This is a genomic window from Vibrio sp. YIC-376 (genome assembly GCF_052353105.1).
Lineage (GTDB): Bacteria > Pseudomonadota > Gammaproteobacteria > Enterobacterales > Vibrionaceae > Vibrio.
Map to the genome: position 1 here is coordinate 1 of NZ_JBBWFK010000022.1, position 51,050 is coordinate 51,050.

The 51,050-nt window shown below is 45.7% G+C and carries 51 protein-coding genes, 1 tRNA gene, 1 rRNA gene, 1 pseudogene and 1 riboswitch; of the genes and pseudogenes, 36 read left to right on the forward strand and 18 right to left on the reverse strand.

The window, feature by feature from the left end:
• Nucleotides 1-95: 95 nt before the first annotated feature.
• A tRNA-Asp gene (locus WJM94_RS22725) sits at nucleotides 96-172 on the forward strand.
• A 313-nt stretch (nucleotides 173-485) separates the two neighbouring features.
• On the opposite strand, the pseudogene WJM94_RS22730 reads toward WJM94_RS22725, so the two are convergent.
• From WJM94_RS22730 to hemC, 5 genes and pseudogenes are all read right to left on the reverse strand, one after another.
• Nucleotides 486-638 (reverse strand): annotated as a pseudogene (locus tag WJM94_RS22730) (IS630 family transposase); the annotation flags it as partial.
• A gap of 177 nt (nucleotides 639-815) precedes the next feature.
• Nucleotides 816-1,997, reverse strand: a complete 1,182-nt coding sequence (locus WJM94_RS22735) for a heme biosynthesis protein HemY (protein WP_444496445.1) — start codon at nucleotides 1,995-1,997, stop codon at nucleotides 816-818.
• A complete protein-coding gene (locus WJM94_RS22740; protein WP_444496446.1) occupies nucleotides 1,997-3,211 on the reverse strand; it encodes a uroporphyrinogen-III C-methyltransferase in 1,215 nt (404 codons plus the stop codon). Before WJM94_RS22740 ends, WJM94_RS22735 begins: the two co-directional genes overlap by 1 nt.
• A 17-nt stretch (nucleotides 3,212-3,228) precedes the next feature.
• A complete protein-coding gene (locus tag WJM94_RS22745; protein ID WP_444496447.1) occupies nucleotides 3,229-3,957 on the reverse strand; it encodes a uroporphyrinogen-III synthase in 729 nt (242 codons plus the stop codon).
• 2 nt (nucleotides 3,958-3,959) lie between these two features.
• Nucleotides 3,960-4,898 (reverse strand): hydroxymethylbilane synthase, encoded by a 939-nt coding sequence (gene hemC / locus WJM94_RS22750; protein ID WP_444496448.1) that lies wholly within the window; start codon nucleotides 4,896-4,898, stop codon nucleotides 3,960-3,962.
• A 347-nt stretch (nucleotides 4,899-5,245) separates the two neighbouring features.
• Between hemC and WJM94_RS22755 the strand changes: the two genes are divergently transcribed.
• On the forward strand, nucleotides 5,246-7,771 hold the full coding sequence (locus WJM94_RS22755) for a class I adenylate cyclase (RefSeq protein ID WP_444496449.1): 2,526 nt from the start codon (nucleotides 5,246-5,248) through the stop codon (nucleotides 7,769-7,771).
• A gap of 72 nt (nucleotides 7,772-7,843) precedes the next feature.
• Here the strand turns inward: WJM94_RS22755 and cyaY are convergent, their stop codons facing one another.
• A complete protein-coding gene (cyaY, locus tag WJM94_RS22760) occupies nucleotides 7,844-8,158 on the reverse strand; it encodes an iron donor protein CyaY (RefSeq protein WP_444496450.1) in 315 nt (104 codons plus the stop codon).
• Between the two features lie 74 nt (nucleotides 8,159-8,232).
• Between cyaY and lptM the strand changes: the two genes are divergently transcribed.
• From lptM to yigB, 6 genes are all read left to right on the forward strand, one after another.
• Nucleotides 8,233-8,349: an LPS translocon maturation chaperone LptM gene (gene lptM / locus WJM94_RS22765; RefSeq protein ID WP_438273230.1), complete on the forward strand. Its 117-nt coding sequence runs from the start codon at nucleotides 8,233-8,235 to the stop codon at nucleotides 8,347-8,349.
• 61 nt (nucleotides 8,350-8,410) lie between these two features.
• Nucleotides 8,411-9,664 (forward strand): diaminopimelate decarboxylase, encoded by a 1,254-nt coding sequence (gene lysA / locus WJM94_RS22770; RefSeq protein ID WP_444496451.1) that lies wholly within the window; start codon nucleotides 8,411-8,413, stop codon nucleotides 9,662-9,664.
• Nucleotides 9,665-9,674: 10 nt separating this feature from the next.
• On the forward strand, nucleotides 9,675-10,505 hold the full coding sequence (gene dapF, locus WJM94_RS22775; protein ID WP_444496452.1) for a diaminopimelate epimerase: 831 nt from the start codon (nucleotides 9,675-9,677) through the stop codon (nucleotides 10,503-10,505).
• Between the two features lie 20 nt (nucleotides 10,506-10,525).
• Nucleotides 10,526-11,230 (forward strand): DUF484 family protein, encoded by a 705-nt coding sequence (locus WJM94_RS22780; protein ID WP_444496494.1) that lies wholly within the window; start codon nucleotides 10,526-10,528, stop codon nucleotides 11,228-11,230.
• Entirely contained in the window at nucleotides 11,196-12,128 is a 933-nt protein-coding gene (xerC, locus tag WJM94_RS22785) for a tyrosine recombinase XerC (protein WP_444496453.1), read from the forward strand. The genes WJM94_RS22780 and xerC overlap by 35 nt, the downstream gene beginning before the upstream one ends.
• A gap of 9 nt (nucleotides 12,129-12,137) precedes the next feature.
• Nucleotides 12,138-12,854 (forward strand): 5-amino-6-(5-phospho-D-ribitylamino)uracil phosphatase YigB, encoded by a 717-nt coding sequence (gene yigB, locus WJM94_RS22790; RefSeq protein WP_444496454.1) that lies wholly within the window; start codon nucleotides 12,138-12,140, stop codon nucleotides 12,852-12,854.
• A 311-nt stretch (nucleotides 12,855-13,165) separates the two neighbouring features.
• Here the strand turns inward: yigB and WJM94_RS22795 are convergent, their stop codons facing one another.
• Both WJM94_RS22795 and WJM94_RS22800 read right to left on the reverse strand, forming a co-directional pair.
• Complete coding sequence (locus WJM94_RS22795; RefSeq protein WP_444496455.1) at nucleotides 13,166-13,762, reverse strand: tRNA-uridine aminocarboxypropyltransferase; 597 nt, start codon at nucleotides 13,760-13,762, stop codon at nucleotides 13,166-13,168.
• Complete coding sequence (locus WJM94_RS22800) at nucleotides 13,762-15,312, reverse strand: COG3650 family protein (RefSeq protein ID WP_444496456.1); 1,551 nt, start codon at nucleotides 15,310-15,312, stop codon at nucleotides 13,762-13,764. Before WJM94_RS22800 ends, WJM94_RS22795 begins: the two co-directional genes overlap by 1 nt.
• A 47-nt stretch (nucleotides 15,313-15,359) precedes the next feature.
• On the opposite strand from WJM94_RS22800, the gene WJM94_RS22805 reads away from it, so the two are divergent.
• Nucleotides 15,360-15,839, forward strand: a complete 480-nt coding sequence (locus WJM94_RS22805) for an EVE domain-containing protein (RefSeq protein WP_444496457.1) — start codon at nucleotides 15,360-15,362, stop codon at nucleotides 15,837-15,839.
• A 44-nt stretch (nucleotides 15,840-15,883) separates the two neighbouring features.
• On the opposite strand, the gene WJM94_RS22810 is transcribed toward WJM94_RS22805, so the two are convergent.
• Together WJM94_RS22810 and WJM94_RS22815 are read right to left on the reverse strand one after the other, a co-directional pair.
• Nucleotides 15,884-16,720 carry a Cof-type HAD-IIB family hydrolase gene (locus WJM94_RS22810; protein ID WP_444496458.1) on the reverse strand — a complete coding sequence of 279 codons (837 nt, stop codon included), beginning with the start codon at nucleotides 16,718-16,720 and terminating at the stop codon, nucleotides 15,884-15,886.
• Nucleotides 16,721-16,914: 194 nt separating this feature from the next.
• Nucleotides 16,915-17,916: an alpha/beta fold hydrolase gene (locus WJM94_RS22815; protein WP_444496459.1), complete on the reverse strand. Its 1,002-nt coding sequence runs from the start codon at nucleotides 17,914-17,916 to the stop codon at nucleotides 16,915-16,917.
• A 65-nt stretch (nucleotides 17,917-17,981) separates the two neighbouring features.
• Between WJM94_RS22815 and rhtB the strand changes: the two genes are divergently transcribed.
• The 7 genes from rhtB (at nucleotide 17,982) to WJM94_RS22850 (ending at nucleotide 24,591) form a co-directional block, all read left to right on the forward strand.
• A complete protein-coding gene (gene rhtB, locus WJM94_RS22820) occupies nucleotides 17,982-18,599 on the forward strand; it encodes a homoserine/homoserine lactone efflux protein (protein WP_444496460.1) in 618 nt (205 codons plus the stop codon).
• 27 nt (nucleotides 18,600-18,626) lie between these two features.
• Nucleotides 18,627-19,850: an EAL and HDOD domain-containing protein gene (locus tag WJM94_RS22825; RefSeq protein WP_444496461.1), complete on the forward strand. Its 1,224-nt coding sequence runs from the start codon at nucleotides 18,627-18,629 to the stop codon at nucleotides 19,848-19,850.
• Between the two features lie 93 nt (nucleotides 19,851-19,943).
• On the forward strand, nucleotides 19,944-20,279 hold the full coding sequence (locus tag WJM94_RS22830; RefSeq protein ID WP_444496462.1) for a metalloregulator ArsR/SmtB family transcription factor: 336 nt from the start codon (nucleotides 19,944-19,946) through the stop codon (nucleotides 20,277-20,279).
• 51 nt (nucleotides 20,280-20,330) lie between these two features.
• On the forward strand, nucleotides 20,331-21,332 hold the full coding sequence (locus WJM94_RS22835) for an ArsJ-associated glyceraldehyde-3-phosphate dehydrogenase (RefSeq protein WP_444496463.1): 1,002 nt from the start codon (nucleotides 20,331-20,333) through the stop codon (nucleotides 21,330-21,332).
• Nucleotides 21,333-21,344: 12 nt separating this feature from the next.
• On the forward strand, nucleotides 21,345-21,839 hold the full coding sequence (locus WJM94_RS22840) for a cyclin-dependent kinase inhibitor 3 family protein (RefSeq protein ID WP_444496464.1): 495 nt from the start codon (nucleotides 21,345-21,347) through the stop codon (nucleotides 21,837-21,839).
• Between the two features lie 255 nt (nucleotides 21,840-22,094).
• Nucleotides 22,095-23,312 carry an organoarsenical effux MFS transporter ArsJ gene (arsJ, locus tag WJM94_RS22845; RefSeq protein WP_444496465.1) on the forward strand — a complete coding sequence of 406 codons (1,218 nt, stop codon included), beginning with the start codon at nucleotides 22,095-22,097 and terminating at the stop codon, nucleotides 23,310-23,312.
• A 265-nt stretch (nucleotides 23,313-23,577) separates the two neighbouring features.
• Nucleotides 23,578-24,591, forward strand: coding sequence for an acyltransferase (locus WJM94_RS22850; protein ID WP_444496466.1), 1,014 nt, complete (start codon nucleotides 23,578-23,580; stop codon nucleotides 24,589-24,591).
• Nucleotide 24,592: 1 nt separating this feature from the next.
• On the opposite strand, the gene WJM94_RS22855 is transcribed toward WJM94_RS22850, so the two are convergent.
• Nucleotides 24,593-24,922, reverse strand: a complete 330-nt coding sequence (locus WJM94_RS22855; RefSeq protein ID WP_444496467.1) for a DUF2500 domain-containing protein — start codon at nucleotides 24,920-24,922, stop codon at nucleotides 24,593-24,595.
• 241 nt (nucleotides 24,923-25,163) lie between these two features.
• Between WJM94_RS22855 and WJM94_RS22860 the strand changes: the two genes are divergently transcribed.
• From WJM94_RS22860 to WJM94_RS22870, 3 genes are all read left to right on the forward strand, one after another.
• Nucleotides 25,164-25,532: a DUF4145 domain-containing protein gene (locus WJM94_RS22860; protein ID WP_444496468.1), complete on the forward strand. Its 369-nt coding sequence runs from the start codon at nucleotides 25,164-25,166 to the stop codon at nucleotides 25,530-25,532.
• A gap of 962 nt (nucleotides 25,533-26,494) precedes the next feature.
• The gene (locus WJM94_RS22865; protein ID WP_444496469.1) at nucleotides 26,495-27,115 is read left to right on the forward strand and encodes a lysoplasmalogenase; all 621 of its coding nucleotides are present in this window, start codon (nucleotides 26,495-26,497) and stop codon (nucleotides 27,113-27,115) included.
• 69 nt (nucleotides 27,116-27,184) lie between these two features.
• Nucleotides 27,185-27,406 carry a YecH family metal-binding protein gene (locus tag WJM94_RS22870; RefSeq protein ID WP_444496470.1) on the forward strand — a complete coding sequence of 74 codons (222 nt, stop codon included), beginning with the start codon at nucleotides 27,185-27,187 and terminating at the stop codon, nucleotides 27,404-27,406.
• Between the two features lie 166 nt (nucleotides 27,407-27,572).
• On the opposite strand, the gene WJM94_RS22875 is transcribed toward WJM94_RS22870, so the two are convergent.
• Complete coding sequence (locus WJM94_RS22875; RefSeq protein ID WP_444496471.1) at nucleotides 27,573-27,839, reverse strand: DUF1145 domain-containing protein; 267 nt, start codon at nucleotides 27,837-27,839, stop codon at nucleotides 27,573-27,575.
• 25 nt (nucleotides 27,840-27,864) lie between these two features.
• Entirely contained in the window at nucleotides 27,865-28,464 is a 600-nt protein-coding gene (gene rsmD, locus WJM94_RS22880; RefSeq protein WP_444496472.1) for a 16S rRNA (guanine(966)-N(2))-methyltransferase RsmD, read from the reverse strand.
• A gap of 223 nt (nucleotides 28,465-28,687) precedes the next feature.
• Between rsmD and ftsY the strand changes: the two genes are divergently transcribed.
• The 6 genes from ftsY (at nucleotide 28,688) to glpG (ending at nucleotide 34,229) form a co-directional block, all read left to right on the forward strand.
• The gene (gene ftsY, locus WJM94_RS22885) at nucleotides 28,688-29,887 is read left to right on the forward strand and encodes a signal recognition particle-docking protein FtsY (protein ID WP_444496473.1); all 1,200 of its coding nucleotides are present in this window, start codon (nucleotides 28,688-28,690) and stop codon (nucleotides 29,885-29,887) included.
• Between the two features lie 22 nt (nucleotides 29,888-29,909).
• Nucleotides 29,910-30,584: a cell division ATP-binding protein FtsE gene (ftsE, locus tag WJM94_RS22890; RefSeq protein ID WP_444496474.1), complete on the forward strand. Its 675-nt coding sequence runs from the start codon at nucleotides 29,910-29,912 to the stop codon at nucleotides 30,582-30,584.
• A complete protein-coding gene (ftsX, locus tag WJM94_RS22895; protein WP_444496475.1) occupies nucleotides 30,574-31,542 on the forward strand; it encodes a permease-like cell division protein FtsX in 969 nt (322 codons plus the stop codon). The genes ftsE and ftsX overlap by 11 nt, the downstream gene beginning before the upstream one ends.
• Before the next feature lie 175 nt (nucleotides 31,543-31,717).
• Nucleotides 31,718-32,575 carry an RNA polymerase sigma factor RpoH gene (rpoH, locus tag WJM94_RS22900; protein WP_444496476.1) on the forward strand — a complete coding sequence of 286 codons (858 nt, stop codon included), beginning with the start codon at nucleotides 31,718-31,720 and terminating at the stop codon, nucleotides 32,573-32,575.
• A gap of 491 nt (nucleotides 32,576-33,066) precedes the next feature.
• Nucleotides 33,067-33,387: a thiosulfate sulfurtransferase GlpE gene (glpE, locus tag WJM94_RS22905; RefSeq protein WP_444496477.1), complete on the forward strand. Its 321-nt coding sequence runs from the start codon at nucleotides 33,067-33,069 to the stop codon at nucleotides 33,385-33,387.
• Nucleotides 33,387-34,229 carry a rhomboid family intramembrane serine protease GlpG gene (gene glpG, locus WJM94_RS22910; RefSeq protein WP_444496478.1) on the forward strand — a complete coding sequence of 281 codons (843 nt, stop codon included), beginning with the start codon at nucleotides 33,387-33,389 and terminating at the stop codon, nucleotides 34,227-34,229. Before glpE ends, glpG begins: the two co-directional genes overlap by 1 nt.
• Nucleotides 34,230-34,282: 53 nt before the next feature.
• On the opposite strand, the gene WJM94_RS22915 is transcribed toward glpG, so the two are convergent.
• Nucleotides 34,283-34,693: a flagellar basal body-associated protein FliL gene (locus WJM94_RS22915; RefSeq protein WP_444496479.1), complete on the reverse strand. Its 411-nt coding sequence runs from the start codon at nucleotides 34,691-34,693 to the stop codon at nucleotides 34,283-34,285.
• 153 nt (nucleotides 34,694-34,846) lie between these two features.
• On the opposite strand from WJM94_RS22915, the gene WJM94_RS22920 reads away from it, so the two are divergent.
• Both WJM94_RS22920 and ubiA read left to right on the forward strand, forming a co-directional pair.
• Nucleotides 34,847-35,386, forward strand: coding sequence for a chorismate lyase (locus WJM94_RS22920; protein ID WP_444496480.1), 540 nt, complete (start codon nucleotides 34,847-34,849; stop codon nucleotides 35,384-35,386).
• A complete protein-coding gene (gene ubiA, locus WJM94_RS22925; protein ID WP_444496481.1) occupies nucleotides 35,387-36,241 on the forward strand; it encodes a 4-hydroxybenzoate octaprenyltransferase in 855 nt (284 codons plus the stop codon). It abuts the gene before it with no gap.
• Nucleotides 36,242-36,298: 57 nt separating this feature from the next.
• Here the strand turns inward: ubiA and plsB are convergent, their stop codons facing one another.
• Entirely contained in the window at nucleotides 36,299-38,725 is a 2,427-nt protein-coding gene (gene plsB, locus WJM94_RS22930) for a glycerol-3-phosphate 1-O-acyltransferase PlsB (protein ID WP_444496482.1), read from the reverse strand.
• A gap of 364 nt (nucleotides 38,726-39,089) precedes the next feature.
• On the opposite strand from plsB, the gene lexA reads away from it, so the two are divergent.
• The 3 genes from lexA (at nucleotide 39,090) to dinF (ending at nucleotide 42,080) form a co-directional block, all read left to right on the forward strand.
• The gene (gene lexA / locus WJM94_RS22935) at nucleotides 39,090-39,710 is read left to right on the forward strand and encodes a transcriptional repressor LexA (RefSeq protein ID WP_444496483.1); all 621 of its coding nucleotides are present in this window, start codon (nucleotides 39,090-39,092) and stop codon (nucleotides 39,708-39,710) included.
• Nucleotides 39,711-39,886: 176 nt separating this feature from the next.
• On the forward strand, nucleotides 39,887-40,681 hold the full coding sequence (locus tag WJM94_RS22940) for a class I SAM-dependent methyltransferase (RefSeq protein WP_444496484.1): 795 nt from the start codon (nucleotides 39,887-39,889) through the stop codon (nucleotides 40,679-40,681).
• 55 nt (nucleotides 40,682-40,736) lie between these two features.
• Nucleotides 40,737-42,080, forward strand: coding sequence for an MATE family efflux transporter DinF (gene dinF / locus WJM94_RS22945; RefSeq protein ID WP_444496485.1), 1,344 nt, complete (start codon nucleotides 40,737-40,739; stop codon nucleotides 42,078-42,080).
• Nucleotides 42,081-42,147: 67 nt separating this feature from the next.
• Here dinF and sthA read toward each other — a convergent pair whose 3' ends face one another.
• On the reverse strand, nucleotides 42,148-43,548 hold the full coding sequence (gene sthA / locus WJM94_RS22950) for a Si-specific NAD(P)(+) transhydrogenase (RefSeq protein ID WP_444496486.1): 1,401 nt from the start codon (nucleotides 43,546-43,548) through the stop codon (nucleotides 42,148-42,150).
• Between the two features lie 294 nt (nucleotides 43,549-43,842).
• Here sthA and fabR point away from each other — a divergent pair, with 294 nt between their 5' ends.
• Entirely contained in the window at nucleotides 43,843-44,484 is a 642-nt protein-coding gene (fabR, locus tag WJM94_RS22955; RefSeq protein WP_444496487.1) for an HTH-type transcriptional repressor FabR, read from the forward strand.
• Nucleotides 44,484-44,855 (forward strand): YijD family membrane protein, encoded by a 372-nt coding sequence (locus tag WJM94_RS22960; RefSeq protein WP_444496488.1) that lies wholly within the window; start codon nucleotides 44,484-44,486, stop codon nucleotides 44,853-44,855. Before fabR ends, WJM94_RS22960 begins: the two co-directional genes overlap by 1 nt.
• A 68-nt stretch (nucleotides 44,856-44,923) precedes the next feature.
• Here the strand turns inward: WJM94_RS22960 and trmA are convergent, their stop codons facing one another.
• Nucleotides 44,924-46,030 carry a tRNA (uridine(54)-C5)-methyltransferase TrmA gene (trmA, locus tag WJM94_RS22965; protein WP_444496489.1) on the reverse strand — a complete coding sequence of 369 codons (1,107 nt, stop codon included), beginning with the start codon at nucleotides 46,028-46,030 and terminating at the stop codon, nucleotides 44,924-44,926.
• 183 nt (nucleotides 46,031-46,213) lie between these two features.
• Nucleotides 46,214-46,415: riboswitch (cobalamin riboswitch) on the forward strand.
• A gap of 57 nt (nucleotides 46,416-46,472) precedes the next feature.
• On the opposite strand from trmA, the gene btuB reads away from it, so the two are divergent.
• The 3 genes from btuB (at nucleotide 46,473) to murI (ending at nucleotide 49,904) form a co-directional block, all read left to right on the forward strand.
• Nucleotides 46,473-48,308, forward strand: coding sequence for a TonB-dependent vitamin B12 receptor (gene btuB / locus WJM94_RS22970; protein ID WP_444496490.1), 1,836 nt, complete (start codon nucleotides 46,473-46,475; stop codon nucleotides 48,306-48,308).
• 65 nt (nucleotides 48,309-48,373) lie between these two features.
• On the forward strand, nucleotides 48,374-49,066 hold the full coding sequence (locus WJM94_RS22975; protein WP_444496491.1) for an ATPase: 693 nt from the start codon (nucleotides 48,374-48,376) through the stop codon (nucleotides 49,064-49,066).
• Nucleotides 49,067-49,097: 31 nt separating this feature from the next.
• Nucleotides 49,098-49,904 carry a glutamate racemase gene (murI, locus tag WJM94_RS22980; protein WP_444496492.1) on the forward strand — a complete coding sequence of 269 codons (807 nt, stop codon included), beginning with the start codon at nucleotides 49,098-49,100 and terminating at the stop codon, nucleotides 49,902-49,904.
• On the opposite strand, the gene WJM94_RS22985 is transcribed toward murI, so the two are convergent.
• Nucleotides 49,867-50,322, reverse strand: coding sequence for an RNA recognition motif domain-containing protein (locus WJM94_RS22985; RefSeq protein WP_444496493.1), 456 nt, complete (start codon nucleotides 50,320-50,322; stop codon nucleotides 49,867-49,869). The genes murI and WJM94_RS22985 overlap by 38 nt on opposite strands.
• 603 nt (nucleotides 50,323-50,925) lie before the next feature.
• On the opposite strand from WJM94_RS22985, the gene WJM94_RS22990 reads away from it, so the two are divergent.
• Nucleotides 50,926-51,050: ribosomal RNA gene (locus WJM94_RS22990) — 16S ribosomal RNA — on the forward strand; the annotation flags it as partial.

The following is a 51,050-nucleotide window of genomic DNA, read 5'->3' on the forward strand; positions in this document are numbered from 1 at the left end:
TAGCGCCGATGGTAGTGTGGGGTTTCCCCATGTGAGAGTAGGACATCGCCAGGCTTTAAATTTTGGACACTTGCTAAAGCGAGTGATACCACTGCGGAGTGGTAGTTCAGTTGGTTAGAATACCGGCCTGTCACGCCGGGGGTCGCGGGTTCGAGTCCCGTCCACTCCGCCATTTATTAGAAAGCCTAGTCGAAAGACTAGGCTTTTGTCGTTTATGACGTATAGTTTCCCTTTCAGGGAAATCGAGTCCCGCTCCTGTGCGAGTCCAATTGAACGCAAGCCCGGCCCATTTGGCCACTTATACCAATCTGGAAAATTAACTGGTCAGGTCTATCCATCTTCTCGAACACATCTTGCTGACTCTGTCGGAGCATTCCCTAAAGCTATTCCAAGCCCTACACACTTTGTCTTCGTGATCCGCAAGAGGCTGATTGTGATGCCTTTATTGACCTACGGGACAACGATGGCCTCACCAATGCCTTTTGGGGGCAGACAGAACCGAACAGATAGGCATACTCAAATTGCTGTTGCTTCACAGCTCTTAGGCGCGTTCCTTTTCCAGCCCATTAACGGGTTGTTGTGTTTTGTTGCCCAAATCTGGCTTCATCCTGAAACCAGGCATCGACACACTCTAAAGCCATGTAGTCGAGCAGATAATAGATTGAGTCAGAGCCAATAATCTCATTTTCATCTGGATGGTTTTCTGCGGGGTCGCGAGATTTTTAAAGCCTATATTATTAAGGCTAACTGTGTTTAATGGTAAAAAAAGGCCGACATGGGGATGTCGGCCTGTTAGGTATCAAATGTAGGTCTACTTAATCATTTTGAACAATTGTTAGAGCTTTACGAGACACTTCGTGCGCTGCTTTCGTTAGATTTTGCTTCTCTAGTGTGTCGGCTAAGAAAGCGTAGTCAGAGACATCAGAGCGAAGTTTTAGAGCCGCCTCAAACTGCTCTTGAGACTCGTGCCATTTCTCCTGGCGGAAGTAGAAATGAGCCAACGCACTGTGTGCTGCTGCATTATCAGACTCTTTCTTTACTACGTCTTCGAGGAGTACGACCACTGGATGGATATCTGGCACATTTAGCTCTGGCAGAAGTTGGTATAGCTCAGGTGCCGGAGTCTTGTTCAATGCCTCTTTGAGCACGGTAAACGCCTCATTATCGGCTTTGCGGGCAATTAACTCACGAGCAAAACACGCGATCAAATGTGGGTCTTGCTTCACTTTACGAGCTAAACTGTTCCAGTGAGAAATTAGCCCTTCACTACCTTGCTGTTGAGCGACTTCATGTAGTAATCCGCCTTGAGCTGTTTTAATTAGCTCAATTTGTTCGTTTTCACTGACAAGTTTTTCTTTGCTGAGCTGAGGCACTAAGTCGATCAATGGTTGCCATAGCTTCAGCTGCATATAAGTGGTCTTGAGAAGATTGAGAACAATAGGATTATTGGCATACTGACCTTTCAGCGTTGACAAGGTGTCAAATGCCGCTTCAAACTCGTTATCACGAATAAACTGTTTTGCGCGTGTCAGTTCAACGGCTAATTGAGAGTTCTCCTGCTGACTCGCCAGCTCCAGGTATTTGTCACGTTTTTCTTTATCACCAAGGCCTTGAGCGGCTTCTGAAGCTACTAGGTAGCATAGAAGTGGCATGTCGTGATGATTGGCCCAGCGAGTCACCTTCTTCTCTGCACCTTTCCAGTCACCCTCTAGCAACTTGATAATGCCTTCGTTGGTGTAGCGACGAGAACGACGCATTTTACGCACACTGAAGTAGTTCCAAGTGCTTGAACTTGCGTAGACCAGTTTCTTGATTAGGTATTCTAAAATGAATAGTCCAGCAAGGGCTGCGATTACAAAGATGACCAGCGTTGTTACACTCATCTCGATGGTTTTGTCTGCGATCGAGATCAGCACATAACCCTGTTGGCCCGAGTATTGTGTACCAACAAACAGGCCTGCTCCTAAAATGGCAAATAGGAAAATAAGACGAAACATTACTTATCCCCCGCACCTGTCATAGTAGTAACTTCACGACGTAGACGCTCACGAATAACATCTGATAGTTGAGATTGGCTTTCCAGCTTGGCTGGGTACTCAACTTGGATGTTTTGCTCGCTTAACTGGCTCACGGTTTTATTGAATTCTTTTACCGAGTTATTGTCCTGGTTAAAGAACGCCAAAGCCCATTTATCTGCCGTTTTAAGAGAGGTTGTGTACACCTCGCCTTGCTCTTGATAAACCGCTTTGATTGCTGTTTCTAGCTTGGCTTTGATGTTCTCTTTAAGATAGAAATGCTGCTGAGGAGAAAGCAGTGGGATTACGTTGCCATCACGAGTACGGAAAGTGATAAAGTTTTCTGAGAAGTCCTTTAGCGACGTCATCAAGTTATCTTGCCAGTTAGAAATATCCTCAGATACTTCTTGTTCAGCAACAGCTGCTGCTTCTGGAAGAAGAGCGTTAGCTAATGGAAGTTTATCGACTTGTTGTTGTAGGGCAGTCAGACGCAACACTAAACCGTCACGATCAATTAAAGGTACGGTACGCAGCTTGGTGATGTCGTTGGCCATCGCTTTGCGTAGTTTGACCAAGCTAGGGTCATTCAGTGCGGCAATACGTTGGTCTGCGCTTTCCATCAGTTGAGTGGCACTTTCTACGTCGTGTTCAAGGAACAGCTTACGGCCAGCCAGTTTGACTAAGTAATCTGCTTCTGCCAGTAGCCAGTCGTTTGGACGACGGCCTTTCACGTCAGCCACCGCGAGTTGCAGGCTTTCGATACTTTTCTGTTGCTGGCCAAGTACGACTTCCGCTTTATGCGTCACAGTTGTCGCTTTTTCGATGGTTTCTTCTTTTACTTGGGTCAACTCTTGCTTCATTGAGGCTTGAGTTTGTTCTAGCTGGCTTTTCAACAGGGCGATTTGTGCTTGGTAATCGGTTTGTTGCTCATGAAGTTTATAAGCTAAACCGCCGCCAAAGATGATCGAGAGAATTATTGCTGTGGTGCCGAGTTTAACCCCACGCTTGCCTTGCTTCTCTTCGAATTCGGCTTTCTTTGGCTCTTTTGGCTTGTCTGTGTCAGCAGGTTTGGATGATTCCTTTTTAGGCTCAGCGTCCTGTTGAGGGGCATCTTTTTCAGCTAGCGGTGCCGGAGAAGAGGTTTCTTCGGCAAGGTTTTTATCGTTATTTTTTTGGTCGTTATTTTTACTTGTCATGCCTTTATCCTGTGTAGCTAGGGCTGGAGAGCAGCCAGTAATTCTTGGTTGGATGCGCTTCCTGTGCATCTCACCTGAGTAAACCCCTTTTGAATTGCGATGTCGGCGATACGCTGACTGGGGATGTACAACTCTAGTTGATTAAGCCAAGCCAATTGCGCTGGTGTCAATTGGCTGCACAAATAATCAAGTTGTTCACCACTGGTGACGATGATCTGATTGATTTGTTGGGCTTTCCATAGTGAGACACAGCTTACTGGATCGAATGGGATGAATTCTCTCTTGTAAGTCTCACTATAGTGAACTTTTGCGCCACGTCTCACCAATGCATCTTTAATGAGCTCCCTTCCACCGTTTCCACGCAGAATAACAACGTTCTGTTGTTCTACATTTTTTAACACTGGAAGTTGCAATAAGTGTTCACTATCACTGACTTGAGGATAGTGTACTTTTTGTTGAGTGCATTTGCTTAAATAGTGTGCGGTTTTTTGACCAACGGCAAGGTAAATGGCGCGTTTAGACCATGGTATACCGTTGTTTGATAAAATTTGCTGTGCACACTCCACCGCATGCTTACTGACTGCAATAATGAAGTGAGCGTGATTAATATGATCGGAGAGGTGTGTATCCGAGAGATCGGCAACAATGTCGATCAATGGATGGTGGTATGCGGAAATGCCGTGCCTTTCGAGCAGAGAGCAAAGTTCGATGCCTTGCTCTCCCGGCCGAGTGACCAACACTGCCATTGCTATTCGTGAACTGCGTACAGCTTAGTGAGAATGTCGCGAGCGCCATTGTCCAGCAGCTCGTTTGCCAGTTTGATTCCGAGCGCTTCAACATCGTTGCGATGACCGCGTATTTCACCACGGATAATTTGGCTACCGTCTGGCTCTCCGACCAAGGCGCGCAGCCAAACTTCGTCACCATTAAGCAGAGCATAACTGCCGATAGGTACCTGACAACCGCCTTCCAGAGTCAGGTTCATTGCTCGCTCACAAAGTACGCGGTCTGCGGTATCTTTGTGGTTTAACGGCTCGAGCAATTTATGCAGTCTTTCGTCGTCTAATCGACATTCGATGCCAACAGCACCTTGACCAACTGCAGGCAGTGATTGCTCAGGTTCAATAAAACAGCGGATACGCTCTTCAAGTTCCAGGCGTTTCAGACCCGCAGCAGCAAGAATAATCGCGTCGTATTCGCCGGCATCCAGCTTACCAAGGCGGGTACCAACGTTCCCACGTAGCTCTTTGATGATAAGGTCTGGGCGGTATTCCTTCAGTTGGCATTGACGGCGAAGGCTGCATGTTCCGACAACGGCACCTTGAGGTAACTCATCAATGTTGCTATAGGTATTAGAAACAAACGCGTCGCGTGGGTCTTCACGCTCACAGATGGTGACCAGACCAAGGCCTTCAGGGAAATCGACAGGTACGTCTTTCATTGAATGCACAGCCAGATCCGCACGGCCTTCCAGCATAGCGACTTCCAGCTCTTTTACGAACAAGCCTTTACCGCCAACTTTGGCTAATGGTGTATCCAAAATCACGTCTCCTTTGGTCACCATGGTTACTAACTCGACTTCTAAACCTGGGTGAGCGGCTTGAAGGGCATCTTTGACAAAGTAAGCCTGCCATAAAGCAAGTGGGCTTTTTCGAGTTGCAATGCGAATTGGTGTGGATTGGGTCATGATCTTCTCAATGCTGTTTGGATTTGGCTTTATCCTACCATCCTCATTAAGAAATTCTTACTGTTAGTTGGCTATCTGGCGGCGCTATGAATGGAATTACATGATGTTATGAAAATAGTGTGACTAGATTCTCAATTAGACTAAGGACTATTATTAATTAGGGGCGATTACAAGCGACACTACCTCGTCTTCAATTTTGTGACTAGAGTAAGGTTTTTTCCATGAAACGATTTAGCGTCCTGAAACTTTACCATGCTCAATAAAAGTGTTAAATTGATCACGTTTTTGAGTCTTTTTGGCTTAAAATATCATCAGGTATCTGTGACTGTTCAACCAAGGAACTACCCTTGCAGGCTTACACCAAAAAAATAATTCAGCGATTAGACACTTTGAATCAGCAGCGCGTTGAGCGTGCGCTGGCGCTTATGGATTCGCAAAGCCAGCAAGTTTTCCACTTGATTCCTGTCTTGTTGAACTACAACCATCCTGTCATTCCGGGTTATTACGATGCCGACGTACCGTTCGGTGTTTATGGTCTGGAGCTTAATGATGTTCAACAGCAATTTATAGACGATACACAACTCACCATCAGCGAGCTGCTCGAAAATGCGGAAAAACCTGCGATTCTGGGTTTGTATACCATGGGCAGTACTTCATCGATTGGTCAAAGCACATCAAGTGATCTAGACATTTGGGTGTGTATTTCTCCAGAGATGGACAATGATGCGCGTGAAGTGCTTACGAATAAATGTTTGCTGATTACTGACTGGGCGCAGAGTAAAGGTGTTGAAGCGAACTTCTTCCTCATGGATGAAGAGCGCTTCAGAAGTAACCATTCTGAAGAGATGACCGGCGATAACTGTGGCTCATCTCAGCATTTATTATTACTCGATGAATTCTATCGCAGCGCAGTGCGTATCGCTGGGCAACGATTGTTGTGGCAAATTGTGCCACCAGAGATGGAAGAGTCTTACGACGAGTACGTTTCGCAACTTTGTCGCGATGGCTACATAGATTGTAAAGAGTGGATCGACTTTGGTAAATTGAACCGAATTCCAGCGGAAGAATACTTTGGCTCGAATTTGTGGCAGCTTTACAAAAGTATCGACTCACCTTACAAATCGGTATTAAAAGCCATTCTGCTCGAAGCTTACTCGTGGGAATACCCTCACACTCAATTACTAAGTATTGATACCAAGCGTCGTTTCTTTGCTCATGAGCCTGATCTCTACGGCATGGACGCGTATTACTTAATGCTGGAAAAAGTCACCCGTTATCTTGAACGTATTCAGGACGATACGCGTTTAGACTTAGTTCGCCGTTGTTTCTACCTTAAAACTCATGAAAAACTGTCTCGTCAGCCAGATATCGGTTCTGTTGCCTGGCGTCGTGAATCTTTAAGCGACATGATTGCGAAATGGAACTGGGATGAAAGTGTAGTCGTAGAGCTCGACAATCGACGTAACTGGAAGGTTGAGCAGGTGAAAGTGGTGCATCATGCACTGCTAGATGCACTAATGCAGAGTTACCGTAACCTTATCCAATTTGCGCGCCGTAATGACATCACTTCGGCCATCAGTCCGCAAGACATCAGTATTCTAGCCCGTAAGCTTTATGCTGCTTTTGAGGTACTTCCGGGTAAAGTAACGCTACTGAATCCTCAAATCTCACCAGATTTGCATGAGCCGGATCTGAGCTTTATCGAAGTGAAAAATGGTGGTGTGAACAAGTCTGGCTGGTATTTATACAAACAGCCGTTGGTCGCGCATCGTATTCTTGGTCAGCCATACCTTGAGCACCATGAATATCTGAGCAAACTGGTTTCGTGGGCATTCTTTAATGGCCTTATCACAGAATCGACCCGTTTGCATGCCGTGGTGCGTGAAGCGCAACTGGATATTGATAAGTTCTACCAAATGGTGAGCGACTTACGTAATACCTTTGCCTTACGCAAGCGTCGTCCGACGATGCAGGCACTGGCGAGTCCATGTGAAATCAGTCAACTTGCCATGTTCATCAACTTTGAATGTGATCCGACTGAGGAGTTATCTGGTCGTTCGCTGAAAGTTGATTTGAAGAATACGGATATATTCAGCTTCGGACCTGAGCATAAAAACTTGGTCGGCAGTGTTGATTTGGTTTACCGCAATTCCTGGCATGAAGTTCGTACGTTGCACTTTAAAGGCGATACGGCGATGCTCGATGCACTGAAAACTATTTTGGGTAAGATGCACCAAGATGCGCTTCCGCCGGAATCGGTTGATGTGTTCTGTTACGCGAAAAACATGCGCGGTGTGATGCGCAATAAAGTATATCAACTGCTAGCAGAGTGTATCGATTTACGCCTGAAACCTGTTGAGCAGGAAAAACGTCGTCGCTTTAAAGCGATGCGTCTTGGCGATCAGACTTACGGTTTGTTCTTCGAGCGTCGCGGCGTATCTGTACAGAAGCTAGAAAACTCGGTCGATTTTTATCGCAGTATCTCAACCAACAAGCTGAAAGGTTCGCCGTTATTAATGCTCGATCGTGAGCAAGAATATCAAATGCCTGAGGCGGTGGATGGCTTTGCCAGTGAAGGTCTGGTGCAGTTCTTCTTCGAAGACAGCGAGAAAGGTTTTAACATCTACGTGTTAGATGAATCGAATCAGGTGGAAGTGTATCACCAGTTCAGTGGCTCTAAAGATGAGATGATTGCTTCGGTCAACAGTTTCTACACGTCGGTGAAAGATGATACCCGTGTGGCCTCGAAGTTCATTAACTTTAACCTACCACAGTACTATCAAATCATTCATCCTGAAGAGGGTAATGCGTACATTATCCCTTATCGTAACGACTGTCCTCCACACCGCCCACATAAAGCGGTGAATGCTTAGAAGCAAAAAGAATAAAAAAACAAAAAGAGCACCAAGGTGCTCTTTTTCTCTATCGGTAAGAACAAAATGAACTTATGCCCAGTCGATCTCTTCGCCTGCGTGTTTTTCACACTCTTGTTTTACCATCTCAAACAGTTCCATGCCGGTTTTTGAGCAGGTCCATTTGTCTTCGATGAGCTTGAAGTGGAAACCACCAGATTTCGATGCCAACCAAATCTCATGCATTGGCTCTTGGCGGTTAATGATGATCTGGCTGCGGTCTTCAAATTCTAACGTCATTACGTTTCCAGACACTTCGTAATCAATGTCTGCGCCTGAATCATCGATGGATTCTTCGATGATTTGTATCTGCTCATCCACCAGTTGATGAAATTCAGTATCGTTCATCCGTCTGTCCTATTGCTTTTCCTGAATGTGGTGCGATTATAGGGGGCATTGATTCAATAATCACGATATGCCAAATGAAAAAATTAGTTACTGTGTTGTTTGTGATGGCTGCCGCGACATTGGCAGGGTGTGGTCAGTCTGGCCCACTGTACATTCCAGATGACACGCAACAAAACGAGCAATCACAATAAATGTCCGCACCTTAGGGTGAAATTAGGGTTCAGCAGTCGAATAAAATAAGGGAAGCGAATTTTGGATTACTTTAACTATCAGGAAGATGGCCAGCTTTGGGCCGAAGACGTCTCACTTCAAGCTCTGGCAGAGCAACATGGCACTCCTCTTTATGTATACTCTCGCGCCACGCTAGAGCGCCACTGGAAGGCGTTTGATAGTGCTGTGGGTCAGCATCCACATCTGGTTTGTTATGCAGTAAAAGCAAACTCAAACTTAGGCGTACTAAACACACTGGCTCGTTTGGGTTCAGGCTTTGATATCGTTTCTGGTGGTGAACTGGAACGCGTTATTGCTGCAGGTGGTGACGCGAAGAAAGTGGTATTTTCCGGTGTAGGTAAAACCGCTGCAGAAATGAAACGTGCACTAGAGCTAGGCATCAAGTGCTTTAACGTTGAATCTGAGCCAGAACTTGAGCGTCTGAACAAAGTGGCGGGTGAACTGGGCGTGATTGCTCCGATTTCGCTACGAATTAACCCTGATGTAGATGCGAAAACGCACCCTTATATTTCGACTGGTCTACGTGACAACAAATTCGGTATTGCTTTCGATCGTGCTCCTCAGGTGTATAAATTCGCACAAAGCTTGCCGAATTTGAATGTGCAAGGCATCGACTGTCATATCGGTTCGCAACTGACAGATATTGATCCGTTTATCGACGCTACTGATCGTTTGCTGACACTGATTGATGATTTAAAAGCGCAAGGCATCGATATTCGCCACCTGGATGTAGGTGGTGGTCTGGGCGTTGTGTATCGCGATGAGCTTCCTCCTCAGCCGTCTGATTATGCAAAAGCGCTGTTAGGCCGTCTTGAAAATCATAAAGAGCTGGAACTTATTTTTGAACCTGGTCGTGCGATTGCTGCGAATGCGGGTATCTTGCTGACTCGTGTTGAGTTCTTAAAACACACCGAGCACAAAAACTTCGCCATCATTGATGCTGCGATGAATGACCTGATGCGTCCTGCACTTTATCAGGCATGGCAGGAGATCGTGCCAGTTTCACCACGCGAAGGCGAAGCGCAAACTTACGATTTGGTCGGCCCAATTTGTGAAACAGGCGACTTCCTGGGTAAAGATCGCGCATTGGTTTTAGAAGAAGGTGATCTACTCGCGGTTCGTTCAGCTGGTGCCTATGGTTTTGTTATGTCTTCGAACTACAATACCCGTACCAGAGCGGCGGAAGTGATGGTTGACGGTAAACAAAGTCATCTTGTACGCCAGCGCGAGGAGCTGACCAGTTTGTGGCAGCTGGAACAGATTCTACCGGAGTAAGATACAACAAATGCATTTCCATTTTTCCAAAATGCACGGGTTGGGCAACGACTTTATGGTCGTCGACTGCATCACCCAAAACGTGTTTTTCTCGCAAGAGTTGATCCGCCGTTTGGCGGATCGTCATACTGGAGTCGGTTTTGACCAGCTATTGGTGGTAGAAGCGCCTTACGACCCGGAAACTGACTTCCACTACCGCATTTTTAATGCCGATGGTAGTGAAGTTGAGCAGTGCGGCAATGGCGCGCGCTGTTTTGCGCGTTTTGTTCGTCTCAAAGGTTTGACCAACAAATACAGCATCAGTGTTAGCACTAAGAAAGGAAAAATGATTCTCAACGTCGAAGACGATGATGAGGTGACGGTCAATATGGGTGTGCCTGAATTTGAACCGAATAAGATTCCTTTCAAAGCGAAACAAAAAGAGAAAACCTACATCATGCGTGCAGGGGACAGTACTCTGTTTTGTGGTGCGGTTAGCATGGGCAACCCACATGTCGTCACTGTAGTGGATGATGTTGATACTGCTGATGTTGAGACGTTGGGGCCGCTGCTTGAATCGCACGAACGTTTTCCTGAGCGTGTAAACGCAGGCTTTATGCAGGTGGTTGATCGTAACCACATCCGTCTGCGGGTTTATGAGCGCGGCGCGGGTGAAACACGAGCTTGTGGCAGTGGCGCTTGTGGCGCGGTTGCAGTTGGTATTCTGCAAGGTTTGCTAGACGAGAATGTCAAAGTATCGCTGCCTGGTGGTGAGCTGAATATCGCTTGGCAGGGACCGGGTAAGCCGCTGTATATGACCGGCCCAACCACACATGTATTTGATGGACAACTGTCGTGTTAGTGGAAAAGAACGAAAAGTGTTTGTCTGTAGTTGAGTCCGATGAGTTAACGGCAGAAGTGGTCGCTGAATATCTTAAAGATCACCCGGATTTTTTTGTTCAGCGTCCAGAGCTCGTTGATCGTATGTCATTTCCGCATGCGGATTTAGGGGCGGTATCACTGGTCCACATTCAGATGAACCGACAACGTCAGCGAATTGAAGAGCTCGAAGAAGAGATCACAACGCTGATGTCACTGGCGGCGAATAATGACCGGACCTTCTACGAGTTCATGGAGTTGCAGGAGCAGATTCTCGAATGTGCCGACTTCAAACAGGTGATCAACGCTATTGAGCAAAAAGGTCAAGATTTGGGGCTGCGAGCGTACGTGCGGTTGTTTAGTCAGTGTGATGCCTCGGTTCAACTGAGCAAAGAAAATTACCAACGTTTTGCTGCCAGGCACCTCAATGGCAAAGATGCCTATCTAGGTCGATTACGTAAAGTTGATCGTGAAGCTTTGTTTGGCAATCTGGATATGCCAGAAATGGGCTCTTATGTGGTGTTGCCGTTGGTAAAGAAGCAGACGCTTGGCGTAATGGCATTTTCCAGCCAAGAAGGTGGCCATTTTCAACCAGATATGGATACCTTGTTTTTGCGTCATCTATCCTTAGTAGTGGCACATCTTGCTCAAACATTGGTATGGCAACGTTACGATGACGACAACTCCAAACACTCCTCTGCCAAATAGTCTGCAAAAGCCTCTTCTACGCTTCTATGAATTTCTGCGAAGTGAAAAGGGGCTGAGTTTGCATACTCAGCGTAATTACAAACAGCAACTGGAAACCATGGCGCACCACTTAGACGAAATGGGACTGAAAGACTGGTCTCAGGTCGATGCTGGTTGGGTTCGTCAGTTAGCGGGTAAGGGTATGCGTGAAGGCATGAAAGCCAGCAGCTTGGCGACCCGTTTATCTTCACTGCGCAGTTTCTTCGATTTTCTTATCCTGCGTGGCGAAATGTCGGCGAATCCGGCTAAAGGCGTTTCTGCACCACGTAAGAAGCGTCCGTTGCCAAAAAACCTCGACGTTGATGAAGTTAACCAGTTACTGGAAGTGAATGAAGATGATCCATTAGCGGTGCGTGATCGCGCGATGATGGAGTTGATGTACGGTGCAGGTTTACGATTGGCTGAGTTGGTCAGTGTGGATGTGCGTGACGTGCATCTGCGCAGCGGTGAGCTTCGTGTCATTGGTAAAGGTGACAAAGAGCGTAAAGTTCCGTTTTCCGGCATGGCGACCGAGTGGGTCGGAAAATGGCTCAAAGTGCGGGGCAGTCTTGCGACTCCGGGTGAGCCTGCATTGTTTGTCTCCAAGCTGGGTACTCGTATCTCTCATCGCAGCGTGCAAAAGCGTATGGCTGAATGGGGGCAGAAGCAGTCAGTGGCGAGTCACATCAGCCCACATAAATTGCGTCACTCGTTTGCAACCCATATGCTGGAATCGAGTAATAACTTACGAGCGGTACAAGAGCTGTTAGGTCACGAAAATATTTCGACAACTCAGATCTATACCCATTTGGACTTCCAACACTTAGCACAAGCCTATGATCAGGCGCATCCACGCGCACGTAAAAAGAGCGGAGACTGAGAAAAAGACATGAAATTTTACCGCCGTATCGCACCAATCAAAGCAATGACGTTTGACCTTGATGACACTCTCTACGACAACTATCCGATAATAGCTCGTATGGAGCGCGAACTGTTGTCTTGGTTACAGCAAACGCATCCGGCGGTCGCGCACATGGAAAAGCTGGATTGGCTTAACGTGAAAAGGCGTGTCTTGGAGCAGGATCCGGATCTGAAAAGTGATGTAACTCTTTGTCGTTTGGTTCAGCTTAAACGAGGTTTTCTCGAAGTCGGCTATGATGACAAGCAGGCACAAGCAGCAGCAGAAGAGGGTTTGCTGGTGGCTTTGGATTGGCGTAGCCGCTTTGAAGTACCACAACAAAGCCTTGATGTGTTGACTCAATTAGGCGAGAAAATTCCGTTGGTGGCGATAACCAATGGTAACGTTGATTTAGATAAAGTTGGTCTGACACCCTACTTCCAAAGTGTACTGAAAGCGGGACCAGATGGTTTGGCAAAGCCAGCCGGAGATATGTTTGTGAAAGCGCAACAAATCTTGGATTTACCAGCAGAGAATATTTTGCATGTTGGTGACCACATCGTGACAGACATTCATGGTGCAAAACTGGCTGGGTTTGCGGCATGCTGGTTTAACGATGTGAACCACAATGTCGTTCAGTATCCAAGAGCGCGCACTTTGCCTGATATGGAAATTCACAATTTGCAGCCGCTGCTGACACTGGTTTAGTTCGACCAAGAGCAACAACGTTTAGTGTTGTTTCACGTGAAACACGTGTAAAAAGCGTAGCTCAGGCTGTAATGCCGTTCACTTAATAGTTATCGGAATATTCTAGTCTACCGTCATCCTGAACAGCGACGAAGGAGCGTGATTCAGGATCTTCTATCCGAGCACTTTGTTGTCAAAGATATTTCTCTATATTCTCAGCACGCTGATATTAGATTCCTAGTCTCGCTAAGGCTCGCTGGAATGACCCTATAAGAATCGTTAAGTATCTGGCATTAAGCTAAGTTCGCGCTTTCTAATCTCACTGCTCAATATTATTGCTTCAGTGCATGTCCACTTTTTTCTGCCTGAAAGGTAGCAATATAGTGAGTAAAGAAATCCTGCATCTGCTGCTGATTATCTTCTTCACCTAACTGTCCCAGTAACTGCGCAGCGATTTCAAAAGTGCATAAGTTGCCTTGCTGCTGATTGCGGCGCAGCTGATAATGCGAGTCTCCCTGTGTGGATAGCCCCATCATTGGAACGCCCTCCAGCCAACGGCTTTTATTGATCATCTTACGCGCCTCTTGCCAGGTGGCATCCAAAATAATAAACAACGGTTTTTTACTTTGTTGCTGACTTTGCTCCATGACTTGGTCTAATGTCAGGCTCTCTTCACTCGGAAACAGCAACACTGGATAGAGACTTGCGTCTTCAAGGCGAATCATCAACGCTTGTGGTGGCAGTTTTCGATCCCAAACGGCTTGTTCCACATTCAGTTGGCATTGCTGCAGTAGTTTACCTGTGTTGGTATCTCGCGAGAGTTCATTCGGGTGCATCAATAATAACAACGCATGCTCACTGGCGAGTTTAGGTAACAGTGAGCAAATGCAGTTGAAGCGAAAACTGCAGTCTGGGCATGGCTGCGACATTACAAACGGACTCCTTCGCGAACAGGGCTGATGCCATCTGAAAACAGACGGACACCACTAACTTGTTTGGGCGTTGCCTGTGGAGCCATGCTTGGGTTGATTGGGTAGCTGACACCAGTGTATTGCATGACGTTTTGAGCGGGTGTTGCTCCACCGCCACTGACATTAAAAATCAGGTCGCGCCAGCCATGTGAAGTTTGTTGGCCCAACATAATCGGACTCTGCACTAAGGTAATGCGGCTGTTGAAGCGCCACTCTTTTTGATGATTCTCAAACACCAGTAAAGTACAACCACCAGAACCACACCAATCGAATTGTACCAACAACTCTTCGTCGCCATCCCCATTCAGGTCGTAGGTCAGCCAGCGGTACTGATTGTTACTTGGGTTGGTTTGGTTAATAAAGAAGTAATTGCGCACGGCGGCATCGACCTTGGAATCGAAGTCAGCACTGGACGGGATGTCAGCACTGCCGATGGGATTGTTGGTGCGTTCTGGAGTGGCTTGCTGAGTGCCAGTTTGACGCACTGCCGCCGGGTACAACACCAAGCCGCCGTCGGCGATTGGGTAAACCATATCGCCGACTTTTTCTTGTGTGGCTTTGAGCTGATTTCCTTCACGGCTGAAAAGTCGCTCTGATTTTAAATGTTGTTGCTGGTGGTGAGTCATCACGACCTGTACCTGCGATGGGCTTAATTGTTGCCAGTAACCACGTTCAATCAGTGGTGCTTGCCCATCTGAATAGCTGTATTGAGTTGTGGCGCTATGATCAGGTTTTAAGGTCATCTGCACCTCGAATCCTTGCGATTTGGTTGAGGTAGCTACATAAGTGTTTGCCCATTCCAGCGTCGCGTCGACATTCGCCGCCATACCGCAACCCTGATACGTTATACCATCGTTTTTCAGCGTCGCTTTCCAGCCATAAATGGAGTCACTCATGGTGTCTGAGCAGAGATTTTCCGTCATTCGCAATTCACCATCAGCGAGTTGGTAAGTGCGTTGACGAGACTGTAGCTGACGGCCTTCAATCGCTAACATTTTGGTTGGCTTACCCGGTTGCTGAAATTGTAGCGCATCTGATTCAAAGCTTGCTGACCAGAATGGTTCATTACCAAAAACTCGGGTAGGTTTGCTGCTCTGACTGCAGCGGTCAGGGTTCTCGCTAGTGAGGAAGTTAACCTGTTCAACGACAAAGTTCGCGTCGAAGTCGGCAGAAAAACCGTCGATGCCAGGAGGATTCAGGTAGCCAATCATTTCACCATACATGTTTTGATACGGTTCGTTATTTAACGATAGTGCGCGCTGAATTTGTTGGGGTGACAGTTGCAGCCAATACTGTTTATCGCTGCCACATGGCATGATGTACTGACTTTCATGGCCGATGACGACGCTACCACGTAGCATAAAGGTTTGAGGTTGAATGGTTTCAGGCTTATCTAAAGATGCTGGTGGTGAGGTTGGAGCCTCTTCGCCGGATTGCGGCGGTTGCGAGCTACATGCTTGCAGAACCAGCAGAGTGGCGAGGGCCACTGGGTTTTTCAAAGCCTTCATGGTATATCTTCCTCATTATTGTTACTCAATTGGCATCGGATGGCATTATGGCATATTGGTTATTTAAAACTGAACCAGATACCTTTTCTATTGACACGCTTAGAACACAAAAGGTTTCATGTTGGGAGGGAGTTCGTAATTATCAAGCGCGCAACATGATGCGTGATCAGGTGAAGTTGGGTGATTCAGTCATGATTTACCATTCGTCGTGTAAAAACGTCGGGGTAGCAGGAATTGCTAAAGTGGTACGTGAAGCGTATCCGGACCATTTCCAATTTGATCCCGAAAGCGATTGTTACGACCCGAAATCAGACCCGGCGAATCCTCGCTGGGTCATGGTCGATATTGAATTCGTACGTAAAACAGAGCGTGTGATTCCGTTATCAGTATTGAAGGCGATGCCGGAGCTGGAGAACATGCCTTTGGTAAAACGCGGAAATCGCTTATCGATTATGCCGGTGACAGAGGAAGAGTGGGAAGCGATCCTTGGTCGGGAGAAATTACCCAGTCAGCGCTCAACCAGATAAGATAAAAAAGGGCTGCATCATGCAGCCCTTCGCGTTTTCTTCGATTATTGCACGTCTAATAACAGATGTTTTTGCAGGTAACGAGCAACCGCATCTTCGGCGTTACTGCCAATGACTTCATTGTTTGGTAGTGCTTTCATCACTTTTTCGTGTGCGGTGCCCATCACCAAACCTTTACCTGCCATCGATAACATTTCTACGTCGTTCATGCCGTCACCAAATGCAAGGCAGTTTTTTAATGTCAGTCCCAGTGATTCTGCGATGGCTAGCAAGGCATGACCTTTAGACACTTCTCCGTTCATCACTTCTAAGCACCAAGGTGTGGAGAAGGCGATGTTCAGCTTGTCTCCAAACTGCTCACGCAACTTAGTTTCAAACGCCACCAGACGCTCATGATCTTTTCCAGCATGAGTAAAGAAAATTTTAGCGATCCCCTCAGTTGGGGCACGGTCTTGGTCGAATAATTTATAGGTAAACTCTTCGTGGAATTCACGCAGCGTTTCGTCATCTTTATTCATTAACCAGCTGTCATTCTGATACATGTGGATAAGTAGTTCATGATCGTCTTTGATCGTGTCGATCACGCTTTGAACTAACTCTTCCGGTATGTTCTCGCTGTACATCAGATTGTCGTTTTGATCATGTACGCGTGCGCCATTCGAGGTAATCATGTAAGCCGGAATCCCCACCTGAGAACGAATACCTGCGACATCTACGTGGTGACGTCCTGTTGCAAAGACAAAGGTGTAGCCCATTTCATGCAGTGTTCGTAGCGTCATCTTTGAGTAAGCGCTGAGCAGATGGTCTGGTGCGAGTAAGGTGCCATCCAGATCTGAGGCAACGATTTTAGTGATCTCTTTGCAAGGTAGCGATGTGCCCATGAAGTCCTCGTATACGGTTTGGATAGGGTGAAATAAGTTTTGAGTGCAAACGGAGTACAGCAGATTGACTAGATCATGCTGCTCCGAATGCGGGGAACTGTGAAGCAGTGTACGTCAAAATAAGGATGAAAAAGAGGGTAAATCGCTTAACAGACATTTCCTCTTTAAATCCTTTATGGTCAAGGATCGCTTTGCTATTGATTTGAAGCCGATTCAGGGTCGTTCATAAAGCGGAAGATCGCATCCAGAGCCTGGTTACGGTACTTATCGGTTTCGAACAAGATTTCATGATGAGCACCTTCGACCGATAACAGTTGGGCATGCGGGTTGGTTTTGCTCAGTTTATCGATAAAACGTGTCTGGGCGAGATTGCTGACGATACGGTCTTTTTCTGCCTGGATAAGTAACACCGGAATTTTGACCTGACGTGTCAATAAGAAGCACTGCTTAGCCGCCATAAGCCCTTGCCATACCCAACGCGTACTTGGTCCGCCGACTTGCAGTTGCGGCATGTCTGAGTAGAGGCTGCGGAACCAATGATAGCGATCATAGCTCTGGCTGAGCAGATTATCTTCAAACGGTTTTGGAAAATAAGGCTGATGACCCGGAGCGTAGCGTGGTAACGGCGAGACTGCTGATAAAATTTGTGTTACAGGGAGCGCAATAGGTGATAAGTACCACGGCAGGTTAATCCCGAACATTGGTGCACTTAAAATCAAACCCGTGAAGTGATGTTTTGCGTGAGTTTGCAGATAACGTGTAGCAATGGCACCGCCCATGGAATGTGCGACGATAAAACATTGCTGGTAGTGGCTGAGATCATGCTTTTTGATCACCACATCCATATCATCAATATAATCTGCGAAATCGTAGACGTGACCCATATCTGAGTCTGACAGCAGGCGATCTGATAAACCTTGCCCACGGTGGTCAAACGAATAGACATCATACCCTTGGCGGTAGAAATCATAGAACAACTCTTGGTATTTCCAGGAAGATTCGATACGTCCGTTGACCACCAGAACGGCTTTTTTGTGTTCAGGGTGGGTGAGCTTGCACCAGTAGATTTTCTTTTTCTCTGTCCCTTTCACAAAGCCTTCTTGGCGACTTTGCCAGAGTTCAGCGATCGGACCACCTATTGCTTGCTCAAATAAATTCTCTTGAGTATAAGTCATAGGTGAATGGTGAGTAGCCATTAGTCGATTACCTGAAGATACATTGTAGACGCAATGTATCATCGAAGAATTAGTGAGGAAATGCAATGGATACCCATGTTTGGTTCGCCTATTTGGTAACTGCAATCGTTTTTAGTCTGGCTCCAGGTTCTGGCACGGTAAACTCGATCAGTAATGGCTTGAGTTACGGCACGCGTAAGTCTCTTGGTGCGATTATGGGGTTGCAAATTGGCTTAGCCATTCACATCGCTATGGTTGGCGCGGGTATTGGTGCGCTGGTGGCACAATCGGCGACGGCATTTACCATCATCAAATGGGTTGGTGCGGCTTATCTTGTCTGGCTTGGTTTTCAGAAATGGCGCGATACCTCTGGTTTGGTGGCAACAGAGAGCCAGAAAGAGATGACTGCTACTGCACTTATGTACAAAGCCATCCTTATCAATTTGACGAACCCAAAATCGATTGTTTTTCTGGTGGCGCTGTTCCCACAGTTTATTGATCCGGCCAAAGACCAGTTGACTCAGCTGTTGGTGCTAGGTGTGACTACGGTTGTGGTTGATTCATGTGTGATGCTTGGCTACACATCACTGGCATCAAAGATGGGCCGTTTTATTCGTTCAGATAAAATTATGGCGAACATAAACAAAGTCTTTGGTTCCATGTTTATGGGATGTGGTGCACTATTGGCGACAGCAAAATCATAAGTCGCTAATAATAGGTCGTTTTTTAGTATGAATACCACGTATGTCGCTCGCCAGCCGATCTTTAATCGTAAAAGACAAACGCTGGGCTATGAACTGCTGTTTCGAGACGGGGAGCACAATGTGTTCCCCGCCCATATTGATGCAGACCGAGCTACATACCGCTTGGTCGTCGAAAACTTTTTATCTGTTGGCATCAATCCGGTGATTGCATCGTCGCGATGCTTCATTAACTTTCCTCATCAGAGTTTGCTGCGCCGTTTGCCGCGAAGTTTGCCGAAACATAAAATCGTCGTCGAAGTGTTAGAAACTTGCCAGCCTACTGATGAGTTGCTTGAGGCCATTCGAGAGTTACATCGAGATGGTTATCTGATCGCGCTGGACGACTTTACTTTAACGCCAGAGTGGTGCCGTTTTTTGCCCTACGTACATATCGTGAAACTCGATATTATGGCCATGGGATTAGAGGCTGCCTGCGAGTTGGTCAAAGCGCAGCTGGAAAAACCGGTCAAATACCATTTTCTTGCAGAGCGTGTGGAGACTGAAGAGGAATTTAACCAGACAAAAGCGGCGGGGTTTAAGTTCTTTCAAGGCTACTTCTTTAGTAAGCCTATGATTTCTAAAACCAGTTATGTGAGCCCAGAGCAAGTTCTGGCACTGCAGCTATTTCGTGAAGTGTGTTCGCCGGAGCCAGATTTCCAGCGTATTGAAGGCATCATTACTCAGGATGTGGCGCTGTCGTATAAGCTGTTGCGTTTTGTGAACACGCAAGCAAGCAAACTAGAAGTGGAGATCCGTTCGTTTCGTCAGGCATTGATTTACCTTGGTCAAGACAACCTCAAGCAGTTCGTCTCGCTAATCGTTGCGTCTTATGTTTCGACCAACAAGCCGAGAGAGCTTTTTCATCTCTCGCTTCAACGTGCACAATTTTGTCAATTGATGTCTCGTTACCAACCGTTTTCTCATCTCAATGAGCAAGGCTTTATGGTGGGCTTATTGTCTATCTTGGATGCTATGCTCGATCTATCTATTGAATCACTGGTTAAGCAATTGCCACTCAGTGAACCTGTCCAGCAAGCACTGCTGCATCGCAAAGGTGAGTATGGTGCACTTATTTCTCTTGAAGAGTGCTATGAGCGTGCAGACTGGTCCGGAGTGGAAAAGTTTTCTAATCTGCTGGGCCTTCCTTTCGAACACGTAAAATCCTCTTTAGGTGAAGCCGTCCGCTGGAGTCAAAGCATTACCAACGCCTAGTATTAAACTTTTATGAAGGCGAGAGCTGAGCTCTTGACGCTTTGACGGATTTAAATAAACATATACGCATATCCATATATAGGTATGTTTACTATGCTTCCACATCAGTTTTTCAAGCTTTTATCCGATGAGACTCGAGTGCGTTGTTTAATGCTGGTGGCTCGTGAGGGAGAGATCTGCGTGGGTGACTTAGTGCTTGCGCTGCAGGAAAGTCAGCCGAAAATTTCTCGCCATCTGGCGCAGTTACGTGCCAATGGCATTCTGGTTGATAAGCGTCAGGGACAGTGGGTGTATTACGAGTTGTCGCAGGATCTTCCGGGATGGATGAGAAAGGTGATCGACGATTTAGTGGCATCAAACTGTTTGAAGCAAGAGTACCAGCAAGATATTTCGCGTCTGCACGATAAAAATCGTGAGGCCTGCTGCTAACAGCAAACAACGGATAGAAACTCAACGTAGAAGATTTTAAGGTAGACAATTATGACGATTAAAGTAGGGATTAACGGTTTTGGCCGTATCGGTCGTTTAGCACTACGCGCCGCATTTGATTGGCCAGAGCTAGAGTTTGTACAGATTAATGATGTTGCGGGTGATGCGGCAACACTGGGTCATTTACTGGAGTTCGATTCGGTTCAGGGTCGTTGGCATCATGAAGTTCAGGTTGAAGGCAACGAACTGATCATTGATGGCAAGCGTATTGTGACTACGCAGCATCGCGATATCGATGCAGTACATTGGTCTGGCTGTGATGTCGTGATTGAAGCAACAGGCGTGCATCGTAAAACATCGTACTTAGATCAGTATCTAGACCAAGGTGTTAAGCGAGTAGTGGTGAGTGCGCCAGTAAAAGAAGAAGGCATTGCAAACATCGTTGTGGGTGTGAACGACCACATTTTCGACCCTGAAAAACACCGCATTGTTACGGCAGCATCTTGTACCACCAACTGTATCGCGCCTGTGGTGAAAGTGATTCATGAGAAGCTTGGTATCGAGCAGTCTTCTTTCACAACCATTCACGATTTGACCAACACGCAAACTATTCTGGATGCACCACATAAAGACCTTCGTCGTGCTCGCGCTTGTGGCATGAGTTTGATTCCAACCACGACAGGTAGCGCAACGGCGATTGTTGAAATTTTCCCTGATCTGAAAGGCAAAATTAACGGCCATGCAGTACGTGTTCCTTTAGCGAATGCTTCACTGACCGACATCATCTTCGATGTGAAACGCGATACCACAGTAGAAGAGGTAAATGCACTGCTGAAAGAAGCGTCTGAAGGTGAACTGAAAGGAATCCTTGGTTTTGAAGAGCGTCCGTTGGTATCGATTGATTACAAAGGTGACCAGCGCTCAACGATCGTCGACGCACAATCAACCATGGTAGTGGGCTCGCGTATGGTGAAGATTTACGCGTGGTATGACAATGAAATGGGTTACGCAACACGTACAGCAGAGTTAGTACGTAATGTTGGTCTGGCATAAAGAGGTTTGAACATGTCTCATCCTACATGGCAATTAGAGTTAGAGTCTGGCGCGTTGGTGTTGACGCCTTGCCCGGGTACCAAAGATGTTGCACTACAAGCATCACTAGAGCAATTGAAAGAGCAGGGCGTTCAGGCCGTGGTGACTGCATTGGATAACACAGAACTGGCGGCAAAAAACGTCTCCGAACTGGGTGCAATCACTCAACAGCTGGGAATGAAATGGTTCCAGATCGAGATTGAAGATGATTGTGCGCCAGATGACGCATTTGCGGCGAAATGGCAGCAAGCAAGCCCTGAACTACACGCAATTTTGGCTCAAGGCGGTAAGGTTGCAATGCACTGCATGGGCGGTTCTGGTCGCACAGGTCTTTTTGCTGCGCACTTACTGCTTGAGAAAGAGTGGGCACTAGAAGATATCGTGCGTGAAGTGCAGGCATTGCGTCCTGGCGCATTTACTAAACCAGTGCAAGTTGAGTACATCGAGCGCGTTGCTCAAGGTAATTGATCAGCTGATATGGCTTTTGGAACATCATGATCCAAAAGCCCTTATTCAGTCAGCTTAGCACATGTTTTTATATATAAATAAAACTTAGATTGTATTTATATGTTTGATTTTAAATAAGCTTTCTCTGTTTTAATTAAAGCTGGCTGAAATTGCACGCTTGCACCAATATCAATAGAAAAGTATTGGTGTTCAGGTTATACAGTATTTGGAACATCATGATCCAAATGCTCTTATTGCTGTACATCTGAGGTCAAAATGATTTCACAACTGAGCAAAAGTATCCGTCAGTACATGCTGGTGACGTTTAATTATTGGAACTTTACGGTTACCGATGGCGCATTACGGATGCTGGTGGTGCTTTATTTTCATGATTTGGGTTACTCAACTCTGGCTATCGCGTCTCTTTTCCTTTTCTATGAATTTTTTGGCGTTGTAACGAACCTGATTGGTGGTTGGTTAGGGGCGAGACTAGGCCTGAATAAAACCATGAATATCGGTCTTGCCATGCAAGTCTTTGCGTTGTTGATGCTTGCCGTGCCAAGTGCTTGGTTGACTATCCCTTGGGTTATGGCAGCACAGGCGTTTTCAGGTATTGCTAAAGATCTGAATAAAATGAGTGCGAAGAGTGCGATCAAAACCTTAGTGCCAGATGAGCAGCAAGGTGCGCTGTATAAATGGGTAGCTATTTTGACCGGTTCGAAGAATGCCCTGAAAGGTGCAGGCTTCTTTGTGGGTGGTTTATTACTGTCTTGGGTGGGCTTCCAGAATTCCATGTTCATTATGGCGGCGGTTCTGGCAGTGGTGTTCGTTTGCAGCATGATCTGGTTAGAAGCTGATATGGGCAAAGCGAAAAGTAAACCTAAGTTTCGCCATATTTTTTCCAAATCAGAGTCAGTGAATATCTTATCGGCCGCTCGTATGTTCCTGTTCGGAGCCCGTGATGTTTGGTTTGTGGTCGCTCTGCCTGTATATCTGGGTAGTGTATTTGGTTGGGATCACTTGTGGGTGGGTGGTTTCTTAGCTGCATGGGTGATCGCGTATGGCTTTGTGCAAGGTTTTGCGCCACGCATTACGGGTAAAGCCCAAGGTCGCGTACCTGATGGTAGTGCAGCGCTGATTTGGGCAGGAATACTGGCTCTAATCACTGGTGGCATCGCTTATGGCGTTCAGGTTGGCTGGCAACCAGAAGTTGTGATTGTTGTTGGCTTGATGATTTTTGGTGCGGTATTTGCGATTAACTCTTCGCTTCATTCATACCTGATAGTCAGTTACGCCAAAGGGGACGGTGTGTCGCTGGATGTTGGCTTCTATTACATGGCGAATGCAATGGGACGTTTAATCGGTACTGTGCTGTCAGGCTGGATTTATCAGGAAGCCGGATTAGCGGCTTGTTTGTGGGTCTCTTTCGCGTTCCTGGCTTTGACCACCGTGATTTCAATTAAGTTGCCGAAAGCCAAAGTCGCCACGGCTTAAGCTATACCTCTCGATTGTTCAAAGGGCTCCTTATGTGGAGCCCTTTTTGTCTCTCTAATTCTTCGTCTTGCTGGTTTAGCACTGACTTTCTCTACGACTTTTAGTCTCCGCTATCGTAATAGACGAAAACCTGATATTTGGCAGGGAAGTTGGATTAACGTGTTGTTATTGAGTTAAAAATAAGCAAAAACAGTCTGTTAAATATTCCACTCATCGGAAATTACCCTATGCTTTAAACGATAAGCGACTCAAGGTGGGAAGATGTATGAGAGAAAGGGTTCTGTTTTTTGATCTATTGCGCTGCGTGGCGGCAGTCGCAGTGATCGCTATTCATGTCTTAGCGCCTTATCGTAATGAATTGGGTGTGATTCCCTTCGATCAATGGTTAACGGCAGTTGGTGTCAATAGTTCTACCCGATGGGCGGTACCTGTTTTTATCCTGATCACCGGAGCTTTAATGCTCAGTGATACCCGGCCGTTTGATGGCAAGTACTATATAAAAAGACGCTTGGGTAAGGTTTTGATTCCTTTCCTCATTTGGTCGGTGTTTTATGCTTATCTATCCGGTTGGACGGTTCAGGGCTTTGACTTTGAAACGGTCAAAGAGGTACTGAGCAATAGTGTTCATCATGAAACTTATTATCACCTGGGCTTTTTCTATTATTTTATTCCGCTTTATTTGGTGATTCCGTTGTTTCAGTGGATGGTACGAAATGTTGACGATAATGTAGTCTATACGTACCTGGCATTCTGGCTTTTCACTAGCACGTTATTCCTATTCAAAATAGATGGCCCTTGGAGCAATCAAATCTGGCTCTATATGGGGTATCTGCCTCTTGGTTTTGTTCTGTACCAAAAACTTCCTTTGCAACGTTCGGTTGTGACTTTGTTTACTGGATTAGGTCTTGTGGCATTGGTAGTGACTTTTACTATGGTGGTGACGAACAGTTTAGAAGCAGAGAAATACACGGTAGGGCGTTGGCTTTCATACAAAACACTTAACGTGATTTTAGCAGCATCAATGATTTTTATGCTGGTCCGTTATTTTGGAGAAGGATTATCGCCGAAGGTTCAAAAAGTGGTGAGCTTTATTAGCCAGCACAGCTTAGGAATTTATTTGCTTCACCCCATTTTCTTATGGCCCATGAAAGAGTTCGGTTGGTATGAAGGGCATCCGATATGGGTTATCCCTTTGTGGATACTCTTGAGTGGAGCTGGAGCCTTGGCGATGAGTTATTTGTTCTCTCGTTCGGACAAGACTCGTTGGTTATTGCCTTAAATTAGCGCTTAAGGGCGAAATGGAGAAACTTATCGCCGCGGTAAGTCAATGTACCTTTATCGCCCGGATTCAGTGCGTGGTAGTAGTGGACACCAATTTGGAACTCACGTTTAGGACCAATAGAACCACGCTGAACGTAAATCCAATACTCTTGATCATCTTGTCCCGGCTTGGCATCCGGAACCTCGATCGCTTGTTTATCTAAAATGGTTACTTGTACACATTGCTCGGGGGCCTCTTCGCCAACGTAGTGTTTGCTGTAGAAGCGGAAGAAAACCCAGGCCCCAAGAGTAATCAGGGCGATAAGAGCCAAAATAAGAGGGGTTGGCATGATGACCTCCAATATATCAATCACGACTATTTTACAGAACTCCCCGATTAAACTCTGAGTTGAGACAAACTATTCGCGATCTATCAAAAGACGGTAGGATTTTATTCGGCGCAGTTCACGGTTTATATGCGTGCAAGGGCACAATTTGAATTGAAAGTAGTACTTAACCGCTCGAAAAAGCTCTAAATTTATAGAAGAATAAAATGAATAATAAAGAAAGAGTCAAGTGAGGAGGGTTACGATGTCAGATATTGAAAAAGTAGTCATGCGTACCCGAACGATCGAAAAACTTTTGCGCACTCAATATCATGCAGAAGGGAAAGGGTTACACCAGCTTATCAATAGCTGTGAAGAACGGTTACCACATGACGTAATCGCAAAGCTGCGTTATATCGCTACCATACGTAATAAGATTGTTCACGAAGAAGATTTTAAACTGGATGATCGAAAGAATTTTATGGCGGTATGCGATGATTGTGAAAAAGAGCTGACACCGAGAAGCTCACGCTTTATTTGGCGGGCTGCAATTTTGTTAATGGCGTTGATCACGCTTGCTGCTCTTGGTTTTTACTACATGCACTGGGACATACTGTCTAAACACATTCAGTAGCACTGATAAAGTTAAAATAAAAAAGGACGCTATTGCGTCCTTTTTTATTTTTAATCAGTAGCTTAGTACATCAGTGGTAGTGTCATTAAACCCACAACCACTGCAATCATTACCAGCCCTTGTTTTTGAGAAGATGAAATCATAACACTACCCCTTAATCTTGATGAACTCTATGAAGCTAATATAGCACTCTTTTTTTGGTTTGATCAACGTATCTTGTGAAAACTTTTTAAAACTTACAGTTAACTAACCTGTTTTGCGTGAAATTTACTAATTAAACAGTGTTTTTTGGTTTGTTCTTAAAGTGTCCTGTTTGTTCTTTTATTACCCTTATTTCAGATAACTGTTTGATTTTTATGTGTAAGAATTGGATTACATATTGTTTAATTATTGTTTTTTGTATCTTGTCTGGGGTTCGGATAGCATTTGGTTTGTGTTTCTCAAAAACTGAGAAATATCACATCATTTTCGATAACTCCCAATCGGGAAGTGAGTTAAAAAAAATGAATTTCTTATATGATGAGAAAAACTCGGTGAGAAAAGGGCTTGGAAAGTATTGGTGGTGTTAACTCTGGTTTTAGTGGTTTGGTTTGATTTATATTCTTATATATCATCATGTTATTTGTGGTGATTGATAATTTTATTATCTATTATTTTGCGTTTATATAAGATTTTTCTTTAATATAGTTCACGATTTTCCGCTATCTTATGTCGTACTTAGGTACTTTTATTGTTTATGCTTGTTCTTTGCTCGTATTGATGGATGAGTAAGCAAGTTGATTTTTTAAATAGCACTTTAGATGTGTTGAGCTGAGTTTTATTTGTTTGTGTATTTTGTTGATTTTAAGAGAAGGTTAATTGCCTCGAATCGCTAGCGAGATCCAACTTTCGTAGATTGTGTCTTTACATCAAAATTGGTCTACCTAGACTAGCGGCGAGTTTTAGTAAAAGGTATGTACAGCATGTGGAGTTGGCTGGCTATTGGGCTATCAGGTGTGTATTCCGTGTTGGGGGCAAAACAAGCCAACCCGACACAATCTCTCGTATTTAAAATCTTTACTCTGTTACTCCTTCTCGTCCTGGTATTAACCCAAGGGGCGCATGCAGCTTATTCCTATTGGATTGCTGCTGGATTGGGCGTTTCCATACTTGCAGATACGTTGCATTCGTTGCGCACTAGTAAGCTGATTTACTTCTGTTCTTACTTGGTCGCGCAAGTTTGTTATAGCAAGTCGTTCTGGATGCAGTTTGAAGGGGAAATTATTTGGTGGCTTTTGGCCTTACTGTTAGCGGCTAGTATCGTGGCGTTTTTTTTGTTGTTACCGCAACTCGACTCTTTGGTTTTTCCGGTTGTAATTATGGGCATGATGCTGGTGCAAATGGCTTGGGCGGCCGGAGAGGTTTGGCTGCAGTCTCCAAGCTATTCGAATGCGATTGGCTTCGGTGGCACTATGGTAATGACTTACTCGGCCCTGGCCTATGCGATCCACGGTTATCGTAAACCCATGAAGCGTGCCTACGTATGGGTAAGTGGGAGCTATTTTATGGCGCATGCGCTCATCGTTGCTTCCATTATTTACTAACCTAGGTCAAAGCAGTGTAAGGCGTTTTCTGTAAACTGATCGTATTCAATATGATGACTGGAGTCGATGATGAGTAACATTCATGGCCATGACCTGCTAAACCTGCTTCATGAAACCCCGATGAATCGTGAAGAGCTTGCAGTGCATTTCGGCTTAGAAACACGCTTTCACACCTGCAAACTGAATGATCTAGATTTAGATTCTTTACTTGAGTTTTTGCTAAAAAGCAAAAAAGTACGTGAAGTTGAAGGTAAGTTTGTCGCTAATATGGAGCGTGTTTGCAATCACTAAGCGGCGAAATCAATGAGCTGAAAGTGGTAGAGCGTCAGATGGGGTGATTGTTGGTGATGATATCAACGCAAATGTCCCCCGACGATTTGAAATGCTATCTCGAATAATAGCCGATAACCAATACAAAACAGCCGCTCTTGTGAGCGGCTGTTTTTTTGTCTGGTACTTACATCATGTGCTTGCGACGAATGTCTAGCAGGGCAAAGATGCCAAAAATAAGGATGGAGTACTTATCCCAACTACTCATTTTTATCTTATCGCCAAATGCGCCGATGAAAATGGCCATTTGCAGACCGTGCATGATGAACAGGAACGCTGTCATGATGTAAAGTGCGATAGCTGCATTACCCGGGAACGGCGTAATAATGTTGATGATCAATACCAACCAAACAAAGGCGATCGCCGCTTTAGCTAAGATGAGTAGTGCTTTCATTTTGGTATCCTTTTATGTAGAAGCATTACGCTGATGTGCGTTCATACAGACGATAACTGACTTGACCGGCCGTTTTTTCTCGGTATAGCTGCCAGCTCTCTGGTAGATCGAGGATATTCAGCTCTTTTTCTGTTTCAATATAAATCATGGCATCTTCGGCAAGCCAGCCATTTTGTTCTAGTAATATTACAGTTTCATCCAGTAAGCCCTTACGGAATGGTGGATCAATAAACACCACATGATGTGGGGTGCCGGTTTGCTTTAAAAAGCTCAGCGCATCGGTATTCACCACCTGGATGTTTGTTGCGTTTAACGACGCCACGTTTTTTTGTAACTGCTGAAAGGCTTGTGGGTTTAATTCAACCATCGTCACTTGTTCTGCCTGGCGCGAGGCGGATTCAAAACCTAAACCACCAGAACCAGCGAACAAGTCAAGACACTTCGCTTGCGGCACATCTTGCGCCAACCAGTTAAACAGCGTTTCTTTCACGCGATCGGTGGTTGGACGTAATCCTTCTGCGTCATGAACCGGGAGTTTTCGGCCTCTCCATAAGCCACTAATAATACGAACGAAGCCCGTTGTTGGCTTTTTTTGTGATGAGTTTTGCTGGCGACGTCTTACCATAGATTTTTTGACCGCTAATAAAGTGATACTATACCCAATCGCCCAGGCGTTGAGCTTGGATACAGCCCAGAATATTCAAGATGACAGAGTGTAACACTAATAAGATTAGATTCACCTAATTGGAAAGTTTTCACATCTTTGTCATTAGCCTTTTTTAGACGGATAATAATCTTGTCAAAAAAGAGTCATTAATAGATAAAAAGATAATCTAGGATAGCCCCAGATGACGGAAAAAAAGAAGCGCGGATTACTTTCGTGGCTAGGTTTTGGTGATGAAGAGCAAAGCCCACAACCAAAAACTGAAGAAACAGTAAAAGAAGAAGCAGTGGATGCACCTTCTGAAGATCAGCAAGCCGAATCGGTGGCTGAACAAGAAGAGCAATTGGTCGTTGAAGAAGAGCCTGAGAAGGCGGAATCTGCCCCAGCAGAAGCAGAAGCAGAAGCAGAAGCAGAAGCAGAAGCCCCGGTTGCGCCTCGTATTCAAGAGCAGGAAAAACCGACCGAAAGCTTCTTCGCTCGTCTAAAACGCAGCTTAAGCCGCACTAAAGCAAATATCGGCGCAGGCTTCTTTGGTCTATTCAGCGGTAAAAAAATCGATGATGACCTGTTTGAGGAGCTGGAAGAGCAACTGCTTATCGCAGATGTGGGCATGAACACCACAACGAAAATCATCAACAACCTGACTGAGAAAGCGTCACGAGGCGATCTTAAAGACGGCGAGGCCCTTTACGGCTTGTTGAAAGAAGAGATGGCAGAGATTCTGTCTAAAGTTGAGCAGCCACTAGAAATCGATAGCAGCAAAACCCCTTACGTTATCCTTATGGTTGGTGTAAACGGTGTGGGTAAAACCACAACTATCGGTAAATTGGCGAAGCAGTTCCAGAATCAGGGTAAGAAAGTGATGCTGGCGGCAGGTGATACTTTCCGTGCAGCAGCGGTAGAACAGCTTCAAGTATGGGGTGAACGTAACAACGTCCCTGTGATTGCTCAACATACTGGCGCTGACAGTGCTTCAGTTATCTATGATGCGATTGAAGCGGCAAAAGCACGTGGTGTGGATGTGGTGATCGCCGATACCGCTGGCCGTCTGCAAAACAAAGCTAACCTGATGGAAGAGTTACGCAAGATTATACGTGTAATGAAGAAGATTGATGACTCTGCACCACACGAGATAATGCTGACGCTTGATGCCGGAACTGGTCAAAATGCGATCAGCCAGGCGAAACTTTTCAGTGACGTTTCACCTATTACTGGTATTACATTAACTAAGCTGGATGGTACAGCGAAAGGTGGTGTAATCTTCGCTATTGCTGATCAGTTTGGTATTCCAATTCGTTACATTGGTGTAGGCGAAGGCATCGAAGATTTGCGTCCGTTTGAAACTCAAGAGTTCATTGACGCACTGTTCAGCCGTGAAGAGTAATTTAAGTTAGAGGAAATCAACGGTGATCAAATTTCAGCAAGTGAGTAAAGCTTACCGAGGTGGTCGACAAGCACTGCAAAAAGTCGATTTTCACCTTCGACGCGGAGAGATGGCGTTTTTGGGCGGGCATTCCGGCGCTGGTAAAAGTACCTTGCTGAAACTGATATGCGCGATTGAGCGTCCGACCGACGGAAAAATCCATTTTAACGGTCATGACATCACTCGCATTGCTAACAAAGACATTCCATTCCTGCGTCGCAATATCGGAATTGTGTTTCAGGATCACCGTTTACTAATGGATCGCAGTGTTTACGATAATGTCGCACTGCCGATGCGCATCGAATCGATTTCTGAAAATGAAATTAAACGTCGTGTTTCTGCGGCGTTAGATAAAACGGGCTTGCTCGATAAAGCTCGCTGTCTGCCGAGTCAGTTATCGGGCGGTGAGCAGCAACGCGTTGGGATTGCCCGTGCTGTGGTGAACCGGCCAACCTTGCTGGTGGCGGATGAACCAACGGGTAACCTCGACCCTGAATTGTCCAACCGTGTGCTGCGCCTGTTTGAAGAATTTAATCGAGCTGGTGTGACGATACTTCTTGCAACGCACGATATCGGGTTAGTGAACACTCGCCCACAGTATCGTCATTTTGAATTGAATCAAGGCTTCCTAAGTGAGGTAGAAGACTATGGCAGGTAAAAAGCACTCGCAAAAGAAAGACAAAGGCAGCAGTGCCAAGCGAGCGAATACCGATGGTTTTTTCTCCGTGCATGTTAAGCAGGCAAAAGCATCTTTTTCTGCTCTGTGGCAACGCCCTTTAGGGAACATTCTTACTCTTGCTGTGGTTTCAATCGCTCTTGCGATGCCAGCCTGCTTGTACTTATTAGGTAAGAACGTCGCGGGTGCTGCGGAAGAGGTAGCGTCACCTTCTCAAGTAAGTGCTTACTTAGTCGAAGACATGCCTGATGCGCGTGTTATGGTACTTAAGGATGAAATTGAAACCTGGCCGCTGGTGAAAGAAGTAGAATATATTTCTCCGCAACAAGGTTTGGCCGATCTAAGTCAATACGCTGGTTTCGATAAAGCGCTGAGTTTATTGAGTGGCTACGCGCTGCCTGGCGTGCTGGTGATTACTCCGGACTCTGAATTAAAAAGCGATATTCAATCAATTGCCAAAGAAGTTCGCGAGCAGCAAGATGTTACCGATGTCAGACTTGATGAAGACTGGCTGGCTCGGCTTGATGCTATTAAAACTCTAGCTGGTATTGTCGTTATCACGCTGTCTGTACTCATGTTGGGTGCGGTATTTCTCATTGTTGGCAATACATTACGATTCAATGTATTGGCGAATAAAGAAGAGATTCAAACCATGAAGCTGATCGGTGCGACTGATAGCTTCATTCTGCGTCCGTACCTATATACTGGAATGTGGTTTGGTGTGTTGGGTGCCATGATTGCCTGGTTAGTTACAACGGTTGTGACCTATGTAATGAACAGTGCAGTTGAAGATTTGGCGGCATTGTACGACAGCCAGTTCCGTCTGAATGGTCTAAACTGGGATGAATCTCTGCTGCTCATCATCACTGGCAGCTTGATAGGTTGTATCGCTGCGCGTATTTCTGCACAGCGTCATTTAAAAGAAATTGAACCAGTTTAAGTGATGGCGGTCTTATCCTTGGAATTTATTAGTACAAGCTATTTTTTAGCCCTTGTATAGACCAATTGTTTATGGATAATTGCTCCCCCTTCTTGAAACTTGTTCATTTTGAGTTCAAGATATCGAAGCTAAATTGCAATGTAATGCTCCAGATCAGAGATTGATGAGGAATTGAATGACAAAAGAAGCGTATCCGATGGCTCTAGTCACGCAAGATAGCCTTGATAGCTATATTCGCTCCGTTAACAGCTATCCAATGCTGACGGTAGACGAAGAGCGTGAACTAGCAGAACGATTACACTACAAAGGTGAGATTGAAGCCGCGAAAGGGCTGATCCTGTCGCACCTGAGATTCGTTGTTCACGTTGCTAGAGGTTACTCCGGCTACGGTTTGCCAATGGCAGATCTAGTGCAAGAGGGTAACATCGGTCTAATGAAAGCCGTTAAACGTTTTAACCCGGAAGTGGGTGTGCGTCTTGTGTCTTTTGCGGTTCACTGGATCAAAGCTGAGATCCATGAATACGTACTGCGTAACTGGCGTATTGTTAAGATCGCAACAACCAAAGCACAACGTAAATTGTTCTTTAACCTACGTAAGTCGAAAAAACGCTTAGGTTGGTTCAACAACGGTGAAGTCGAAACGGTTGCTCGCGAGTTAGGAGTAGAGCCTTCAGAAGTCCGTGAGATGGAATCCCGTCTGGCGGCAGTAGATTCTACCTTCGATATGCCTAGTGACGAAGACGATAGTTCAAATGCCTACACAGCTCCGATGCTGTACCTGGAAGATAAATCGTCAGATGTTGCAGATAACATTGAAGCAGCCAACTGGGAAATGCATACCAATAATCGTCTTGGTCATGCACTTGCGAGCCTAGATGAGCGTAGCCAACGTATTGTGCGTTCTCGCTGGTTAGATGATGATAAAGCAACATTGCAGGATCTGGCTGATGAATTTGGTGTTTCCGCCGAGCGTATTCGCCAGCTAGAAAAGAACGCAATGAAGAAACTGAAACTTGCTGTTGGTGAGTTCTAACTCCCACTTCTAGGCGAAAGTAAAATTTTCATAGAAAGCCGAGATCATGTGATCTCGGCTTTTTTATTTTCGATCGAAAATCGATAGCGTTTGCGATCTTAAAATTATGTGCTACCTGTGTATAACTCTGTGAAGTAATTATTTATCAGCTGTTCGAAAGCGGGGCAAAATAAGGCGTCTGAGCGTTTTTGGCTTTGGGGATAGTTAGAAATATACACACAGTTAGATCAAGATCATCACTACATATTGTGGATCAAAAGATCAAAAAATACTTTATCAACGCAATCCACAGATTTATCCACATGTGGTTGTATTGTGTACACTTTTAAATTCCCTGATTATTCTTGTGTCTAAATTTGGCGTTGGATAGGTTACAATGGCAGCATATACCCAAGTGACTTATGAAGCCGTTTTTGAGTCAGTGTTCGGCTGTGCCCCAATCGAGTATCTCTAGGTTATTTGGGTATATTAATAAGACAATGAGAAAGTAAATGGACCAGTTTCAGCATATCGATGTACAAGGTGCCCAAGCACTGCTTGAGCAGGGCGAAGCAAAGCTTGTAGATATCCGTGACCCTCAATCGTTTGCCGTTGCGCATGCAGAGTCAGCATTTCACTTAACTAACGATTCGATCGTCTCTTTTATGGATGATGCAGAGTTCGCACAACCAGTTCTTGTTATGTGCTACCACGGGATTAGTAGTCAGGGGGCGGCGCAATACTTGGTAAACCAAGGCTTTGAGCAGGTGTACAGTGTGGACGGTGGCTTTGAAGCCTGGCAGCGAGCACAATTACCGATAGTGAGAAGTTAATGAAAAGATTGGTAACGTTAAATAACCCACGCATGGCACAGGCCTTCATCGACTATATGGCTTCTCGTCAGATTGACATTCAGATGATGCCAGAAGGTCAGGGGCAGTTTGCGCTTTGGCTGACAGACAGCCAGCATGAAGTCGAAGCAGAGGCAGAGCTGAAACATTTTTTAGCTAATCCATCGGATTCTAAATATAGTGCCGCATCGTGGAACGTTGCCGATACTCGAAAGAGTCAATTTCATTACTCAAGCCCGAGTATCATGAGCATGATCAAGTCTAAAGCGGGTCCTGTAACCCTATTGATCATGACCGTGTGTGCCGTTATCTATGGTTTACAGATGATAGGCTTCGGCCGAGGTGTGTTTTCGTTACTGCATTTCCCTGCGTTTGAAGGTCAACAATGGCAATTGTGGCGTTGGGTGAGCCATGCTCTGCTGCATTTTTCGGTGACACATATCATCTTTAACTTACTGTGGTGGTGGCAACTTGGTGGCGACATCGAGCGTCGTCTTGGATCCAGAAAGTTACTCCAACTCTTTGTTGTTTCAGCAGCTTTGTCTGGCGCAGGTCAGTTCTATGTTGAAGGAGCAAACTTCGGCGGGTTGTCTGGGGTTGTTTATGCGCTACTTGGTTACTTGTGGGTATTAGGATATCGCTTACCACATTTAGGTCTGACGTTACCAAAGTCAATCATCGTGTTTATGTTGGTGTGGTTAGTGCTTGGTTTTGTCCAACCGTTTATGGCGATTGCTAATACTGCGCACTTAGTGGGTTTGCTAGCGGGAATGGCGATAGCGCTATTTGACTCCGGAAAGATGAAGTACCAGCAAAAAGCCTAAGATTTAAGACGAAAAAAGACCGCTTACTAAGCGGTCTTTTTGTTTCTATCGTTTTACTGATAGAGATACTTGGTAAACAACAAATCCGAAATTACGGTTTTACCGGTTTCTGGCAGGAGTGTTTCGTTTAATGTCTTCACTAACGTCTTGCGCAACTCTTCCCGACCAGAGAGGGACTTGATGGTGTCTTCTGTCTGTCGGCCGAGTAATTCGATGACTGCATCGCGAATCAAAGGTTGATGATGTTCAACAATAGCCAGGTCTTGCTGACTCATGACCATAATATCGATACGAACCTGAACGTAACCTAACTTTTTCCCTGTGGTGTAAAAGTTCGTTGTCAGATCTGGCTCTAGTGTGAAGTACGCTAACTGAGGCTCAGCTTGTTCCGTTTCAGCCCAAGTCGGTGCGGAGATAAGCATGGTTAACGCAAAAATAGTTTGGGCTATATAACGTTTGTACATATTTCTAACTTTTCTTTCTCTGGATCGCGATATTCGAATCGCTTCAGTCTTGGTACAATAGACCGTCTATAACAAATAACAGAACTTACGGTTTCAATAAGACGGTAAGTTGTGGCTTTATTGTATGCATAAAGCCTCCAATTGAATACTAGTATGAATCAGCCAACATCACTCTATCTTGCTTCTTTATTGGAAGTAGAGTGGCAAAAGCCCGAACAATTTGAATTTCCTGATGAAATTGCCAAGCATTGGCTTGAAGAGCAAGGGTCTTTGTCACGTCGTTTAAAGCAGCACTGCCAAGAACTGACAGTGGAATTACTGCAAAATCAAATCGTCACTGCCAAGACATTAAAACTCGATGAAAGTGAGTTATTGTCTGAGCAAGACTGCCTGTTACGGGAAGTAGTCTTGTACGGTGATGACTGTCCTTGGGTTGTCGGTCGTACCTTGATTCCGCGTACCACGCTGGTGGACCAGCAATACGATCTGGCAGAGCAAGGGGATATCCCTTTGGGGCTGACGGTATTTAGCGCGGATAACGTGGAGCGTGACTCACTGCAAATGGGGTGGGTGGATCTGCCACAAGGCCGTTTTTTAGCGCGACGTTCAAGGTTGTGGATGAATCACAAACCGATGTTAGTAGCCGAGTTATTCTTATCTCAATCACCAATTTACGCTAAGGAGAGGGTGTAAATGTCTGCAGAGAAAGCCAGAGCATATTGGCAACTGACGCGAATGGACCGACCTATTGGATCACTACTATTATTGTGGCCAACGGTTTGGGCCCTTGTCATTGCAGCTCAGGGAATGCCAAATTGGAATGTGTTGCTTGTGTTTGTATTGGGCGTGTTCCTAATGCGAAGTGCAGGGTGTGTTATCAATGACTTTGCCGATCGTAAGGTCGATGGTCACGTAAAGCGCACCAAACAGCGCCCACTGCCATCGGGTAAAGTCACGGCGAAAGAAGCGATAGTTCTGTTTCTGGTGTTAGCTGTAAGCTCGTTTTTACTCGTGCTAACAATGAATCCACTGACGATTCAGCTTTCGTTCGCGGGTGTTGTGCTCGCCTTTATCTATCCGTTTATGAAGCGCTATACCCATCTGCCACAACTGTTTCTTGGGCTGGCCTTTAGCTGGGCAATTCCGATGGCCTGGGCTGCGCAAACTGGTGAGTTGCCACTGATCGTGTGGTTTGTTTTTGTCATTAATGCTTTGTGGACGATTGCATACGATACCCAGTACGCCATGGTTGACCGTGATGATGACTTAAAAATTGGTATTAAATCGACGGCGATTTTGTTTGGCCGTCATGACAAGTTAATCATCGGCATTTTGCAGCTGATAACCTTAGCGATGCTGGTTGGGTTAGGGCAGTTTTATCAGCTGGGCCAAAGCTATTACTGGACGATTCTGGTTGCCGCTTCGCTGTTTGTTTATCAGCAGCACCTGATTCGTCATCGTGAGCGCGACTTGTGTTTTAGAGCGTTTCTTAACAACAACTATGTCGGCATGGTGATCGCCATTGGTTTATTAGTCGCGTTCTGGTAGAAATTTGAAAATGAAAAAGGCATCCGATTGGATGCCTTTTTTGCTTTTCGCACTTTGTTACGCGTGAAGTTGGTGAATACTTTCTTCGATGGTCAGCTTCACTTCCGGGTAAAGCAACGCAAACAACAGTTTGGCGAATTTCTCTGTCTTTTCGGTATCGCAGTTACCATCTCTGTCCAGATACGCTTGCTGCTTCAAGGTATTGAACATTGCGGTAAACACGCCTTTATCAAAGAATTCTGGCGCGTTAATGCCGTGCAAACGCCCCAAACGCTGCGCGATATCTTGGCTCTTCTGTTCCAGATCGGATTTGCCCAGTTCAGGATAGGCAACCAGCAAATTCATCGCGATCGAGTATCGCTGCAGCGTCTCAGTAATCGTACGACCCAACAGAACCAACGGCTGGTTATTGGACTGGTTGATCTCCAGCTTGTTGCCATCCAGACAGATCATTTTCTGCTCGGCAAATTCATTAAGAATTTTCTCGACCAGTTTATTCAAATCATCTTCCTGATAGCTTAAGAACAGCTCTTTTTTCAGGAATGGATAGATGTGTGCGACGTTCTGCTGAACCTTTTCAACCGTTAAGTTGCGCTGACGAATGATCATCTGAGCAATCAGTGAAGGAAGAGCAAACAAGTGAATGATGTTGTTACGGTAGTAAGTCATCAGAATCGACTGGTTGCGATCCAGTGAAATGATGTCACCCATGCTGTCTGTTTCAATTACAAACTTATCGAGTGAGATTGCGTGATCAACCAACTCTTCAGCACTTTCACTTGGAATGGTAGAAGTGCTTGAATATGGATTGTTCTTCAGCAGCTTCAAGTAACATTCAATCTGACTGATCAGAGAATCACGAGACAAAGCGCGCTGACGAGAAGCCAGCAGGGCTGTTGCACAGAGTGTCAGTGCGTTTGCTGCTGCCGCATCGTTAATGTGCGTCATCATCTTGTTGGCCAGCCCATTCACCACCGGATTCATCCATTGTGGCTTGCTGCCGCCCATCGGGTCGATGTCTTTAGTCCACTCAGGTGCATGCTCGTTGAGGTATTGGTTGAGCTGAACTGGCTCACCAAAGTTCACGTAGCCCAAACCAAAGTTGCGAAGTTTACGAAGAGTACGCAACACCAGACCGGCGTTTTCTTTCTCCTTGCGCTTGCCACGGAGTTCTTTAGCGTAAGTGCTTACTTCCATTACATGCTCATAGCCGATATAAACCGGCACAAGAGTTACCGGACGGTTTAGACCACGCAGCATTGCCTGAATAGTCATCGCCAACATACCTGTTTTTGCTTGCAGCAAACGACCAGTACGAGAGCGACCGCCTTCACTGAAGTACTCAACGGAGTAACCCTTGGCAAATAGCTCGGCCAGATACTCACGGAAAATTGTTGAGTACAGCTTGTTACCTTTAAAGCTACGGCGGATAAAGAACGCACCACCACGGCGGAAAATAGGGCCTGCCGGGAAGAAGTTAAGGTTAATACCTGCAGCAATGTGCGGTGGCACCATACCTTCATGGAAAAGAACGTAAGAAAGCAGCAGATAATCCATGTGGCTGCGGTGGCATGGTACGTAGACGATCTCGTGGCCATCTTGTGCCAGACGGCGCACCGTCGAAGCGTTGTTGATGTGCAGACCTTGGTAAAGTTTATTCCACAGCCAGCCGAGAATACGGTCACCGTTTTTCACCAACCCATAAGAGAAGTTCGCCGCAATTTCGTCCATGATGTCATGGGCCTCTTTGCGCGCTTTTTCGATCGAGATGTTTTTGCTCTTTGCTTCATCTTCAATCGCCTGTTCGATAGCAGGTGACTTCATTAAGCGCGCAAACAAAACCTGACGTTGCGGAAGGTTCGGTCCCGATGCTGCCAGTTTCTGGCGAGAGAAGTGTATACGCGCCACACGTGCCAGTTTGTGGGCAATGGCACTATCGGTGCCATGAGAATCTGCCATGTAGCGCAAAGAGACCACTGGGCTAAAGCGCACTAAACAGTCACGACCTGACGCCATCACCGCTTTGGCTTTTTGCGGGGCATTCATTGGCTGAAGGTACGGTTTGCTATTTCCTTCTTTACCTGGTTTACGCCCCCACAGAACAGTCGCTGGGATCATCTGTACGTCGAGACCGTTGTCCGTTTTGTGCAGCTCTAATAACTGAGTGAATAGAGAATCAGATTCCGTCGGTACATCATTGTCGTTCCCCATCACCGTTGGGCGGGCAGCAATAAAGACGTAACGGTTTAACGTTTTGCCATTGATTTCCAGTGGACTGAGCGGGTCAGGCAGACCAAGGCTCATGGCTTGTTTTTGCAGTGTCAGCAAATCCACGTTCGAGCGGAACGGTAAGGCATACACAATCGGCTTTGCCAGATCGATATTGAGATCTTCAATTGGATTCGATGGGATTGTGGTGCCCTTTACCAGTACCGATAAAGGTAGTTTTAGTAATGAACGTGAAAATGATTGTCCAGAAGACATAAAGTTCACAGCCTCGATAGGTATTCAAACAGGCCCCGGCTTATTTCTTTGTCCGCGTTACCCCATCTTTTTTAGAAGATGAGTACAGCAATAGAAATAAGCCCAGACAATAAATTTTAAGCGCAGCAAGGATAACAGAAACTGGTCGAACCTTTTAATTTTATTGAATGGATTTTGGTCAAAAGGCCAAGCCGTGCTTTAGTTTAGTTAACTTTAAGCGTGCTGTTTTAAACACTTATGACATGAAGGATTGTGGAGAACGTCAGGAAGTTAGGCAAATAAATTAAAAAACAACCAATTGGGTTTCCATTTAACCATTTACTGGATATACTCACAGTTAACTGTATAAAAAGACAGGTGAGACATGAAGCCGTTAACGCCACGCCAACAACAAGTCTTCGATTTGATCAAAAGTAAAATCGATGACACCGGAATGCCACCAACTCGTGCAGAGATTGCGCGTGAGCTTGGCTTCCGCTCTGCAAATGCTGCAGAGGAACACCTAAAAGCACTTGCTCGTAAGCAAGCGATTGAAATTATTCCAGGTGCATCTCGCGGGATTCGCATTCTGCTTGAAGACGCTGCAAATGATGATCAGGGCTTGCCTCTGATTGGTCAGGTTGCGGCAGGTGAGCCGATTTTGGCTCAAGAGCATGTGGAAGCTCATTACCAAGTCGATCCAGCGATGTTTAAGCCACAAGCGGATTTCTTGCTGCGCGTAAATGGCGAAAGTATGAAAAACATCGGTATTATGGATGGTGACTTACTGGCTGTACATAAAACCCAAGATGTACGTGATGGTCAGGTTGTCGTTGCCCGAGTCGATGACGATGTGACGGTGAAACGCTTGGAACGTAAAGGTTCTACTGTATTACTGCACGCTGAGAATGAAGAGTTTGCACCTATTCAGGTGGATCTGACATCTCAACACCTGACGATTGAAGGTTTAGCGGTCGGCATCATTCGTAATACCGACTGGATGTAAACTTTTTAACAACAGCCCAGACATACTGGGCTGTTGTGTCTGCTCGTCTTTCTATTTTATATCTTGCCCCATTTCACACTTCCTTGTTGCTCAATAGCATTCCTGCTTGATACTGTAATTGATATTCATTATCATCTGATTCCATAACCATTATTTCCATTGGCGCAGGAAATGCCATGTCTAAGTTTAAACATCAAGTTCCCAATCATTTGTTGAAACCTTTGTTGTTACGTAGCCGTGAAAGTATGGTCGACAATGGATTGGTCTATGATCCCATTGCCGCGAAAGCCTGCCTGAGTTGTAAAATGGCGCCAGATTGCCTGAGTGGTGATGTGGCACAAAAGCAGTTGTTGCACGTGACGTTAACGCAGTTATGTGACCAGCAGGTCAATCAGTTTTTGCAGCAACATCCTGATGCATGGGTCATCAACGTTGGCGCAGGTCTCGACACCCGTTTCTACCGTTTGGATAATGGCCGTTGCCATTGGATAGAGTTGGATGTCACGGAGAATCTGGTTTGGCGTCAAAGACTGTTCCATAAAAATGAACGTTACGAGCACCATATAGGCAGTGTGGAAGATATGTGTTGGCTTGACTCTCTTGCTATTCCAGACAAAGCGCCTGTTTTGGTTGTCTGTGAAATGGCGTTGCTGGATTGTTCGGCATCGCTTATTGCCCGTTTTATTCAAGCTCTGGGACGCTACTTTGTGTCTGCGGAGGTGTGTATGGTTTTGGCTGGGGATCTGACGGAAAGTAAGTGGGGACAGAAGCTCGGCTCTGACTGTTATGCTCATGGATTTGAAGCTCCTGCAGAACAGATCCTGCAATGGCTGCCTTGGGCACAATGGGTAAAAGTGTTTTCGCCTTTTGACCGCTTTTGCTCACGCTGGAAAGCCTGGCAACGCTGGCTGAATAAAATTCCTTTATTGAAGCATCGACTTACGCCCGTCCTCGTTCATATCAAGTGGTGATTGGCTAGTCATTAAGCACTCAGGTACACTCGTTAGCCTAGCTAACGAGGTGCTTGTGACAAACTCTATTTTCTCTCCTTTATCTAATCCTCAAGTGCACTGTCAGGTCTTAGCGCTTGCTATTCCTATGGTGTTGTCGAATATCACCGTTCCGCTGCTTGGTCTGGTCGACGCGGCTGTGATTGGTCATCTTGAACACGCTTGGTATCTGGGCGGTGTCGCTTTGGGTAGCACTATGATCAGCGTGACCTTCTGGCTGCTCGGTTTTTTACGCATGTCGACAACCGGATTAGCCGCGCAATCTTATGGTGGTGATGACCGTAAGCAGTTGGCATTAGTCTTCATGCAAGGGACATTGATGGCACTGCTGTTTGCGGTGCTGTTTTTATTTGCTCATAGCTCAATTGGCGATCTTATTTTTGGCTGGAGTGACGCCAGTACACAAGTCAAACATTACGGCATGCAGTATTTCTCTATTCGAGTCTGGAGTGCACCGGCGGCATTGATGAACTTCGTGCTGCTGGGATGGTTGTTGGGTACACAAAACGCCAAAGCGCCGATGTGGATGGTGATCATTACTAACCTCACTAACATTGCACTGGATGTTTTGTTCGTCATTGGTTTTGACTGGAAAGTAGAAGGGGCAGCATTAGCGTCTGTGATTGCCGACTACTCAGGCATGGCGTTTGGCTTAGTCTGTGTGTGGAAAACGTGGCAAGAGCGGCAGCTTCCAATACCGAAGAGTTTACTTGGAGAGACTCAGCATGGGCTGGGGCGCTTTGTAAAACTCAATCGCGATATCTTCTTACGCTCGTTATGTCTGCAAGCGGCATTTAGCTTTATGACGTTTCAGGGGGCGAGCTTTGGTGATGATGTCGTGGCAGCGAATGCTGTCCTGATGAGCTTTCTGATGATTATATCTTACGGTATGGATGGTTTTGCGTACGCTATGGAAGCCATGGTGGGTAAAGCCATCGGGGCGAAAGACAGACAGCAACTGAGTGCCTCATTGATTGGCACCTTCTTTTGGAGTCTTCTTATCTGCTTAGGTTTAACCGCAGTCTTTGCTTTTGCAGGATCGTGTTTGATCGCCACGATCACCTCGATAGATGCAGTGCAGCAGCAAGCCGCTATGTATCTGCCATGGTTGGTAGTGATGCCGCTGGCTTCAATGTGGTGCTTTTTGTTAGACGGGATATTTGTCGGGGCGACCAAGGGCAAAGACATGCGCAATAGCATGTTTGTGGCAACTTGCAGCTTCTTTGTTGTCTTTTATCTTTTCTCGGGGTTGGAAAATCATGCACTTTGGCTGGCGATGACCAGTTTCATGATATTGCGCGGCATCGGACTTGGGGTGATTTTTATCAATCAGTGGCGCAAGGGAACATTTCTCGCCTAACGCTTACTGCAAACAAAAACAGCAAACATAACGTCTGCTGTTTTGTTAGTTACTGTTGTTCATCGAATCAGAACAGTCGGTTCAATCCATTCAACGCTGCCACGCGGTAGGCTTCCGCCATGGTCGGGTAGTTGAACGTTGTATTAACGAAGTATTCGATGGTATTCGCTTCGCCTTTTTGTTCCATGATTGCTTGACCGATGTGAATGATTTCCGCTGCACGTTGGCCAAAACAGTGGATGCCAAGGATCTCTTTGGTTTCGCGATGGAACAAAATCTTCAGACTGCCAATGTCTTTTCCTGCGATCTGTGCACGTGCCAGATGTTTGAAGGAAGAGCGACCAACCTCGTAAGGCACTTTCGCAGCCGTCAGTTCTTGCTCTGTCTTACCAACTGAACTGATTTCCGGAATGGTGTAGATGCCCGTCGGGATATCTTCGATCAGGTAATTATCTGCCTGACCTTTAGTAATGGCTTGGGCCACAAAGCGTCCCTGGTCATAGGCTGCGCTTGCCAGACTTGGGTAACCAATTACATCACCAACTGCGTAAATGTTTTCAACTACCGTTTGGTAGTTGCGGTTTACTTTTAATTGTCCACGAGAGTCTGCTTCCAGACCAACTGCACCTAGGTTGAGTTTGTCCGTGTTACCTGTTCGGCCGTTTGCGTACAGCAGACAATCGGCGAGCATCTTCTTGCCGGATTTCAGGTGGATAATTACACCGTCTTCAGTGCCTTCAATTTTCTCGTAAGTTTCATCATTGCGAATCACGACACCGCTATTCCAGAAATGGTATGACAGTGCATCAGAAACTTCGTTATCTAAGAATGACAACAGGCGGTCACGGGTATTGATAAGGTCGGTTTTCACACCAAGCCCGCGGAAGATTGATGCGTATTCACAACCAATGACGCCAGCACCATAAATAATGATATGACGAGGGTCGTGCTTCAGGCTTAGGATTGAGTCGCTGTCATAAATGCGCTCATGTAGGAAATCGACATCATCTGGCTGGTACGGGCGTGAGCCAGTCGCAATGACAAATTTATCTGCTGAGTAGATTTCTTCTGTGCCATCTTTCTGCATCACCGCGACAGAGTGGCCATCGATAAAACGCGCAGTACCAAATAGTAGGGTACATTGGTTACGATCATAGAATCCCTGACGCAGCCGCGTTTGTTTGTCGATAACTGACTTTGCATGACCCAAAATGTCAGAAAATGTTGCATGCAGGCTGGTGTTATTGCGGCAGAAAAGCGGGTTGCTGTTGAATTCAATGATACGGCTAACCGCATGACGCAGTGCTTTTGATGGTATGGTCCCCCAGTGTGTACAGCCGCCACCTACGCTGCTCTCTTTTTCGATGATGGCTACATTCAGTCCCGCTTTGGTTAACCCCATCGCAGCCCCTTCTCCACCTGGGCCACTACCAATTACGATCACGTCAAAGTGATTAACATGCGCCATGATGTATTTCCTTGTTATATTTGCTTAACATTGCCTTAGCGCAATTTTAACCCATTTGCGCTATAGGTACAGGTCATGGCTGCTAGAGAGTGGAAGTGATCACGCAGAAATAGCCAAAAGAACGAATTGGCTTGTTGGATGTCTATAAATTGTAGTAAGAAGATTGCAATTCGATGGTTGCCAATAGTAACGTTTGCGCGGCTAACTCCAGTAGAGGCAACATCTCTTTCTCCGTAGGGGGGAATTGCGTTATATTGAAGCTCTTGTACCCTACAAAAAAAGAGCAAGTTAAGAATGAAATCGATGGGAATCCGCGCACAACAGAAAGAGAAGACACGTCGATCACTGATCGACGCGGCATTTAGTCAATTAAGTGCGGATCGCAGCTTTTCCAGTCTCAGCTTGCGAGAGGTTGCCCGAGAGGCCGGAATTGCACCCACTTCTTTTTATCGCCACTTCAAAGACATGGACGAGTTAGGCTTAACTATGGTCGATGAAGGGGGATTGCTGTTGCGCCAATTGATGCGTCAAGCGCGTCAGCGAATTGTCAAAGAAGGGAGTGTTATTCGAACTTCGGTTGAAACCTTTATGGAATTCATTGAAAGTAGTCCTAACGTATTTCGCTTATTGCTGCGTGAGCGTTCTGGCACTTCATCTGAATTTCGGACTGCTGTCGCTCGAGAAATCCAGCATTTTGCGGCAGAATTAACCGAGTACTTAATGAGCTCCGGCGTGACCAGAGAAGAGGCGTATACTCAAGCAGAGGCGTCGGTGACTTTGGTATTCAGCTCGGGTGCTGAAGCTTTAGATTTAGATCGACGTGAGCGAGATGAACTCGCGGAACGATTGATTATGCAATTGCGAATGATAGCCAAAGGGGCTTATTGGTATCGCAAAGAACGTGAACGTAACCGATTAAAAGGCGGGATAGAATAATGGCGAACGGAAATAAATCTGAAAAGAAAACGCTGATTTTGGCACTGGTTGCAGGTGTATGTGGCGATGCTTTATTGTCATGGTTGACCATGAGTGAAGTATCTTTCTCAATCTTTCCATTGATTGCACTTGTGCTGGCTGTACAAGCTCTTTACCAAGAATACCTAAGCAACCCGGTATCTGAAGATATACCATTGGTTGGACTGGCATGTTTCTTTGTGGGTGCATTTGGTCACTCTGCGTTTGTCAAAGCGCAATACCCAGAAGCAGGTTCAAACTTCTTTGCTATCATGGTTTCTATGATCCTACTCGTATGGATCGGCAAGAAGCTGGGCTTTATGGAACGCAAAAGCAAAACTTCAGCGGAATAACACCAAAAGATTAAATGAAAAAGCGAGCTATTGAGCTCGCTTTTTTTATCTCTATTTCTTACGCTGACTTACTTGCGTTCGAGTAATACACCCGCTTCCATGTGGTGGGTGTATGGGAATTGATCAAACAGAGCAAAACGCGTTACTTTGTGCGTTTCGCTCAAAATGTCCAAGTTATCTTTGAGTGTTTCAGGGTTGCATGAGATGTACATAATGCGGTCGTAACCTTGCACCATTTTACAGGTATCGACATCCATCCCTGAGCGTGGTGGATCGACAAATATCGTGTTGCAGTTGTAGCTTTTTAAATCCACACCGTTGTCTTTCAGACGGCGGAACTCGCGCTTACCTTCCATCGCTTCGGTAAACTCTTCTGCAGACATTCGAATGATTTGTACATTATCAATTTTGTTCGCGGCAATATTGTACTGCGCCGAATCCACAGATGGTTTTGCCAACTCAGTCGCCAGAACGCGGTCAAAGTTTTGTGCCAGTGCTAAAGAGAAGTTACCGTTACCACAGTACAGTTCTAATAGATCGCCCGTGCTCTCTTGTGTGCAGTCAACGGCCCACTCCAACATCTTTTCAGCTACTTTACCGTTTGGTTGTGTAAAGCTGTTTTCGACTTGTTGGTAAATGTAGGTTTGACCGTTAACGTCTAGCTTCTCAACCACATAGTCTTGGTCGAGGATGATTTTCATCTTACGTGCACGGCCGATGATGTTGAGGTTGAACCCTTCATCATTCAGGCGTTGTTTCATCGCTTTTGCATTTTCAATCCACTCATCATCAAGCTGACGATGGTAAAGCAGAGAAACCAGAATCTCGCCGCTAAGCGTAGAGAGAAAGTCCACTTGGAATAATTTACGACGCAGTGATTCGTTGTCTTTCATCGCTTCAATCAGTAGCGGCATCAAGTCATTAATCAGGCGGCTCGCGGCAGGGAACTGGTCAACACGGTATTTTTCACGAGTTTCCTGATTAAACATGATGTAGTACAGGTCTTCACCTTCATGCCAGACGCGGAACTCAGCACGCATACGGTAATGCTGCTCTGGTGATTCAAACACTTCCAGTTCTGGCACGGTGTATGGCGCGAACATATCAGTGAGACGTTCGACTTTTTCAGCCAGTTGTTCTTGGTAGTGTTGTGGGTTTACATCAAGAGTAGCCATGATCTTACCTTTTATGGTGCATTCAATTTAAGAGCGCAGATTTTATTCAATCTCATCGCTATGTCCAGCTTTGTACCGGAATTGATTTAAAGATAGTGTGTATAACGTTGGGAGAAAACCAATCAGAAAACATTAGCATTCATAAGGACAATATTGGCTGGACAAATAATCCATAGCTGAATAGTATTTGCCTCAAGCTGGTGCTATCTAGCAATCTAGATGGCTGAAATGGGAATCTGGTGGGACTCCAGAACTGACGCGCAGCGGTAAAAGAGAACGAAAGCTTGTAATGACACTGCATTGGTTGATGTGGGAAGTCGAGCGAGTAGGTGGGGTAACAGCCAGGCTCTTAAGTCCGAATACCTGCCAGCAACTGAGCCACAGCACTGGACTGCCGACAACGGTAGGGCTCAGATGGAATTACGCGATTTAGGACAATACAATGAAAAAATCCGCATTGGCGATCACTCTGGCATCGCTGCTTTCACCTGTCTCTTATCTACAGGCCCAAGAAATTTCCGCTGACGAAACCATCGTTGTTACGGCTAACCGTTTTGAACAAGCACAAAGCAATACGCTTGCCGACGTGGAAGTGGTGACCCGTCAGGATATCGACCGTATCCAAGCGAAGACGCTTCCAGACGTACTGCGTCGACTTACTGGTATTCAGGTATCACAAAATGGTGGACGTGGTCAGTTGGCCTCTCTGTTTGTGCGTGGCACTAGCTCAGACCAAGTTTTGGTGCTGGTGGATGGTGTGCGTTTTGCACGTGCAGCGAAAGGCGCCGTTGATTTTAACCAGATCCCTCTGACTTATGTTCAGCGCATTGAGTATGTGCGTGGTGCACGTGCATCGTTGTACGGCTCTGAAGCGATTGGTGGTGTTATTAATATCATCACCGTGGCTCGCGCTGAAGATGCAGGAACTAAGCTGAGTGCAGGTCTCGGCAGCCTGGATTATCAAGAGCTGAGTGTTGCTTCCGGCATTAAAGTCAGTGACAGTGGTCAATTGAATCTTGCTTTGGGTACAGAAAGCGACGAAGGCTACAACGTTCGCCCTGTCGCTGGGATAAACGATGGCGATCGTCATGGTTTTGAAAGTAAGAATGGCCTGATTGGCTACGTACATAACTTTGATAAACAGTGGTCAGCGTTTGGTAATTTCCGTGCGTACGAGAATGTCTATCAGTATGACAGCAGCTATGGCAGTCGTAGTTACTACGAAGCAGAGAAAGATGATTTTTCAGCCACGCTTGGAGGTAAATACCAATCTGACAACCTGATGTCTGAGTTACAAGTGACGGCTCAAAAGCAAAAGTCATGGAACTATGAGAAGTCGGCAGGTAAGCACTCTGGTACAGAAGATGAGCTAGAGCAGCAAAATGTACAGTGGACTAACAGTTATCTTCTAAACAACGATACAACGTTTGCTGGTGGTATCGACTGGCGTAATGAGTCATACCTCGATAAGAACGCAAATAAAACGTTCGATCGCACCAATGGCGCATTATTTGGCATGGCAACCACCACTATTGAAAATGCTATGTTCGAAGGTAGTGTCCGTGTTGATGATAACGAAGAATATGGTAGCGAGTTTACTTACAGTTTGGCTGCAGGTTACCAGTTCATCCCAGAATTTGGTGCGAAAGCTTCTTTCGGCACTGCTTTTAAAGCGCCTAACCTTTATCAGCAATACGACCCGACTTATGGTGAAAAAGACCTTAAACCGGAAGAATCTGATGCATGGGAAATCAGCTTTAGTGGTGATGTCCAAGGCGTTTTCTGGTCACTAACGGGTTATGACTACAAAATCACCAACCTTATCGACTACCATCCGACGACATACAAATACTTGAATGTTGATGGTGAAACTCACATTCAAGGCGTTGAATTGGTTGCTGAGTTCGAAACCGGTATTGTTCAGCATCAATTGAGCGCCGATTACAAAGACGCTGAAGATGATGAGGGTGAGCAGCTGCAACGTCGTGCCAAAGAGATGTATAAGTGGAATGCGGTTGTGAACTTTGACAAGGTTGATTGGGCTATTAGCTATCTATACGTAGGTAAGCGCCCAGATGTTGACTACAACTCTTGGCCATCTCAAGACGTGAACATGCCTTCTTACTCACTGGTGGATACAGCAGTCACTTACTACCCAAATGACTCAACTACCATTAGCGCTCGCGTTGATAACTTGTTTGATGAAGAGTATGAAATGGCGCTGGGTTATCCTGCGGCAGAGCGTGCTTACTACTTAAACATCGGTTACCAATTCTAACCGTATTGATGAACTAAAACCGCCTTCGGGCGGTTTTTGCTATTTCTAATCGGTATGGAGGCATCATGAGTAAACCAAAACGCGTAATAATCAGCTGGTCGAGTGGTAAAGACTCCACTTTGACCTTAGAAAGACTACAAGAAAACCCAAACTATCAGGTTGTTGGGCTCTACACGACTTATGTCGGCGACGAAGTTCCCTTTCAAGCAACACCGCTTGAAGTAGTACAGATGCAAGCTGACTTACTGCACTTACCTCTCATCAAAATCGAGTTACCCGAAGTCTTTCCTAGCAATCAGGTATATCAATCCACAATTGTTAGTGCATTAACTGAGAGTGGGTTAAACATAGAAGCCGTCGCGTTTGGTGACATGTTCTGTAATGGTATCGCCGACTATCGACGTAGTTATATTGAACCAGCAGGGTGGCAGTGTGTATTCCCTTTATTGGGCGAAGACAGTGAATCACTAGCGTTGGAAATCATTGATCGCGGTATTCAAACCATGCTGATAACGACGGATGGTCAAGCTCTATCATCAGATTGGTGTGGTCGTTGGTATGACAAAACTTTAGTCGAGTCACTACCAAGTCATGTCGATCCCTGTGGGGAAGATGGCGAATTCCACACCTTAGTGACATCCACCCCTTCTTTTCAAGGTTATATAGAACTGGTTAAGTTAGGCGTCGAGATAGGGGAGAGGTTCAGTCATCAAAGATACCAAGCCAATGCATTGCCAAAACAAATCGAGAGAGTATGATCGCAGCGTTTGTATTGTTTAGGTAAGACTCGTGCGAGTAGCGAATAAGAAAAAAGTTCTAGTGTTTGACTCTGGTGTTGGCGGGCTATCTGTATTTAAAGAAATACATCGCCTTTTGCCGCAACTGGATTACCTCTATCTATTCGACAATCAGGCTTACCCATATGGCGAGCTGGAACAGAGCGTTCTTATTTCCCGCGTGAACCAGCTCGTATCTGCGTTAGTCGATGAGTATAAGGTTGATATCGTCGTTATAGCTTGTAATACCGCGAGTACCATCGTTCTTCCATCATTGCGTGAAAAGCTGTCGATCCCTGTTGTGGGTGTAGTGCCGGCCATCAAGCCTGCGTCATTACTTGCTTCCAAAGGCGTGGGATTAATTGCGACACCTGCCACTGTCACGAGACAATATACGCACAAATTGATCCGAGATTATGCTCAGGGCAAATCTGTAGAGCTTCTGGGCTCAACGCGTTTGGTCGACATCGCCGAAGAAAAGCTACGTGGTAAAGAAGTTTGTATTTCAGAGCTGGAAAGCATCCTCGAACCACTACGGAATAAAGTGGATGTCGCGGTTCTAGGCTGTACACACTTTCCTCTCATTAAAGAAGAGATCCATCAGGCTCTGGGTGGAAACGTTACATTGGTGGATTCTGGTGAGGCGATTGCACGCCGAGTGAAAGCATTACTGTGCAGTGAACAAACGGACGAAACATTCGAAGAAGGGGAAAAGCAAATTTATGCCAGTGCAACTCCTTGGCAAGAAGATGCACTGAATACCTGTTTGGCGAAGTTAGGCTTTAGTCCTGTTCAAGTTTATCGTCTTCAGGATGTTTAGGATCGTTAGCAATACGCACTTTCAGCGTTCGGTCCAGATATACTCTCTCATTTAGCTTAGAGATGGCTGGGTTGGCATCCTCCGCTGCCATTACAACAAATCCAAATCCTCTTCTTTTACCAGTGCGCTTATCCTTCATTAGGCGCACAGCGTAGACCTGTCCATATTCTGCAAATAAGTCGCGCACGTGGCTCTCATTTGCTTTATAAGGTAGGTTGCCTACATACAGTGTTTTCGTTGACGGTTCAGAGTCAGTCGGTTGTTCGGTTGGTGTTTGGCTAGAAAATGAAAACAGAAAAGCAGTAGCGACAACACCGAGAAGAAAGCTTAGCGCGGGTGAAATGGCGAATTGAGAGAATATCACTCCCCCAATGACGGCCAATCCGGCACATGAAATCAGAATTTTTTTAGACGTCATTTTGATTACTACACATAGATGATAGAGAGATCGTTTGCCTAATTAACATAATAGACACATGAATCTTACGTATATGGTTGGTGTTTTTCCAACCAATTGCTGTGATATGTCTCAAATGTGACGAAGAAATATGCGATTTTTATCGTATTGACTAATAAGTGACCGCTTGAAAGTTTTTTTAAAAAAAAGGGTTGCGCTAATTTCGTAACTCCCTATACTGCGCATCCACCGACACGGAGTGAGACGAAAGTCACGCAGCGAGTCGGAAACGAGAGAAAAAGAAATTTGAAAAAATGCTTGACTCTCAAATCGGGAAGCGTAAGATACGCACCCCTGACACCGGGACGCGAAAGCGAAAGGCGAGTCAGAAAAGCTCTTTAAAAATATAAACCTATCAATCTGTGTGGGCACTCGTTGATGATAATCCAATTAGAAACTTCGGTTTCAAATTAGGTTTCAATGATACGAAGTGACCATTCCAAATTGGAAAGCAGCCTTGAGCTGTTTTGTTTTACTTTTTCAAAAGTAAAAACCAATAAGGAGCACAGTCAATTCAAACATTACTTATGTAATGTTCAGTATTCATTGAGCCGACAAAATCTTAAATTGAAGAGTTTGATCATGGCTCAGATTGAACGCTGGCGGCAGGCCTAACACATGCAAGTCGAGCGGCAGCGACAACATTGAACCTTCGGGGGATTTGTTGGGCGGCGAGCGGCGGACGGGTG

Excerpts from the sequence above, each read along its gene's own strand:
- WJM94_RS22735 (WP_444496445.1), bottom strand. The coding sequence starts at position 1,997 with ATGTTTCGTCTTATTTTCCTATTTGCCATTTTAGGAGCAGGCCTGTTT.
- WJM94_RS22740 (WP_444496446.1), bottom strand. The coding sequence starts at position 3,211 with ATGACAAGTAAAAATAACGACCAAAAAAATAACGATAAAAACCTTGCC.
- WJM94_RS22745 (WP_444496447.1), bottom strand. The coding sequence starts at position 3,957 with ATGGCAGTGTTGGTCACTCGGCCGGGAGAGCAAGGCATCGAACTTTGC.
- hemC (WP_444496448.1), bottom strand. The coding sequence starts at position 4,898 with ATGACCCAATCCACACCAATTCGCATTGCAACTCGAAAAAGCCCACTT.
- cyaY (WP_444496450.1), bottom strand. The coding sequence starts at position 8,158 with ATGAACGATACTGAATTTCATCAACTGGTGGATGAGCAGATACAAATC.
- lptM (WP_438273230.1), top strand. The coding sequence starts at position 8,233 with ATGAAAAAATTAGTTACTGTGTTGTTTGTGATGGCTGCCGCGACATTG.
- dapF (WP_444496452.1), top strand. The coding sequence starts at position 9,675 with ATGCATTTCCATTTTTCCAAAATGCACGGGTTGGGCAACGACTTTATG.
- xerC (WP_444496453.1), top strand. The coding sequence starts at position 11,196 with ATGACGACAACTCCAAACACTCCTCTGCCAAATAGTCTGCAAAAGCCT.
- yigB (WP_444496454.1), top strand. The coding sequence starts at position 12,138 with ATGAAATTTTACCGCCGTATCGCACCAATCAAAGCAATGACGTTTGAC.
- WJM94_RS22795 (WP_444496455.1), bottom strand. The coding sequence starts at position 13,762 with ATGTCGCAGCCATGCCCAGACTGCAGTTTTCGCTTCAACTGCATTTGC.
- WJM94_RS22800 (WP_444496456.1), bottom strand. The coding sequence starts at position 15,312 with ATGAAGGCTTTGAAAAACCCAGTGGCCCTCGCCACTCTGCTGGTTCTG.
- WJM94_RS22805 (WP_444496457.1), top strand. The coding sequence starts at position 15,360 with ATGGCATATTGGTTATTTAAAACTGAACCAGATACCTTTTCTATTGAC.
- WJM94_RS22810 (WP_444496458.1), bottom strand. The coding sequence starts at position 16,720 with ATGGGCACATCGCTACCTTGCAAAGAGATCACTAAAATCGTTGCCTCA.
- WJM94_RS22815 (WP_444496459.1), bottom strand. The coding sequence starts at position 17,916 with ATGGCTACTCACCATTCACCTATGACTTATACTCAAGAGAATTTATTT.
- rhtB (WP_444496460.1), top strand. The coding sequence starts at position 17,982 with ATGGATACCCATGTTTGGTTCGCCTATTTGGTAACTGCAATCGTTTTT.
- WJM94_RS22825 (WP_444496461.1), top strand. The coding sequence starts at position 18,627 with ATGAATACCACGTATGTCGCTCGCCAGCCGATCTTTAATCGTAAAAGA.
- WJM94_RS22830 (WP_444496462.1), top strand. The coding sequence starts at position 19,944 with ATGCTTCCACATCAGTTTTTCAAGCTTTTATCCGATGAGACTCGAGTG.
- WJM94_RS22835 (WP_444496463.1), top strand. The coding sequence starts at position 20,331 with ATGACGATTAAAGTAGGGATTAACGGTTTTGGCCGTATCGGTCGTTTA.
- WJM94_RS22840 (WP_444496464.1), top strand. The coding sequence starts at position 21,345 with ATGTCTCATCCTACATGGCAATTAGAGTTAGAGTCTGGCGCGTTGGTG.
- arsJ (WP_444496465.1), top strand. The coding sequence starts at position 22,095 with ATGATTTCACAACTGAGCAAAAGTATCCGTCAGTACATGCTGGTGACG.
- WJM94_RS22850 (WP_444496466.1), top strand. The coding sequence starts at position 23,578 with ATGAGAGAAAGGGTTCTGTTTTTTGATCTATTGCGCTGCGTGGCGGCA.
- WJM94_RS22855 (WP_444496467.1), bottom strand. The coding sequence starts at position 24,922 with ATGCCAACCCCTCTTATTTTGGCTCTTATCGCCCTGATTACTCTTGGG.
- WJM94_RS22860 (WP_444496468.1), top strand. The coding sequence starts at position 25,164 with ATGTCAGATATTGAAAAAGTAGTCATGCGTACCCGAACGATCGAAAAA.
- WJM94_RS22865 (WP_444496469.1), top strand. The coding sequence starts at position 26,495 with ATGTGGAGTTGGCTGGCTATTGGGCTATCAGGTGTGTATTCCGTGTTG.
- WJM94_RS22870 (WP_444496470.1), top strand. The coding sequence starts at position 27,185 with ATGAGTAACATTCATGGCCATGACCTGCTAAACCTGCTTCATGAAACC.
- WJM94_RS22875 (WP_444496471.1), bottom strand. The coding sequence starts at position 27,839 with ATGAAAGCACTACTCATCTTAGCTAAAGCGGCGATCGCCTTTGTTTGG.
- rsmD (WP_444496472.1), bottom strand. The coding sequence starts at position 28,464 with ATGGTAAGACGTCGCCAGCAAAACTCATCACAAAAAAAGCCAACAACG.
- ftsY (WP_444496473.1), top strand. The coding sequence starts at position 28,688 with ATGACGGAAAAAAAGAAGCGCGGATTACTTTCGTGGCTAGGTTTTGGT.
- ftsX (WP_444496475.1), top strand. The coding sequence starts at position 30,574 with ATGGCAGGTAAAAAGCACTCGCAAAAGAAAGACAAAGGCAGCAGTGCC.
- rpoH (WP_444496476.1), top strand. The coding sequence starts at position 31,718 with ATGACAAAAGAAGCGTATCCGATGGCTCTAGTCACGCAAGATAGCCTT.
- glpE (WP_444496477.1), top strand. The coding sequence starts at position 33,067 with ATGGACCAGTTTCAGCATATCGATGTACAAGGTGCCCAAGCACTGCTT.
- glpG (WP_444496478.1), top strand. The coding sequence starts at position 33,387 with ATGAAAAGATTGGTAACGTTAAATAACCCACGCATGGCACAGGCCTTC.
- WJM94_RS22915 (WP_444496479.1), bottom strand. The coding sequence starts at position 34,693 with ATGTACAAACGTTATATAGCCCAAACTATTTTTGCGTTAACCATGCTT.
- WJM94_RS22920 (WP_444496480.1), top strand. The coding sequence starts at position 34,847 with ATGAATCAGCCAACATCACTCTATCTTGCTTCTTTATTGGAAGTAGAG.
- ubiA (WP_444496481.1), top strand. The coding sequence starts at position 35,387 with ATGTCTGCAGAGAAAGCCAGAGCATATTGGCAACTGACGCGAATGGAC.
- plsB (WP_444496482.1), bottom strand. The coding sequence starts at position 38,725 with ATGTCTTCTGGACAATCATTTTCACGTTCATTACTAAAACTACCTTTA.
- lexA (WP_444496483.1), top strand. The coding sequence starts at position 39,090 with ATGAAGCCGTTAACGCCACGCCAACAACAAGTCTTCGATTTGATCAAA.
- WJM94_RS22940 (WP_444496484.1), top strand. The coding sequence starts at position 39,887 with ATGTCTAAGTTTAAACATCAAGTTCCCAATCATTTGTTGAAACCTTTG.
- sthA (WP_444496486.1), bottom strand. The coding sequence starts at position 43,548 with ATGGCGCATGTTAATCACTTTGACGTGATCGTAATTGGTAGTGGCCCA.
- fabR (WP_444496487.1), top strand. The coding sequence starts at position 43,843 with ATGAAATCGATGGGAATCCGCGCACAACAGAAAGAGAAGACACGTCGA.
- WJM94_RS22960 (WP_444496488.1), top strand. The coding sequence starts at position 44,484 with ATGGCGAACGGAAATAAATCTGAAAAGAAAACGCTGATTTTGGCACTG.
- trmA (WP_444496489.1), bottom strand. The coding sequence starts at position 46,030 with ATGGCTACTCTTGATGTAAACCCACAACACTACCAAGAACAACTGGCT.
- btuB (WP_444496490.1), top strand. The coding sequence starts at position 46,473 with ATGAAAAAATCCGCATTGGCGATCACTCTGGCATCGCTGCTTTCACCT.
- WJM94_RS22975 (WP_444496491.1), top strand. The coding sequence starts at position 48,374 with ATGAGTAAACCAAAACGCGTAATAATCAGCTGGTCGAGTGGTAAAGAC.
- WJM94_RS22985 (WP_444496493.1), bottom strand. The coding sequence starts at position 50,322 with ATGACGTCTAAAAAAATTCTGATTTCATGTGCCGGATTGGCCGTCATT.